Source organism: Chthoniobacterales bacterium, assembly GCA_036569045.1.
GTDB lineage: Bacteria > Verrucomicrobiota > Verrucomicrobiia > Chthoniobacterales > JAATET01 > JAATET01.
In genome coordinates, this window is record DATCRI010000058.1 from 1 (window position 1) to 57,671 (window position 57,671).

Consider the following 57,671-nt stretch of genomic DNA (forward strand, 5'->3'; position numbering starts at 1 on the left):
GCCCGGTTGGCATCATGCACGCCTACTACATCCTGTTCGAGCGCGAGCAGGGCTGGCTGCTGGCGTTGTGGTTCAGCGTCGTGCTGAACATCAACCTCGCCCTGCTCAATCTCCTGCCTATCCCCGTGCTCGACGGCGGCCACATCACCCTCGCGATCATCGAAGGCATCCGCCGCCGTCCGATCAACGTCCGCATCCTCGAGTTCATCCAGAACGGCTGCGCGCTGCTCATCGTCGGCTTCATGCTCTACGTCACGTTCTTCGACGTCCTCGATCTGAAGCCCGGCGGCAACGGCGGCAGCCTGAAATTCCGCGCCGTCTCCGAGCAGACGACCGCGCCGTAGTCTCCGCACTCCCGTGGCCAGCTACGATTCTTACTGGTTCGCCAACGGTCGCCGCGTCACCCGCGAGGTGCGCGTCGGTCGCGTGACCATCGGCGGAACGAACCCCGTTCGCGTGCAGTCGATGATCACCTGCGACACGATGGACACGGCCGCCTGCGTGCAGCAGACGCTCGACCTCGTCGCCACCGGCTGCGAAATCGTCCGCATCACCGCGCCCACCGTGAAGGACGCGCGCAATTTGGAACATATCAAGGCCGGCCTGCTCGCCGCCGGTTGCGACGTCCCAATCGTCGCCGACATCCATTTCAAGCCCGAGGCCGCGCTCGAGGCCGCGAACTGGGTCGAGAAAGTCCGCATCAATCCCGGCAACTACGCCGATTCGAAAAAATTCGCGACCCGCGAATACACCGACGCGGAATACGACGCCGAGCTCGGCCGCATCCGCGAGCGCTTTGCCCCGCTCGTCGAGAAATGCCAGGCCCGCGGCATCGCCCTGCGCATTGGCACGAACCACGGCAGCCTCTCGGACCGCATCATGAACCGCTACGGCGATTCGCCGCTCGGCATGGTCGAGAGCGCGCTGGAGTTCGCTCGCATCGCCCGCGACCTCGACTTCCACAACTTCGTCTTCTCGATGAAGTCGTCGAACCCGAAGGTGATGATCGCTGCGTATCGCCTGCTCGTCGCTCGACTCGACGAACTTGGCCCCGATTGGAATTACCCGATTCATCTCGGCGTCACCGAGGCCGGCGACGGCGAGGACGGCCGCATCAAGAGCGCGATCGGCATCGGCTCGCTCCTCCACGACGGCATCGGCGACACCATCCGCGTGTCATTGACGGAAGACAGCATCCACGAGATCCCCGTGGCAAAGGCGCTCGTCGCCAGCGTTCAACATTCCGCAATCCCCAATCCGCAATCCGCAATTTTTTGGGATCCCTTTTCCTACAACCGCCGCCCCTGCCCGGCCATGCGGGCCGGCGATGTCGCCGTGGGCGGCGAGGAGACCATGCGCGTCGTCGTGCGCCAGCGCACCTTCGATCTGCTCGCCCACAAGCTCGACCGGCTCGGCGATTTCCAGCCCGAGATCGTCCTCGAGCAGGCGGGCATCCTGGAGATCGATCCCCGCGACGAAGCCGCCCTCCAGGCTGCCCGCGAGCTGCCCGAGTCGCGGCTCGTCGCCATTCCCGATGGCTGCGACCTCGACGTCATCAGCGCCTACCGCCTGCTCGCCCGCGCACTCGATCTCAGGCACGCCATCCTGCTCAAGGACACGTTCACGCCCTCCACCAACGCCACGAAGGATTTCCTGCCAACGCTCCTCACCGCCGCCACGAATCTCGGCGCGCTCCTTTGCGATGGCATTGGCGACGCCGTGCTCGTCCAGGGCGAATCCGCCCCCGGCCAGTCCCTCCGGCTCGCCTACAACACGCTCCAGGCCGCCGGCGCCCGCATTTTCAAGACGGACTACGTCGCCTGCCCGAGTTGCGGTCGCACGCTCTTCAACCTTCAGGAAACCACCGCCCGCATCAAGGCCGTCACCTCGCACCTCAAGGGCGTGCGCCTCGCCATCATGGGCTGCATCGTGAACGGGCCCGGCGAAATGGCCGACGCCGACTTCGGCTACGTCGGCGGCGCACCCGGCAAGGTGAATCTCTACGTCGGCAAGCAGGCCGTGAAGTTCAACATTCCCGAGGCCGAAGCCGTGGATCGCCTCATCGACCTCATCCGCGAGCACGGCAAATGGGTCGACGCCCCCGCCCAGCTCCCGGCCTGATCACTCGGGCGGGGCGATCTCGGGGCGGATCGAAACAGCCCTGTCCGACGGAAAATCCTTCGGCACGGAGGAATCGACCTCGCGGCCGGCCAGCCATTCGAGCACACGCGGGATGATTGTCTGCACACCGGCGCAGCGCAGACTCGCCGGCTGCGTGTCGCCGGCCCAGACATGGCCGAAGGTCGAAACATAAGCCCTCCCCTTGCCGTAGTGCGTCACCCACTCGGAGGGCCAGGCGTATTGCGGATTCCCAGGATCGCTCACGCAGGAGAGCACCTCGAGATTTTCCGCCGGCCCGCGGCAATAGCGATACACTTCCAGCATCGGCGATTTCCACGCCCGCGGCAGCCCCTTGTGGATCGGGTGCTCCCCGAGCCGCACGATCACGCCGTCGATGCGCGCCGGATGTCCCGTATTCTCGCCTTCCCCGGCCGGGATGCGCACCACTTCTCCCTTTTCATCGATGCGAATCGAAGGCCCATAGTTCTTATCCCGCCAGAGGAGGCCGGTGATCTGCTCGTATTCCTTCCATCCGCGAAAGGAATTCTGGGCGCTGTGATAGATGTAGACGCCGCCTCCGTCCCGCACATAGCGGGCAAAATCCTCACGCACGGCCTCCGGCCACTCCAACCCATTGCCCAGGTTGTTGCACGTCTGGATCACGACGTCGTAATCGGAAAACTTCGGCCGCCACTGCGCCCAGGCCGGATCGTCGCGCGTCGACGGCGACGTGCTCACGTCCACATCGAAGCGACCATTCGCGGCAAGCACGCCGCGCAGCAACTTCGTGGTGAGCTTCCAGTCGTGATTGCTGAATCCGTCCACGATGAGCACCCGGATGCGATCCCCGCCCGTCGGAGAATCCGCGGCGTGCAAAAACGAGCCCAGGAGAAACAACGGAAAGAGAAGCCAGCGCATGGAGGGGAAAAGGGGAAGGCTCACCCCTATCCGCACGCATGGAGGTCGGCAAGCAGGCCGTGAAGTTCAAAAATGGCCGATGCCCGCGCCCCTGTCTCCAGAAACCCCGGCGCCGCGCGGAATATTGCATCGACGCCCCGCCCCGCGCGCGGCAAACCTTTCGACCATGCCTTCCATCTGGCGAAGTTTCCTCGGGTGCCTGTTTGCGGCCGTCGCCGCAGCTTCCGCCCAAACCACCTGGACCGCCAACCCCGTCGCGGACACCTTCGTGACGACGGGTCCCTCGAACGATCTCACGACGAAAAACTACGGCGCCCTCGGCGCCCTCGAAATCTCGGGCAGCGCCGCGAGTCGCGCCGGCTCCGGCTTCCGCGGCATCTTCGACACGGCCATCCGCTTCGATCTCGCGGCGGCGAAGGCCACCTTCGACGCCGCCTATGGCGCGGGCATGTGGCAGGTGCAAAGCATCTCGCTGCAACTCGCCACCACCACCGCCTCCGGCAACGCCATGTTCAACACAAACAGCACCGGGCAGTTCTCGATCATCTGGATGCAGAACGACAGCTGGGCCGAGGGAACCGGGGCCACGCCGGCCGACGGCCTCACCTACGCCACCCTGCCCGGCTTCCTCAGCGGGGCCGACCAGAACGTGGGGACCTTTACCTTCGACACCACCGTGGGCGGCGCCGACGGTGCACTGTCCGTTTACACGCTCTCGCCCGGCAGCGGGTTGACCAGTGACGTCCTATCCGGCGACCTCGCCAGCTTTGAACTCCTCGCCGCCACCTCCGGCGTGAGCTACCTCGTGAATTCCTCGACCTTCGGCACCGCCAGCCGCCGCCCGCTGCTCAGCATCACCGCCGTCGCCGTGCCGGAACCCGCGATGTGGAGCAGCCTCGCCATTGGCCTCCTTGCCCTCGGCGCTTATCAGCGATGGCATCGGCGACGCGGTTCTCTTGCTGGGTAAGGAAGCCTCGGGACCGTCGGAGGCGCGGGTCATCAATTGTGTTGTGGTTTCTTTGCGCTCCGGCAACTTTCAGCGACGTGAAACCAGGGTCCCGAATTTCCGCAACCCAACTTCCCGGAAGGCGGATGATCGCATTCACCGTTGCCCTCCTCACGATGATCCTCGCCCTGACAGTGCCTCCCGCGAGGGCCGAGCCCGAGCCAAAGGCGCCAAACTTCCAGCGCCTGGCAGGCCTATACATCGGCGTCTTCACCTATTCCGGTCCCAGGGGCCGCTTCGACGGCACGGCGGCACTCCTGATTTTGTCGCGCACGAGCGATCATCTCGTGGCCAGACTGACCCTCAATCCCGCCCCACAATATCAACAGGGGGGCTGGAACTGCAGCATCGAGATCCAGGACCTCTCGATCGACATCAACGACGCGATCCCCTTCGACAAGGGCAGGACCGGAGCGGATGGCAGCATCACATTTGTCGAAAAGGGAGATCTGATCTTCGTGTCCGATCCCCTGCCCTTCAAAAAGAAGGGCATCGAAGGCAATGCCCGGATCAACTGGGAAAAGGATGGTCCGGACTTCGGCATGTCGATGACCGTTCGCACGCACAGGGGAGACGATCCGCAGCCGACCATTCACCTCCTTTTCAGCGGCAGCAAAACCCAGAACTAAAGGCGCGTTGGCCCGCTCGTGGGCGAAGCACTGGATTCGGTTGAATCCGATGGCTCGTGCGATCACCTTCTTCGCCATGCGAACCGCCATCTTCCTGCTCGGCACGCTCTGGGTCTTCGCGAATTCCGCACTTTCGGCCCCGCTACCCTCCGACTGCTCGCAGCTCATCGTCGGCCTTGCCGATTCGTGGGACGCAAACGTCGGCCGCATCCAATGTTTCGAGCGCGACGGCAAGACGTGGCGCGCCGTCTCCGCTCCGCAGCGCGTCCTCTTCGGCACGAACGGCCTCGCGTGGGGAATCGGAGTTGCCGGCCAGAACGAGCCCGGCAAACACAAGGTCGAGAGCGACAAGCGCGCGCCCGCCGGCCTCTTCGCCCTCGGCAAGGTCTACACCTACGAGAGGGCGCTTCCCGCCGGCTCGGACTACCCGTTCTTCACGGTCACCCCCGCCGACTGCTGGATCGAGGACCCCACCTTGCCCGGCTACAACACCCACGTGCGCGTGGACCCCGCGAACCCGCCTCCGTGGTTCAAGAAGCAGCAGATGAAGCAGGACGACTTCGCCCATCACTGGAAGATTGAGATCCTCCACAACTCGAACCCGCCCCAGCCCGGCGCCGGCAGCGCGATCTTCTTCCACATCCAGCGCGGCCCAAACAAACACTCCAGCGGCTGCACCACGATGCCCCAGCCCGCGCTCCTCTCGATCATCCGTTGGCTCCGCGCCGACGAGCACCCGCACTACGTCCTCCTTCCCGTCGCCGAATACCGCGCCAAGTGGAAAGCCTGGGGCCTGCCCTCGCCCGCCCTGGTCAGTGCCGGAAGTTAGCTTCCGGAATCACGCAGAGATGCAGAAGCACAGAGAGATTAAACACAGGAATGATCACCACCCTCTCCTACCTTCCAGCTTTTCTTGGAGGCCCCAGAAACTCCTCCGTGTCTCCGCACCTCTGCGCGAGTCCCGAATCTCAATCCTCCGGGGGCGTCAGCCCGCGCGCCTCGAACCACATCCGCAGGAACTGGATGTCCCCTCGATCCTTCTCGCGATTTGCGCGCCGCTTCATCCGCCAGAGCAACTCCGGGCTCGCAAACGGAACCGCCACCCCATCGATCTCGTGCACGGTAACGCTGCGGGAGGCCTCCGCGAAATCAATGCCTGACGCCTTCGCCATGAGATCGACGAGAATTTCGTCAGCCACGCGCACGACCACATAGCGGCCCACCTCGCCCGCTTCGAGTTCCCGAACGCATCCATCGGGAAGCGTCGCCAGGGCAGCAAAGACCTTCGCTTCGTTCTCCAAGGTTGCGTCGATCACCAGATCGACATCCTGGGTATTTCGCGAATATCCCGCCGCGCGAATCGCGAAGCCGCCCACGACAACGTAGGCTGCGTCCCGCGCGTTCAGTTCCCGGCAAAGCGCGACCAAATCCTCGAGCGAAGGCTCTCGCGGGATCAGCTCTCCCGTTTCCGGGTCATGTGGTCCATTAGCCATGCGTCCGCTTCCGCGAAGGTGGAAAAACGATAAACCCCGCGCCGCACACGCAAGCCAAACCCGGCGTCCCGCCATTGCTCCTTGCCTCGTTTTTCTTCAGGGATCAATCGGAGCGGTGCCGGAAGGCGACGCCGGCCAACCGTTTTCCCCACGGGATCGTCGAGATTGAAGATCGGCTCCACGGCGGCAACCTAACGCCGCCCGCCAGAACTGCCAAGGCGGTATCGCGAGAAGCGCGGTGATCCATACAGGGACGCAAGAGAGCAGTGAAATTCCCGTTTCGCGAAAGAAGGCAGGCAGAGAAAACCCGGGAGGTGCGGCTGGCGGGTTCTCTTTCCGTGTCTTCGCGCTCCCAGACGATTCACCTCCAGCAAAACCATTTGCCACACGGGGAGATGGGGCGTAACGAATATTTATTATGAATCCTTTGTTCGCCCTCGGCATGCCGGGCATGCAGGAACTGCTCCTCATTCTCGTGATCGTGCTCGTGCTCTTCGGCGCCAAGCGCCTTCCCGAGCTCGCTCGCGGTCTCGGCCAGAGCATGAACGAATTCCGCAAGGCCAAGGATGAGTTCCAGAGCGAGCTTCACCGCGTCACCGAGGAGCCCGCTCCGAAGACGGCCGACGCGAAGCCCGTCGACAAGTCCGCCTGAGTCCGCCCGGCGCCCGCAGGTTCCCGGATGAGGCATCCTCGGCCGCTCGACATTCTCCTCGTCCTCGCCGGCTTCGCCAGCCTGTGCCTCCCCGCCCGGGCGGCAGATCCCTTCACGATCGTCTCGTATAACGTCCGAAACTGGCTCGCGACCGATCGCTTTGTTACCGGGCAACCCCAACCGGAGTCCGCGAAGACCGATGCCGAGAAAGACGCCGCGGTCGCCGTCATCGTCGCCCACCGCCCCGCCGTCGTCGGCATTCAGGAAATCGGGAGCCGCGACGACCTCGCAGACCTGAGCCGCCGCCTGAAGGCCGCCGGCCTCGACCTCCCCCACACCGAATGGCACGAGGGCATCGATTCCGAGCGCCACGTCGCCGTGCTCAGCCGTTTTCCCATCGTCGAACGCGCCTCGCAGGATCGCATCGACATCGACATCGACGGCCGCCCGAACGGCATGCAGCGCGGCATTCTCGACGTCACCATCGAGCCCGCCCCAGGCTACCGCCTCCGCCTCATCGGCCTGCATCTCAAATCCCGGCGCAAGGTGCCCAACGTCGACGAGGCCACGCTTCGCGCCAGGGAAGCATGGAGCGTCCGCCAGTATCTCGACGGTATCCTCGACAAGGCGCCGAACACCCGCCTCCTGCTCTTCGGCGACCTCAACGCCTCGAAGGATGCCTATCCCGTGCGCGAGATCCTCGGCCCGCCCGGACCCACCCGCCTCACCGACATCCCGGTCGCCGACAGCCGCGGCGAACGGTGGACCCATTACTTCACGACCGCCGACGAATACAGCCGCATCGATTTCTTCATGGCCAGCACCGCGCTGCTGCCCCAGATTGATCGCCAAAAATCCGGCGTGGACGATTCCCCGCGCTGGCACGACGCCAGCGACCACCGCGCCCTCTTCCTCACGATCGACCCTCCCTGACTCATGGTTCACCACCAAGACACCAAGGCATCAAGAACACCCCAAAGAGCTCTCCTCTCCTTTTCCCTCCCTTCGTGCCTTGGTGCCTTGGTGGTGATTTCTTTCCTGTTCGCTGCCGCGCCTGCCCTCCACGCCGGCGTCGACGAAGAATGGGCCGCCATCCTCGAATACGACAAGGGCCCGCCCAACGCCTTCGCCAGCCGCGACCAGGCCATCGCCCTTGCCCGCGCCCACTTCGAGCGCCAGCGCGCCGCCCTGAATGCCTTCATCGCCGCCCACCCCGCCGACCCCCGTATCCTCGACGCCCGGCTGCGCCTCACCAGCATCCGCGCAACCACCGGCGAGATGGACGGTAAGCCGGCCGAGGTCCAGGCCGCCCTCCGCGACCTCATGGCGCTCGAGAAATCGACGTCCGTCCCTCGCAACCGCCTGCCCGACGTCGCCTTCCGCCGCATCTCCCTGCAAATGCAGACCCTCCAGGGCAGCGAAGCCGAGATTCGCGAGGCTGTCGTCACCGCCGCGCGGAACTACGCCATCCGGTTTCCCGAGGACAAGCGCGCCCCCCGCCTCCTCGTCGAGGCCGCCACCCAATGCGACGACGACCCCCGCACCATGCGCGACCTCCTCACCACCGCGCAGTCCCTGTCGAAGGAGCCCGCCCTCAACGCCCGCATTGCCGACGACCTCCGTCGCCTGAACTTCCTCAACGCCCCCGTCAAGGCCCGCTTCTCCACCATCCAGGGCGGCACCGTCGACCTCGCCGCCCTCCGCGGCAACATCGTCGTCCTCCTCTTCTGGGCCTCCGACTCCCCGCCCAGCCTCCTCTGGATGCAGCAATTCCGCAGCGTCGTGGCGAAAATTCCGCCCGAGAACCTCCGCATCATCCTCGTCAGCCTCGACGAGAGCCGCAAGAGCCTCGACGACGCCATGAAGGCCTTCAGCATCACCTGGCCCACGAACTTCGACGGCAAAGGCTGGGAAAACGCCGTCGCCCGCCCCCTCGGCATCAATGCGATTCCCACGGTCTGGATCCTCGACAAGAGAGGCATCCTCCGCACCCTGAACGCCCGCGAGAGCTACGACATCTGGATCCGCCGCCTCCAGCGCGAGCGGTGAAGGCTTTGGACAGAATTGTGGGAATTGGGGAAATTTTCGGCGGGTTCCGTGACTCGAAAAGTGAGACGCGAGCGGAATCGCGTCCCTCCCTTTGGTCACCAATTCCCGAAATTCCGTCAATTCTGTCGAAAACTTACTCCGGGGAGGCGGCCCAGAAGCGTTCGAAGGCTTCCTGCCAGTCTCTCGATTCCACTTTTTTGCGGGCGGCGATGCCCATTTTCTGGCGGAGGGCGGGGTCCTCGACCAGGCGGCGGATGCGGTCGGCGACTTCTTCAGCGTCGTTGGCGCGGGTGATGTAGCCGTCTTCGCCGTCGTCGATGAGGTCGCGGGGGCCGCCGACGTCGCTGACGATGACGGGCAGGGCGCTGGCGTGGGCCTCAAGGACGACGTTGCCGAAGGTGTCGGTGGTGCTGGGGAAAACGAAGAGGTCGGCGGAGGCGTAGGCGGTGGCGAGGTCGTCGCCGCGGAGGTAGCCGGTGAAGATGGCGTCGGGGAGCATCTCGCGCATTTCGGCGAAATACGGCCCGTCGCCGACGATGATGGGCCGAACGGGGAGCTGCCATTCCGCAATGCGGCGGGTGGCGGCGACGACGATGTCGAGGGCTTTTTCCTTGGAGACGCGGCCGACGTAGAGCATGGCGAGCTCGCCGGGGCGCAAGCCGCGGGAGGCCCAGAAATGCGGGTCGCGGCGGGAGGGGCGGAAGGTTTCGATGTCGAGCCCGCGAGGGAGGGTGCGGAGCTTCTCGGGCGGGATGCCGCGGTCGGCCCAGCTTTTGCGGTAGTCCTCGGAGTTCACCCAGACGACGTCGAGCTGGCTGTAGAACCAGTGCATGTAGTTCCAGGTGAGCGTCTCCATGAAGGAGTCGTCGGTGAGGATGCGGACGTATTGGGGGAAGTCGGTGTGGTAGATGCCGGAGGTGCGCAGGCCGAGGACCTTCGCGGCGGCGAGAGCGACGAGGCCGACGGGGCCGGGGGTGCTGATGATGATCTCGCCGAAGTTCCCGCGGGCGATCCAGTCGACGATGGCGAGGATGGGCGGGAAGCTGAGGCGCTGGAGCTCGTATTCCGGGAGCTCGAATTCGCCGACGGGCGGAAAATTCTGGAGCGGGATGCCCATGTCCTCGATCTCGGAGCGGGAGACGACGACGGTGAGGTCGTGACCGGTGGCGATACCGGCAGCGGTCATGCGGCGGATGGTCGTGGCGACGCCGTTGACGTCCTCGAGGGTGTCGGTGAACCAGGCACGGCGGGTATTCGTGAGCGCGGCGGGCACTTCGCCGCAGGCGGCGCGGCTCATATCCGCGAGCCAGGCGCGGCGGGGCATGCGGAAGGCGTGAATGTAGGGGCTGAGGAGCGCGACGATGGGCACGAGCGGCGAGATCGTCTGGATGCTCTCGATGAATTTGCCGGCGGTGATCTGGGCGATGAACTGGGTGAAGAAGCGGAAGCCGAGCTGGTTCGCCATGAGGTTCGCCATGAGGAAGGCGCGGCGCTCGGGCTCGGGCACGCCACTGGTGATGGTGGCGAGCGCGGTCTTCACGCTGGGCTGCGAGAAGTAGCCGGAGAGTTCCTTCCACAGCGAGGCGTTGCCGGGCTTCACGATCTCGAAGATCTTGCCGCTGAGGATCCCCTGCGCGAGGAAGCCGAGCTTGTCGCCGAAGGAGAAGACGGTGGGGTCCTTCCCTTCCATGAAGCGGGAGAACATCTTTTCGACGAGTCCCACGCCGGGCTCGTCGCTGCGGAGGGCAAAGCGGTCCTTGGCGTATTGGAAGGCGACGTTGTAGGTGCCGTGGGCGCGCACAAGGGCGTCGCCGGGCTTGCCGGCGGCCTCGCAGCGGCCTTCGCGAAGGTGGGTGAGAAATTCCGCGACGGTGGCGGCCTTCGGCGTGGCGGTCCACGCGCGGCCGGGCTGGATGCCGCCGTGATCGTCGGAGCCGCCGAGGAAGGCCTTGCGCCAGGGCTCGTCGTGTGTGGGATTCATCCCCGTGGCGGCGATGAAGCGCTCGATGTCGCGGGGCTTCAGACGCTCGAGGGCGAACCGGGCGGACTCGCTGAGGATGGCGGGGTAACGGCCGTTGATGATCTCGAAGTGGCGGAAAAGCAGGATGAGCTTCTGAAAATGGAGCGGGGTGAGCTGCTCGTTGAGGGCGTGGAAGGGGTGCGCCACGGCGTGCGCGAGGCCCGCGCCGGCGAGGTAGGCCTGGAGCTGGTAGATGTTCCCCTTGAGGTCCTGAACCTCGCGGTGCTGCGCCTCGGTGAGGCCGTAGACGAGGATGTGGACCTTGCAGCCATCCTCGGGAAATGCGGCGGTGACCTCCTCGCTGAAGAACACGCCCGGGAGCGCGCCGATCTCGAGGCAGCCGGCAAGGGTGTCCTGATCGGTGATCGTGACGAACTGCATGCCGCGGGCGCGGAGCTTGTCGTAGAGCGCCTTGGGGTCCGAATAGCTCGCGGGAAAATCCAGTCGGCGGAGGGCCCAGTCGGCGGCGCGGGTGCTGTATTTGGAATAGACGTGGAGGTCGGCGCGGGCGCTCATGAATGGGTCACGACAGCAGGATCGGGTTGGTCCAGGGCGCGTTGCCGCCGGAGCCAGTCCTCATAGGTCATCGCCTCCCGGGTCGCAAGTGCGCGAACGAGACATTTTCGCGCGTGTTCCCGAATGGCCGCGTGCTCCCAGTCCGGCGGATGCAGGCCCACCCGCACGAGCGGCCGGTCACCGAGCGCCCGCAGCAGCAGGCTGTTCCAGCCGAGGCTTACCACCCGCCGCCACGCCGCGCGCACGCTGTAGACGAGACTCTGCGAGCGATGGATCTCCCCGGAGACGAGATCCTCCACCTGGCCGATGCGCGTGGTGTATTGGAACCCGGCCCGCGCCACGGCCCGCGAGGCCTCGGCGCCAAGCAGCCAGGCCGGCGCGATGAAACCCGTCGGCGCAAGGCCGGCCTCGCGGAACTCGCCCAGCGCCCGCATGACCCGCGCGAAGGCCTCGGCTTCCTCGAGATCGAAGAACTCCCCCTCGCCCGCGGTGTAGGATTCCGTGACCAGCCGGCTCCACGTTCCCTCGGTGCCCCGGGCTTCCCGCTGGTGGAAGTAACCGTGCACCACCGCCTCGTGTCCGGCCTCCGTTCGGGCCGCCAGCCATTGGCAAAATCCCTCGTCGCGGAGGAAATGGCCGCGGTGGTGGTGATCGGGAATCACGAGCAGCGACGTGCGAGCCACCCCCAGCGCGGCGAGATCCTCCAGCATGCGCTGCGTCGTCTCCCACGTGCGCGGGCTGACGTCGTGAATCGAGACCACCAGGCCTCGCGCCTGAGGAATTTGTCTAGTTTGGCTCATTTGCATTCGACTTCGGATAGTGGTAACAAACAGGATTGCTGCAACAGAAGTCCCATGTCCGATAACGATCCCCGCGCCCCGAAAAACAAACGTCCCGAAGGTGGCGACCCCCAGTTCAACTGGCGGGGTCTCGTCTTTTTCGCCGTCACCGTCGCCCTGCTTGGGGGCGCTTTCATCTTCCGCAACGGCTCCCTGCTCCAGAGCGAAACGCTCACCCTGCCCGTCTTCGAACAACTCGTCGCCAGCGGGAAGATTCTCGCAACCACTGAGAAACCAATCAAATACGTCGTCGAGCAAGGCAGCCCGACACAGTATCTCACTGGCTTTTACAAGAAGACGCCGGCCACCGCTCCCGGCAAGCCCGCCGCCAGCGGCGAGGAGGCCGCTCCGTTCCGCGTGGACGTCTTTGCCCAGCTCAATGGCGATGACGTGAAGACGCTTCTGGCAAACGCGAAGCTGCCCTACACGATCGTTCAGGAAACGAACCTCCTGGCCACGACGCTCGTGAGCTTCCTGCCGATCGCCCTCTTCCTGCTCGTCCTCTATTTCTTCTTCCGGTCGCAGATCAAGATGGCGGGCAAGGGCGCGCTGAACTTCGGCAAGTCGAAGGCCCGGATGATGGCCCGCGACAAGAACAAGATCACGTTCAAGGACGTCGCCGGCGTCGAGGAGGCGAAGGACGAAGTCCTCGAACTCGTCGAATTCCTCAAGGATCCCAAGAAATTCCAGAAACTCGGCGGTCGCATTCCCAAGGGCGTGCTGATGGTCGGCTCCCCCGGCACGGGCAAGACGCTTCTCGCCCGGGCCATCGCCGGCGAGGCCGACGTGCCGTTCTTCTCGATCAGCGGTTCGGACTTCGTGGAAATGTTCGTCGGCGTCGGCGCGAGCCGCGTGCGCGACATGTTCGAGCAGGGCAAGAAATCCGCGCCGTGCCTCATTTTCATCGACGAGATCGACGCGGTCGGCCGGCATCGCGGCCACGGCCTCGGCGGCGGTCACGACGAGCGCGAACAGACGCTCAACCAGCTCCTCGTCGAGATGGACGGCTTCGACACGCAGGACGGCGTCATCATCATCGCCGCCACGAACCGCCCCGACGTGCTCGATCCCGCGCTGCTGCGCCCGGGCCGTTTCGATCGCCAGGTCACGGTCAACCTTCCCGACGTGAAGGGCCGCGAGGAGATTCTCCGCGTTCATGCCAAGAAGGTGAAGATGGCGGACGGCGTCGATCTCGGCGTCATCGCCCGCGGCACGCCCGGCTTCTCCGGCGCGGAGCTCGCGAACGTCATCAACGAGGCCGCCCTCTCCGCCGCCCGCGCCGGCCTGAAGGCCATCACCACGCGCGAGCTCGACGAAGCCCGTGACAAGGTCCGCTGGGGCCGCGAGCGCCGCAGCCTCGCGATGAGCGAGTCGGAAAAAATCGGCACCGCCTGGCACGAGGCCGGCCACGCCTTGCTCAACGTCGTGGTCGAGCACACGCACCCGCTGCACAAGGTCACGATCATCCCCCGCGGTCCCGCGCTCGGCGCCACGATGTATCTCCCCGAGGGCGATAAATACTCGACGCAGCGCAAGGAAGCGCTCGCGATGCTCATCGTCACGATGGGCGGCCGCATTGCCGAGGAAATGTTCACCAACGACATCTCGAACGGAGCGTCCGGCGACATCATGCAGGCCACGAAGCTCTCCCGCCGCATGGTCTGCGAATGGGGCATGAGCAGCCTCGGCATGATCCGTTTCACCGACGAGAACGAGCATGTTTTCCTCGGTCGCGACATGGGCCGCTCCCGCGAATACAGCGAGTCCACCGCCCAGCAGATCGACTCCGAGGTCAAGAAACTCATCGACGACGCCTACGCGCAGGCCACGCAAATCCTCGAGGCGCACCGCCCGCAGGTCGAGCTCATCGCCAAGGCCCTGCTCGAGTTCGAGACCCTCGAAGGCTCGCAGGTGAAGGATCTCATCGAACTCGGTTACATGCGCAATCCGCCGATGAACCAGCCCAAGCCGCCGCCGCTCCCGCCCACGCCGCTCTCGAGCGACGTGCCCGAGCCGCTCAAGCCGCCGCGCCCCGAATTGCCCCCCGGCGGCCTGCCGGCACCGAGCCCGGCGTAGTCCCCGGCAAAAGCCCTCTCTCAAAGCGGCGGTCTCAGGACCGCCGTTTTTTTGTGCCGCCATCCCCGCGGATCAACGACTTCGAGACGTCTCTTTTTCCTCGCGAGAGAAGAATGGCATCCCGGCCAGGCCTCTCAGGCCAGACTGCCGGGAGGCCGAGGCGATCCAAGCCATCCCACTCGGCCTCTACTCCCGAAAGGGCGCCACTTCCGTCGCCCGCGCTGCTCGCTCGCCCCGCGATCCATCGCACCACATCCCTCCGTCCAAAATTCGCAAGATTCCGCATACGATTTTGTTTGAGATTAAGTCTCAAACTCACTGAATATGCCGCCATGTCCAAGCTGTCTCTCCTTACCGCCGCGCTGACCTGCGCCGCTTTTTCGTCTGCTTTCGGTGCTGTGACCTCGGTCGACGGCGTGAAAACCTACCTCGTGGACACCGTGACGAAAATGGACTCCGCCGCCCATGATTTCGAGAAGAGCGCGAAGGCCTATGCTGCGATCATCGACGAGAACGGAGGCGACTACGCAAAGGCCTACGCCGCGAAAAAGACCGAGATCGACGCGCTCGTGAAAGCGATGCAGGACGACTACAAGGCGATGGACAGCTACGGCTACGAGACCGTCGAAGGCATCATTGGCGGCGTCGAATCCTTCACCCACTACGATCGCGATCTCGACGCCGGCGTGCCGAAAGCCGAAGGCGCTGAGAACATCGCGGAGATCACGCTCGAGCTGCGGAATGGCGACAAGATCGACCAGCAGGGCTCGCTCTTCACGTTCATCATCGAGCCCACGCTTTGGGGCGGCGACAAGCGCTGGGTCACGCCCATCGACCTCGATGGCGACGGCAAGATCGCTCCGCGTGAATCCCTGCCGAAGGCCGAGGTCGTGCTGGCTGCCTCGACCGACGTCGCCAAACGCATCGACGCCCTGCTCGCCGACGCGAAGGCCTGGAAGCCCAGCAACGGTGATTGCATCGCGGCGATGATCACGATGACGCCGACGCTTTCCGACTATTTCGAGGACTGGAAAGAATCCCGCTATTCCGCCACGCAGTCCGGCCGCTTCTACGCCGTCAGCCGTGTCTCCGACATGCGCGGCATCATGGGAAGCTGCGCGATCATGTATCAGGCCGTCGACCCCGTGGTCGCTCAGAAGGACGCCGCGCTGGCGAAGTCCATCCGCAGCGGCTTCACCGGCATCACCGCCTTCCTCGACAAGATCGACGCCCGCGAGAAGGCCGGCGCGGACACCATCCAGCTCGCCGAGATCGACGAAATGGCGTCCCAGGCCAAGGAACACACCGACAAGCTCGTCCCGCAGATCGAGCAGGCCCAGGCCCTCGTCGAAAAGAACTAGCTCTCGCTCGGCATGCGCTTTCCCATCCTCGCCTCTGTCGCTCTGCTGGCCGCCTCCTTCGGGGCCAGCGCCGACACTCTCGATCGCACCGACGTCGCGCAGACCGCGATCGATGATCTCGCGATCACGGCCGTGGCAAAGCGCGCAGGCGAAACTCCCGATGCCCAGGCCGCGCTCGCAGCCTTCACGAACGGTCTCCGCTCTCCGGAAGGCCGCGCGCTCTGGCAGAAATCCCTCGACGCCTTCACGCAGGCCCCGGATCCCGTCGCCGCCGCCCGCGCCCTGGGCGCCCTTCGGGGCTCTCTCCAGCAGGTCCTCGCCCTCGAGATGCTCGCGGCCTACAACGCCGGCGACATCGAGGCCGCCCGGCAGGCCCGCGCCGCAATCCGGCTTCCGAAGCACGCGAGCGCCGTGGAGGGCCTGCTCGCACTCCAGCGCATCAACGGTCCCGACGACCAGCGCGCCGAAGTCGCCCGCCTGCTCGCTCGCGAGACTCTCATCTGGCAGGGCAGCCGCGCCCGCGAGCGCGCCGACGAGCTTCTCCGCCTCGCGAAGGCCGACCGCGCCACTCCCGAGCTCGTCGCCCTCCGCTCGGCCGAGATCCAGGCCCTCACCGACTTCCCGCCCGCTCTCCTCGCCGCTGCGAAGGTCGCCCCGGCCAGCGCCGGGATGGTTCCCGCGCCCGCTCCCTCCGTCGATTCGATCGCCATGTGGAAATCCTCGATCGAGGCCCGCCTGCCCGACCTCCTCACACCCGACGAGGTCACTCGCCAGGAGCGCCTCGTTCTCAAGCTTCTCCGCCTCATTCCCATGGAATACCGCGCCGGCGTCCGCGACGGCCAGATCGCCGTCCCGCTGGAATACCGGGAGGCCGTCAGCTTCACCCAGCAGGCCCAGCAGCTCCTCGTCGAAGTCCGCCCGAACTGGATGAAGACGAAAGCCGAGGCCATGGCCGCCCATGGCGCGGAGCTGGAATCGCTGTTCGCCAAGCTCGAGGAAACCATCGCCGCCAAGGGCGACATCGCCACCGTCGAAGGCGCGTGCAAGGATCTCTCGACGCTCCTCCAGTCCAAATTCGATGTCACCCTGCGCAAGGCCGGCAAGGGCTCGGACGTCGTCCAGGAGACCGCGCTGGAAGTCCGCTCGATCCTCGGCCAGTCGCTTGCCGCCGCCCGCGAAGGCAAGTGGCGCGACGCGAACGCCCTCCGCCTCGAAGCCTACACGACCTTCGATCTCGAGATCGAGAGCCGCATCCTGCCTCGCGATCCCGATCTCGCCACCCGCGCCGAGCGCAGTTTCCTCGACGGCGGCCACGACGGCCCCGGCATCAAGGCCGTGCTCGATCGCCGCGCTCAGAACGCCGAGCTCGAGGCCGCCTACAGCCGCACGTTGAAGGCGCTCGACGAATGCGTCGCGCTGCTCAAGGTCGGCCTCTCGCCCACGACGGTCGCCGTCACCGCCTTCACCATCGTGCTCCGCGAAGGCCTCGAGGCCGTCGTCATTCTCGCCGCATTGCTCGCCGGCCTCCGCGGCGCGGAGAACGCCGCCTCCCGCCGCCAGGTTTCCATCGGGGCCTGGGGGGCGATTGCCGCCTCCGCCGCCACGTTCATCCTCGCCCGCACCGTCATTTCCTCGCTCAGCCGCTACGGCGAGACGCTCGAGGCCGTCATCTCGATCCTCGCCGTCATCATCCTGCTCATCGTCACGAACTGGGTGTTCCACAAATACTACTGGACCGGCTGGAACGCCCGCCTGCGCGAGCTCAAGGACAAGGCCGCCACCCAGCGCGGGCAACGTTGGGAAGCCCTCGCCATGTGCGGCGTCGGTTTCCTCACGATCTATCGCGAAGGCTTCGAGACCACGCTCTTCATGCAGAGCCTCATTCTCGAAGGCGGCTTCTTCGCCTCCCTCACCGGCCTCTTCATCGGTCTCGCCGCGATCGGCGCCGCCGGCTGGGCGATCTTCAAATGGGGCAAGAAGCTCCCCTATCGCAAGCTGCTCGTCTGGACCGGCGTCCTCGTCGTCACGATCCTCGCCACCTTCCTCGGCTCCACCGTCCGCCTCTTCCAGACCGTCGGCTGGCTGCCCATTCATCCGATCCAGAGCCTCGATATCCCCCCTTGGATGGGCACATGGCTCGGCCTCTATCCCTCGTGGGAAGGTCTCATCATTCCCATGCTTGGCTTCGTCTACGTCGGCGGCGCCTGGCTGTTCGTCCGCTGGCAGGGCCTTCGCAAGCAGGCCACCTTCGACGCCCTGCTCGAGTCGCGCCGCGCGACCGCCGTCCACCCCGTTTCCTGACCGCACTCCCCGGCAAATTCCCCACCCGGCCCCACTCTATAAACAAAAGTCACTCTTACTTAACCAACCAACCCATGATCCCAACCATCCGCACTCCCTTCGCCCTGCTCGCTGCCGGCGCGCTCTTCACGAGCCCGCTCTTCGCCCAGCAGGACATTCTCGAAGACCAGTCCTCCGATCCCGGTCCGCTTGTCAGCTGGCTCGAAGGCGACTGCCTCTTCGGTAACTGCGCCGGCTTCCGCCCCATGCTCGAAGACAAGGGCGTCGAGTTTTTCGGCGGCTACACCGCGGAAGTCTGGGGCGACGTCTCCGGCGGCTATGAACGCGGCGCCGTCTACACCGGCCTGCTCGACTTCGGCGTGAACCTCGATTTCGAGAAGCTCGTCGGCTGGCAGGGCGCCAGCTTCAGCACCACGTGGCTCTGGCTCTCCGGCCGTGACGTCTCCGAAGACAAGGTCGGCAACTTCCTCACCGTCTCGAACATCGCCGGCTTCAACACCCTCCGCATGCTCGAGATGTGGTTCCAGCAGGACTTCTGGCAGCGCGACGGCGGCCCCTCCGGCCTCTCGATTCGTCTCGGCCAGCTCACCGCCGACAGCGAGTTCATCATCTCCGACTACGGCGCCACCTTCATCAACGGCACCTTCGGCTGGCCCGCCTTCGCCTACACGAATGTCCCCGCCGGCGGCCCCGGCTACCCCATGGGCGCCCCCGGCGTGCGCGTCGCGGTGACCCCCGTCGAGTGGTTCACCTACCAGGCCGCCGCCTTCGAGGGCGACGTGTTCGACCAGAACGTCAACCGCCACGGCTTCCGCTACCGCCTCAACCGCAAGTTCGGCTACTTCTTCATCAACGAAGCCCAGTTCCGCTGGAACCAGAAGGACGACGAAATGGGCCTCGCCGGCCAGCTCAAACTCGGCGCCTGGTTCCACACCGCCGACTTTGCGAATGCCTATGGCGACGGCTCCACCTGGGGCGACAGCTCCTACTACGCCGTCCTCGACCAGCAGCTCTACCGCGAGCCCTCGAAGGAAGTCCCCGCCGAAGTCACGAGCAAGGACGGCAAGTCCGTCGTCGCCTCGGACGGCAAGAGCACCGCGAAATCCTTCAAGGAGCCCGTCAAGCTCGAGAAATCCAGCCAGGGCCTCGGCTGGTTCGGCCGCATCGCCTTCACCCCGCAGACGCAGAACTTCGTCGGCTTCTACTTCGACACCGGCCTCGTTTACACCGGTCTCATCCCCGGCCGCGACGACGACGCCCTCGGCGTCGCCCTCGGCTTCGCCGACCTTACCAGCGGCGCCGCACAGACGCTCTTCGACGAAGGCTCCCGCAAAGCCGGCTACGAAGCCGTCATCGAGGTCACCTACGACGCGCAGATCACGAACTGGCTGCACGTCCAGCCCGACCTCCAATACATCATCCGCCCCGGCGGCACCGGCGACTACGGCAACGCCCTCGTCCTCGGCGGCCGCGTCTCGGTCACGTTCTAAGTCGCTCGCTCCGAATCCTGTCCAACCGCGCCCCGCCCGCAAAGGCGGGGCGTTTTCATTTCGATTCCGTCAATCGGGTGCGCATTCATCCGTCGAAACGCCAAGTTCACGGATTTCAGATTGCAGAAACCACCCGCATGTCGCATCACACTTGTAAACCAATCGCGCCGATGAAAAAGACTGCCCTTCCGCTCGCCACGTTCGCCGCCTTGCTCGCTCTGCCCACGGTCGCCCACGCACATCCCGGTCACGGTCTGGCCCAGGGCTTCGCTCCCGGCTTTTCGCATCCGCTCATCGGCTTGGATCACCAGCTCGCGATGGTCGCCATCGGCCTCTGGGCCGCGCAGGCGGGCGGCCGCGCCATGTGGGCCGTGCCGGCGACGTTCGTGGGCGTGATGGCCCTCGGCGGCGCGCTCGGCATGATGCAGGTGCCCGTCCCCTTCATCGAGCCCGGCATCGCCGCCTCGGTGCTCATCCTCGGCTTGCTCATCGCCTTTGCGGTGCGGATGCCCCTCGCCGCCGCCGTTCCGCTCGTCGGCCTCTTCGCAATCTTCCACGGGCACGCTCACGGCGCCGAGATGCCGGAGAACGCCTCTGGCGCGGCCTACGCGGTGGGCTTCATGCTCGCGACCGCCGCCCTGCACGGCGTGGGCATCGGCCTCGGCATGGCCATCCAGCGGTTCACCGCGGCGCCGGTCATTCGTTTCGCCGGTGCGGCCATCGCGGTGGCGGGCGTTTACGTCGCCCTCAGCTAAAAAAGCGGGCCCGGCGGGGAGGCCCTGATGATCCCCGCTTGTCGCACAGCCGGTCGCCTGCGATAACCCGTGCCCGTGCCAGGGAGTGCGCCGCCGCAAAATTTCCGAAGGATCGCCGTGCAGGTCCTCATCGGCATCGGGATCTTTTCCGCCGTTGTCGCCGTTGCGACGCTGGTTTACTGCCTCGAGGGCTGGTCGTTCAGCAACGCGCTCTACATGGTCATCATCACGATCTTCGGCGTGGGCTACGGGGAGATCGAGCCGGTGGACACCACGCTGGAGCGCATCACGACGATGCTTACGATCATCGCCGGGCCGATCGCGACCGTCTTCGTGATCAGTGCGATCGTGAAGATCGTCACGGAAAAGGAATTTCAGAAGGCAATGGCCGATCGCCGCAAATTCAAATCCATGGACGAACTCAAACGCCACACCATCATCTGCGGCTTTGGCCGCATCGGGCAAACTCTGGCCCGCGAACTCGTGAAGGCCGGGCATCCCTTCCTCATCCTCGACCGCGACCCCGACCGCATCGCGCAATCCGAGGCGCTCGGCTACATCACGCTCGAGGGCGACGCCGGCGACGAGGAGGTGCTCGGCCGCGCGCACATCGACTCCGCCCGCAACCTCGCCGCCGTGCTGCCGAACGACATGGTGAACGTCTTTATCACACTCACCGCGCGGAACCTGAACCCCGACCTGCGCATCGTCGCTCGCGCGGAGAATCCCGCGACCGAGAAGAAGCTTCGCCAGGCCGGCGCGAACGACATCATTCTGCCCGCCTTTGCCGGCGGCATGCAGATCGCCCACCGCATCCTCCGCCCCTCGCTCCTCGGCGTGCTCGACGACAACACGTCTTTCCTCAAAAACGACCTCGAGGAGCTCGGCGTGGAGATCGGCGACGTCTTCCTCGAGGCAGGAAGCCCCTTCGCCGGGAAGCCGCTCTCCGCCTTCATCGACAGCGTGAAGGGCCGCTGCCTCGTCCTGGCAATCCGCCACGCGGATGGCAGCAGCAGCCAGCACCCTGCCCCACACGCCATGCTCGCCGCCGGCGATCACATCATCAGCATCGTGCGCAAGAGCGCGTAGCGGGGCTAGAACCCGCCTCGATAGAAGTTCGTGGGAGGAAATTCGTCGCCCGATGTCTTGCGACCTCTTCGAGGCGCCCTCTTCTTCTTGGAAACTCGCTCCGAACGAACGACCTGATAAGACGAAGCCTCTTCCCGGACGACTCCGGTTTCCGCGTCGTCCTTGAAAACCTGCTGACCGCTCTCCTTCACGTAGTCGCGGATCACCTTCAGGAAGCGCGTGGAGAACTCCACCGCCTTCTTTCGGCCGACGCCGGGAGTCGCCTCGAAAGCCAGGTCCGAGTCCGGGTAAAATCGCGCCATGTGGCGCAGCGTCACATCGGAGAAAATCACGTAGGCCGGCACGTCGCGCGCGTCGGCCAGCTCGCGCCGCAGCTTCCGCAGCCGGTCGAACAGCGCCTCGTCGAAGGCAAACTCGCCCGCGACCTTCTTCCGCGCACGCACCGGCGCCCGCACCGCCCGGCGCACCCGGATGGGCTGGCGCGATTTCAGCGCAGCGAGGCCCTCGTCGGTGAGCTCGACGAGCATGAATTTGTCGTCGGTGCGCCGTGCGTAACCCATCCGCAGCAGGTCGCCGGCAAGCTGGCGCCATTCGTCGGCCGTCAGCTCGCGACCGATGCCCCACGTCGGCAGGCTGTCGTGCCTGCGCTCGAGCACGGCCTTCGCTTTCGAGCCCAGTAGGACGTCGATGGCGTAGTTGAGCCCGAAGTTCCATCCGCTCGCCTGCCGCAGGCGATAGAGGCACGAGAGAAATTTCTGCGCGGGAATCGTGACGTCGATTTCCTCGGGCGGCGTGATGCAATTGTCGCAGCCACCGCAGTTCGCCTCGTCGGAATGTTCGCCGAAATACGCGAGCAACGCCCGGCGCCGGCACTCCCCGCTCTCCGCGAAGGCGGCCATCCCGTTGAGCTGCGCCAGCGCGGTGCGGCGCTCAGCCTCATCGGGCTTCTCGTCGATCATCCGCTTCTGCTTGAGAATGTCGCCGCGGCTGTAGAGCAGCAGGCAATCGGAAGGCAACCCGTCACGCCCGGCGCGGCCCGTCTCCTGATAGTAGCTCTCGAGATTCCGCGGCAGATCGTGGTGCACGACGAAGCGGACGTTCGGCTTGTTGATGCCCATGCCGAAGGCGACCGTTGCGCAGATCACGCGCACCTCGTCGCGCAGGAAGGCCTCCTGGTTCGCGGCGCGATCTTCGGGCCCGAGCCCGGCGTGATAGGCCCGCGCGGGGATCCCTTCGGCGACCAGTTTCTCCGCAACGGACTCCGCCGACTTCCGCGACAGGCAATACACGATGCCGGCGTCGCCGGGCCGCTGCCCCAGGAAATCCATGAGCTGGTCGAACGCCCCCGCCTTGGGCACCACGCGGTAGAAAATATTCGGCCGATTGAAGCTCGCCACGTATTCCCGCGGCTCGCGCAACCCGAGCCGCTCGACGATGTCCGACCGCACGCGGCCCGTCGCCGTGGCGGTGAGCGCCATCACCGGCACGTCCGGCAGCGCCTCGCGCAGCTCGCTCAGGCGCCGGTATTCCGGGCGAAAGTCGTGCCCCCATTCGCTGATGCAGTGCGCTTCGTCCACCGCGACGAGGGTGACGTTCCACGTCTTGAGATCCTCGAGAAATCCTGACAGCAGCAACCGCTCCGGCGCCACGTAGAGCAGCCGGTATTCGCCCTGGTGCAGGCCGCGGAGTCGCGCGCGCCCCTCGCCCGGCTCGAGCGAGGAATTCAGATACGTCGCAGCCACGCCATTGGCGGTGAGCGCGTCGACCTGATCCTTCATCAGCGCGATAAGCGGCGAGACCACCAGCGTAAGCCCCGGCCTCAGCAGCGCCGGCAACTGGTAGCACAGGGATTTCCCGCCGCCGGTCGGCAGCAGCGCGAAGACATCGCGACCCGCCACCGCATCGGCAACGATCTCCGCCTGCAACGGCCGAAAGGCGCCGTAGCCGAAAACTTCCTTCAACTTCGTGAGTGCGGGATCGCCCATGGGCCGGCGATTCTCTACGCCTTCATCATCCAGGTGAACTCCAGAATCTGCGCGTGCGGGATGAAGAAATAATCCGGGGCGTAGCTCTGGTTGCGCGCGAGCACGCCGTAGAGCACCCGCCGCCAGCGCGCGAAGCCACTGCCCGTGTATTCGACGATCAACTCCCGCGGCAGCACGAAGAAGGTCTCGTCGCTCGTCGCGCCGATCCCGCCATCGGTGATCTTCGCAGCGCGGTCGAGGATCTCCACGGCGCGCGGCTCCTGCATGTAGCCGTGCTCGGCGATCACGTGCCACACGCGCCGGTCGTGAGGATGCACCTCGACGCTGCGCGCCATGTCCACGTCGCTTTGCATGACGTTGAGCAGACTCAGGAAAATGATCTGCTCCCGCGGGGCGACGCCCTGCCGTAGCATCTCCTGCAACCGGGCCACCGCGTGAGCCGGACTGCGGTTGAGCGTAATCATCACGAGCTGCCCGGGCAGCGTGCGCTCGCGGGGAATGCGGCCCAGCAATTTGTCCACCGAGCACGAGCCGGCGTGCACGCGCTCGCTCACGATGGACCTTCCGCGATACCATGTGAGCATGATCGTCAGCAGACCGACGCCGATCATCACGGGGAAGTAGCCACCATCGGCAAATTTCACGAGGCACGAGGCGAGGAACAGTCCTTCGCAGGCCACGAGCACGCCGACAAACGCCCACACCGCCACCCACGGCCAGCGCCAGCAACGGTGCGCGACGAGTCCCATCGCGAGCGTCGTGATCACCATCGTGCAAACCACCGCGAGGCCGTAGGCCGCCGCGAGATTCTCGCTCTCCCGGAAGATCACCACGAGCAGGATGCATGCGATGGCCAGCATCCAGTTCGCCAACGGCACGTAGACCTGTCCGCGCTCGTCCCGGCTCGTATGGATCGTGTGAACGCGCGGAAGAAACCGCAGATCCTGCGCCTGCGCCGTGAGCGAGAAGACGCCGGAAATCAACGCCTGCGACGCGATTACCGTCGCGAGCGTGGCCAGCACGACGAGCGCGACGGCGCCACCCCCGGCCGGCACCATTTCGAAGAACGGCACCTCCCGGGCGAAGGCCGCCGGATCCCGCACCGCCAGGGCGGCCTGCCCCAGGTAGTTCAAAAGCAACGCCGGCAGCGCCACGACATGCCAGGCCAGCGAAATCGTGCGCCGGCTGAAATGTCCCATGTCCGCATAGAGCGCCTCCACGCCCGTCACGGCCAGCACCACGCCGCCCATCAGGAAGACCGCCCGGCCGCCGCTCATTTGCAGCGCCTCCCACGCATGCCGGGGATCGAACGCGGCCAGCACCTCCGGGCACCGAACCACCCACACGAGCCCGATGATGCCGATCGCGGCGAACCATACGAGCATCACCCAGCCAAACGCCATGCCCAGCCGTCCCGTCCCGAATCGCTGCACTCCGAATAGAATCGCGAGGAGCGCCACGGTCGCCGGCAGCACGATCGGCTTCAATCCGGGATCCACGGCCTCGAGCCCCTCCAGCGCACTCAGCACCGAGATGGCCGGCGTGATCGTGCCATCGCCGTAGAGCAATGCCGCGCCGAAGAGCAGCATCATTGCATAGAACGGCAGACGTCGGCTTTTCCGCCCGACGTGCGAGGAATGCCCGCGCAGCAGCGCCAGCAGCGCAAACACGCCGCCCTCCCCGCGATAATCCGCCCGCATCACCACGCCGACGTATTTGAGGGTGACGATCAGCAGCAGGCTCCAGACGATCAGCGACGCGACCCCAATGGCCGCGGCAGAATCCGCATGCCCCAGGGCATCCAGAGCCGTCTCGTAGGTGTAGAGCGGGCTCGTGCCGATGTCGCCGAAGACCACGCCCAGCGCTGCCAGCGCCAGGGCCGGCGTCTTCTTCGCATCCTTTTTGCCGCCTGCTCCCACGCCCCATCCCGCTACCGGGAGCGCGGACCGGTGGCGATTCAAAAATTCCCTTTGCCGACGGTGTCATTCCCCCCGCACTCTGCTTCCATGCGATTCGCCGAACCGATGTTCAAAGGCTGGGCCAAGCCCGGCCCCGTTCCGCCCGGCGCTCTCGGGAACGGCCCCGATCTCGAGCCCGGCGAGACTCTCGACGCCATCAGCGGCTACTTTCGCCTCTTCCAACTCGCCGACGGCCATCGCTTTTCCACCGACGACGTCCTCACCGCCTGGTATGGCACCCTCGCCTGCCCCACCGCCCGCACCGCGCTCGACCTCGGCAGCGGCATCGGCACCGTCGGGATGATCGCCGCCTGGCGACTGCCGGGCACGCGTTTTGTCACCGTCGAAGCCCAGTCGGAAAGCGTGCGCCTCGCCCGGAAATCCGCGCAATGGAACGGCCTCACCGATCGCTACGAGATCCGCGAGGGCGACATCCGCGACCCGGAGATTCTCCATCCCGACGAAGCCTTCGACCTCGTGCTCGGCAGCCCCCCGTATTTCCCCGCCGGCAGCGGCGCGCAAAGCGAGCACCCGCAGAAGCTCGCCTGCCGCTTCGAAATGCGCGGCACCGTGGCCGATTACTGCGCGACCGCGGCCGCGCACCTCGCCCCCGGCGGCGTCTTTGCGTGCGTCTTCCCGGTCAATCCCGACGCCCAGCACGAACGCGTGCGCGCCGCCACGGCGGAATCCGGTCTCGTCATCGTTCGCTGGCGACCGATCGCCCTCCGCGAAGGCGCCCGCCCCCTTCTCGGCCTTTTCGCGATGATGCGCGCCGGCGATCTCCCCTCGCCGTTCCCGACGTGGACCGAGCCCGCGCTCACCATCCGCACCGCTGCCGGCGCCGTGCATCCCGAGTATGTCGCGGTGAAACTGACCTTCGGCTTCCCCCCGTAATTCGATCGCAGGCGAACAACGAAATCTGTGCGAGATTGCCCGCATGGTTCGTTACTCCGTTCTCGATCTTGCGCCCATCGTGCAGGGCGGCGACGCGGCCGAGGCATTCGCCCGCTCCCTCGATCTGGCCCGCCATGCGGAGGCCTGGGGCTACCACCGCTACTGGGTGGCCGAGCATCACAACCTTCCCGGCATCGCCAGCGCCGCGACTTCGGTGCTCATCGCCCACCTCGCCGCGGGAACCAGCCGCATCCGCGTCGGCTCCGGCGGCATCATGCTTCCGAATCACGCCCCGCTCGCGATCGCCGAGCAATTCGGCACGCTGGAATCCCTGCATCCCGGCCGCATCGATCTCGGCCTGGGCCGCGCCCCCGGGGGCGACCCGATCACCGCGAAGGCGCTGCGTCGCGGGCTGGGATCGAACGCGGACACGTTTGCGAGCGACCTCGCCGAGCTGCGTGGATACTTTGCGCCAGCCTCACCCGGCCAGCCCCTGCGCGCCATTCCCGGCGCCGGTCTGGACATCCCCATCTACCTCCTCGGCTCGAGCGATTTCGGCGCCCATCTCGCCGCTCAGCTCGGCCTGCCCTACGCCTTCGCGTCCCACTTCGCCCCCGACTACCTCCTGCCCGCGCTCGACCTCTACCGGCGCAATTTCCGCCCGTCCGCCTCGCTCGAGCAGCCCTACGCCATGGTTGCCGTCAACGTCATCGCTGCGGATTCCGACGCCGAGGCAACTCGCCTGTTCACGTCGCTCCAGCAGGCGTTTCTCGGGATCATTCGCGGCCAGCGCACGGAGCTGCTCCCTCCGGTGAACGACCTCGAGGACCGCTGGTCACCGGCCGAACGCGCCCAGGTCACGCGGATGACCCGATGCTCCGCGGTGGGTTCGGCGGAAACGGTTCGTCGGGAACTCGAGACGCTACTCGCACAAACCGGCGCCGACGAGATCATCGCCACCGCGCAGATTCACGACCACGCCGCGCGGCTGCGCTCGTTCGAGATCGCGGCGGAGGTCTTCGCCACCATCGCCGGCCGCTAGGCGCGGTTACGGGATAATCTCGGTGCCGATGCCCGAGTTCGTAAAAATCTCGAGCAGCAGGCAATGCGGAGTCTGGCCGCCGACGAGATGAATCTTGCCGACGCCCTGCTGGAGCGCACGCACGGCACTCTCGACCTTCGGGATCATCCCGCCATCGATGATCTTCTGTTTGATGAGGAGCTGGGTCTGTTTGACCGTGACCGAGGGAATCAGCGAATCGGCCTGCGCGGGATTCCGCATGATGCCGGGCACGTCGCTCACGAAGATGAGCTTGTGGGCCTTCAACCCCGTGGCGAGCGCCGCGGCCGCGACGTCGGCATTGATGTTGAGCACCTGCCCCTCGGCCGTCGCACCGATCGGCGAGATCACGGGCACGATTTCCTGCTGCACGGCCGCCGTCACCTCCGCGATGTTCACATCGATCGCTTCGCCGACGAATCCGATATCGGCCTCCGTGCCGTCCTCGAGTCGCTGGAGCGGCAGGCGCCGCGAGACGAACACCGCCTTGCCCGACAGGCCGCTGGCCTTGCCGCCATGCTGATGAATCGTCGCCACGATCCCGGGATTGATCTCCCGATCGAGCGTCTCCTCGACGATCTGCACGGACGCGGCATCCGTCACGCGAAGGCCGTTCACGAAATGGGGGACGAGCCCCGCCTCCCGCATCTTCGAGGAGATGGCCTTGCCGCCACCGTGCACGATCACGGGATTGATGCCGACCGCCTCGAGAAAGACAACGTCGCGGAGCAGACGCTCCACCTGCTGGTCGTCCTCCATCGCGCTGCCGCCGTATTTGATGACAAACGTCTGCCCGCGGAACTTCTGAATGTAGGGAAGCGCCTCGATGAGGCTTTCCGTGCGGGCGGCGGGACTGAGAGAGCGGGCCATGGAAAATTATTCGCCGAGATTAAACCGGACGTATTCTTCGGTGAGATCGGTGGTGAAGACCGTATGGGTCGCCTTGCCGGCGTGCAATTCCACCGTCACCTTGAAGGATTTCTTCGCCGCGACCGCCTGCAGCCGCGCAAACGGCGTCTTCGCCGGCATGCCCCCGCGCACCGCCGCGACCTTGTCGTAATCGATGTCCGCGAGATCGGGATCGAACTCCGCTCCGGAGTAGCCGACCGCGTCGAGAATGCGGCCCCAGTTCGGGTCGCCGCCCGCCCAGGCGCATTTCGTGAGCGTGGAATTCGCAATCGCCTCGGCCGCAAGTCTGGCGTCCTTCGCCGTCTTCGCCCCGCGCACCTCGACTTCGATGAAGCGCGTGACGCCCTCGCCGTCGAGCACGATCTTCTTTGCGAGATCGAGCGCGACCTCCTCGAGGGCGACCTGGAAATCCGCGAGCTCGGGCCGGCCCTGCGTGCCGCTCGCCAGCAGGATGACGGTGTCGTTGGTGCTCATGTCACCATCGATCGTGATGCGATTGAACGACCGCTCGACCGCCAGCTTGAGCGCCGCGCGCAGCTCGGCGCGGGAAAGCGCGGCGTCCGTCGTGATAACGCTCAGCATCGTGGCCATGTTCGGATCGATCATGCCCGCGCCTTTCGCCACACCGCCCACGCGGAACTTCTGGCCGCCGGACTCGAATTCGCAGGCAAACTCCTTCGGCACGGTGTCACTTGTCATGATCGCGCGCGCGACCGCCTCGCTCGATTTCGTGTCGAGCCGGGCCACGAGCTCCGGCACCTTGGCGACCATCCGCTCGATCGGCAGAGGCACGCCAATGCGTCCGGTCGAGCACACGAGAATTTCCTCGGGCTTCGTGCCCAGAGCGAGGGCCGTGGATGCCGCCATCGCCTTCGCGTCCGAGATGCCGGGCTGGCCCGTGCAGGCATTTGCATTGCCGCTGTTGAGGATGACCGCGCGGCACATCTTCCCGCGCAGATGCTCGGTCGAGACCAGCACCGGCGCAGCCTTCACCCGGTTCGTCGTGAAAGTCGCCGCGGCCAGCACGGGCGTCGCTCCGGCGACCAGCGCGAGATCGTCCCGCGAGCCTTCCGGATACTTGATGCCCACGGACACCGCCGCCGCGAGAAACCCCTTCGGCGCATTCACGCCCCCTTTGATTTTGCGAATTTTCGTCATTTAGAGCAGCGCCGTGGCTTCGTCGAACCCGGCCATGAGATTGAAATTCTGCACGGCCTGACCGGCCGCACCTTTTACGAGATTGTCCTCCGCGCTGAGCAGGATCAGCCGCTTCGCCCGGTCGTCGAACCGCACCGCGATGTCGCAGAAGTTCGTTCCGGTCACGTTCTTCGTATCGGGCAGCGACTCGCGCACCCGCACGAACGGCTCGTTCGCGTAGGCCTCGCTCAACGCCTCGGCGATCTGGTCCGGCTTCACGCCCGGAGCGAGCCTGACGAACGTCGTCGTGTGGATTCCCCGCGTCATCGGCGCAAGATGCGGCACGAAGGTGATCACGATCGGCGCGCCCGCCGCGAGACTGAGTTCCTGCTCGATCTCGGAGAGATGCCGGTGCTTGGGCAGGCCGTAGGCTCGCAGGCTTTCGTTGCACTCCGCGTAAAGCAGCGTCACGTCGGCCTTCCGCCCGGCGCCGCTCACGCCGCTGGCGCTCGAGACCACGATGTCCTCGCGTGCGATCAGCCCGGCGCGCAGCAAAGGAACCAGCGGCAGCAAAATGCTCGTCGGATAACACCCCGCCGAGGCCACGAGCTTCGCCGTCCGAATTTCCTGCCGGTGCAGCTCCGGCAGGCCATAGACCGCACCAGCCAGGCTTCCGGGAGCCGGATGCGCATCGCCGTAGAACTCCTCGTAAACTCCGGCATCCCGCAGCCGGAAATCCGCGCTGAGATCGATCACCCGCTTCCCGGCTTCCACGAGAGGCAGCGCAAATTCGGTCGCGAGGCCGTGCGGCAGGGCGAGAAAGAAATACTCGGCGCCGCTGGCGAGCAGGGCGTCGATCTTCGAGTCGCAGAAACTCAACCCCGCAAATGCCGGCGAGCCCGCCAGTCGCGGCAGGACGTCCGTCACCGGCCGGCCGGCATGCGTGCGGGAGCTCACCGCGACGATCCGGATCCCCGGATGGCGGCTGAGCAGGGTGCACAGCTCCTCTCCCGAGTAGCCATTGGCACCGACGATGGCGACGTTCACAGCGGACATGGCGGAAACGCTATCGACGCCCCCCTTCCCGCGCAAGACGCGCCGTAACCGTAAATTTCCGCGGCAGACTTGACCGCGGCGCCGGTCTGCCGTTTACTCTCCCCTCGCGCGAGATTTCGCGACGAGGAAAACGGGCTGTGGCTCAGCTTGGTAGAGCGCTTGAATGGGGTTCAAGAGGTCGTGGGTTCGAATCCCGCCAGCCCGATTCCCCCGAGACCCTGATAAACTCAAGGTCCGGGGGATTTTTCTTTTCTGGGCACGCCTCCCACCCGGAAGGACAGTGCCCGAATAGTGCCCAAAAATTGCGGAATGCGACTGCGCCGCCCGGTTCCTAGCGGCGGCTTGAATTCAAAAATCAGAGCTTCCATGATGCTCCGATGAGCAATCCAAGTCGGCTCATTCCCATCGGCGACGGTCTCAAGCCTTGCCCAGATTGTGGGAATCGTGTCTCGGCGAAGGCGGAGACGTGCCCTAAATGCGGACGAGTGATCCGAACAAGGCAGTCCACCACGGGCTTACTCGCGGCGTCATCATCGCAAATTTGGCCGTCGAATAAACGTTGATTGACTTTACGCGTTCCATCAACTGTGTTCGCCAAAAACCTCCCCATTTATGACTACAACCGTCAGCTTGGCAGCTAGGGATTTTATTGTGGTTGGTTGCGACAGCCTTGCAACTTCGAGCGAAGCAATGATTTCACCCGAGGTGCTTGAAGGCACTTTTTTCGATTCTAGCGGCAATCTCAAACTTGGCGCCGACGGGGCTCCTGTTTTGAAGTCAGTCGCATTCGGGAACTCACCGTAAAAAACTTGGTCGGACAATTCGTTGAATCTGACGAATTTAAAGGCCCAAACCGCAACAGTATCGCGGGAATCGCAGATGAACTGAAAAAGTTTTTGATGAACGCTTTCGTCACTCAATATCCAAATGAGTGGGATAGGCCATCGATGGAAATTTTGTTATCCGGATATTCTGATCAATGCCGGCAACCCGAGATAATTCGACTGACCTTTTCGTTCAACTGGCAGACCGGATCTTTCTCCGCCGATGTCACGGAGGAGGTGAAAGTTGGCGCATACAACGTGGTTTTCGGAGGGCAATATGACGTGATTCAACGTGTTGTCGTTGGCGTGGACATCAACGCGTATGCATCCCTCAAGAATGAGTGCTGGGATATTCTCGAGTCTTACAGACGAGAAATTCAATCCGGGCTTGATGCTGCAAGTGTCAACTACACCGTCCCCAACATCAATCAGGCGGAACGAAAATACGATCTTTTTGGCCGAGGCTTTCAACAAGTGGGAATTACCGGAATTTCCTCAGACGTAGGGAGTTTGTCCGAACAGGCGGGAATCGATCTCGTGTCCTTTCTGATCAATACAATGATCAAATCTCAGGAGTTTTCATCATCCATTCCAACGGTCGGCGGCGATATCCATATTGGAATAATTGATGCTTCTGCTGGATTTCGTTGGATTTCTCGGGAAGAGTATCGATTCGAAAACCACTGCACTCCAAAATTCTAACCATGCTTGAAATCGCAAAATTGAATGCGCGCACCGGCTCACAAACTGCTGGCCAGGTGCTGTCTTCGTATCGGCGTGACTCAATCGCATCGTCTGAACAGCGCGACGTCCGCCCGACACGGTCCGGCCCCGCAGTGACCAAAGAGATCACCGATCGAAAGGCGTTTGGTAGAGCGAGTCTGACTCCAGCTCGATAGGTTGGCGCACTCAAAAGTGTGAGCGCAAACCAGAAGGAAGGATCACAGCGTCGAATCGCTTCAAAAAGCCGGCCTGCAATGGGTCTGGAAAGGCGAATCGCCTTCTGCGCGGCGTGGACTGTGATCGTGCCGGAGGCGACTTGCTCGGCAAGTTCGGGAGCTTTCTCGATGACTTGCTTGGCCCTCTGAACGGACGAACGTGAAACCGAAAGAGCGTCGGCTGCCTGCTGCTGGGAGGGTGCGTCAATTGACGCATGCTGATTTCGGCCCTCTTCGGACAGTTCGGCCAGCTTTGCGGCGATCATCGCTCGCTGACTCTCCGAAAGATGCCGGCGATGCAGGTTAAGCGAGAGCGTGTCTTTTACCGGATCGGTGCCGGTGTATTCGGCCCAAAAATATTTCACAGAGACGCTTGTTACAGTGCCTCTGAATCACGGTAGTGCTCACAGGTCGGAGTGTTGACCTCGCCCGGAATTCCGTATCAATGGGCAGGCGATGAACACCATCGTCTCCATCCAACCCGTCGGCCTGCGCGCCGAGGATTTGCCAGCCTATTTTGGCAGCTCAACCGTCGCCGCTGAAATCGTCAAAGTCGGAATCCTCACACCGGTTCGGAAAGTAAAAGGTCTCACCATCTACGACACCGGCGATTGCGCCCGCGCGTGGATCGAGACCGGCAGCTCCGGCAACAACCCTAAGGCGGAACTGAATTTCACGCCACGACTCGGTCGCGAATTCCTCCTCTCCGGTTATCGCCAGTCGATGCAATCGCTCCATGAACCCAGGAATTACTACGCCCGCGTTCGCACGTTTCTGCACAGTTATCGGCCGTGCCGCCCTTTCCTCGCCTTTCCAGGAGTGAGGTCATCGCGTTGTTGAAATGCCTCTGGCTGGTCGGAATCTGTGCGCCGGGTCGCAGGGCATTCTGGCGGCTTTTCTGCGGCACGCTGATTACGCGCCCGCAATGCTTCTCCCGGACGATGGAACTCTCGGTAAGGGGTCACCATTTTCGCAAAGTCGCGAGGAGTTTCTGAGCTCGATTGGCATTGAAGCCGCGTCATGCTTTGACCGTCGGCAAGCAAGAGTTCGAGAAAGCCAACCGACGGCGAGAGCGGGAATCGCTACCTGCTTAACTTGAGTTCAAAGGCAAGACCCCATGAACTCCCCAGCCAGATTCTCCCTCCCAGTTTCCGCCGGCCCCGTTGCGGACATCGCCACGATCCTCGTCCCGATCGACTGCGGTCCCCGCTCCCGCGCGCTGCTTCAAAGTGCGTCCGCGCTGTCCCGGGCCGTAGGCGGGCATCTCGTCATTCTCCACGTCTACGAGCCGCTCACCTATGCGCCTGCGCATTGTTCCGCCGAGCAGTTGCGTCTTTATCGGGAAAACCGGCACCGCATGGCGGAAGGAAAGCTCGAACTCCTCCAAGACGAGTTTCTGGACGACGCGGAGGTGCAAGCCGCCACGCTCCTCGCGATCGAAGGATTGCCGCAGGATAAGATCTGCGAGACGGCACTGCGGACGCACGCCGACCTGATCGTCGCCTCCACGCATGGTTACCGAGGCTTGAACCACCTCTTCGTTGGCAGCACCGCCGAGCACCTCATTCGTCGGGTCCCCTGCCCGATCCTCATTCTTCCGACAGCCGTCGAGGGCTCGGAGAATGTCGGCGACGTGATCGGGCTCCACTCCAAACCCTCGAACTTCCCGCCCCACGAAAGGAACACGCCATGAGTTCGAAATTCTCCGAAACCGTCGAGCGGCCTCTGCGCATGCTTCTGAACCAGGAGTTCGTCGAATCCGGCCGGGCCGTTCCAGCTTCGCGCGCTTTTGCCACGTTCCCTTCCACGCCCTCGATTCCTCCGGCGCCTGCCTTCGGCTTTGATCGCATCCTCGTGCCGACCGATTTTTCCTGCCTCTCGACGGTCGCACTCGCCTACGCGCGACGGCTGGCCACCCGTCTCGGGGGCGAGGTGATTCTTCTCCACGTCTGCCCACACCAACTGCATGCAAGCTCGGGGGCCTCGGACGCACCGAACGAAAAGCGTCGGGATGATCACCGGAAATTTGCGGAGGCCCAGATCGAATGCCAGCTTGCGAATACCGGCGCCCTGGCGTCCACCGATACCGCGACCGTGCGCGTGTTGATCGAAGAGGGGAGTCCGCACAAAGCAATCGTCCTCGAAGCGCTCGCGCAGAAGGCGGACCTCATTGTCACCGCGAAGCACGGCCGCACGGCGGAGAACAAACTCCTGCTTGGCAAGACCGCGGAGTTTCTGGTGCGCAATGCACACTGCCCGGTGCTGCTCATCGGCGACGAGGGCGCGGTTTTTCCTGCGCGCATCCCCATCGAGGAATAGTCAGCCCACCGGCGTCTGCAGGGCCGCCAGAGCTGTTTCCCACGGCAGCGTGGCGCATTTCACACGCTGCGGAAACTCGTGCACCGAGCGCATCACGGTGAGTCGCGGATGAGCGTCGAGTTCCTCCGTCGCCTCGCCGCTCACGGCCAGCTTGCGGAAGTCCTCCGCGAGTCCGCGCGCCGCGGCGACACCGCAGCCGGCAAACTCCATCGTGAGCAGCGATGCCGAGGCCGTGCAGATCGCGCACGCGCTGCCGGTGAATTTCGCCTCGCGCACCGCCCCATCCGCCAGCGCCAGTTCGATCGTGATCTCGTCGCCGCACAACGCGTTGACGCCTTCGGCGCGATGGGTCGCTCCCTCGAGCGGACCGAAGTTCCGTGGCCGCCGCGAATGCTGTAGCAGCACCTCCTGATAAAGTTCCATGCTCATGATCTCGTAAAAAACTCCACCGCTTCGCGCACTGCGGCGACTCCCCGCTCCAGCTCGTCGTCCGTGTTGTAGAGATAAAAACTCATGCGGCACGACGACGGAGCGCCAAGCTTGCGCATGAGCGGCTGAGCGCAATGGTGGCCGGCGCGCAGCGCGACGCCGCGCTCGTTCGCAAAAAAGGCAAGGTCGTGCGCATGCACCCCGGTAACATGAAACGTCACGAGCCCGGCGCGATGACCCATCGGCCCGAACACACGCACGCCATCGATTTCCCGCAGCGCCGACGCCGCCCGCTCGCCAAGTGACTCGCAATGCTCCGCCGCGGCCGCCAGCCCGGTGTCATCGAGATAATCCATCGCGGCGTGCAGTCCCGCCGCCTCGATGATGGCCGGCGTTCCCGCCTCGAAACGAGCGGGAGGTTTGCGGAAGGTCGCGCCCTCGTAGGTCACGCGCGCGACCATCTCGCCGCCAAACTGCCACGGCGCCATCGCCTGCAACATTTCCTCCCTTCCATAGAGCAGCCCGATGCCCGTCGGACCGCACATCTTGTGGCCCGAGCACGTGTAAAAATCGCATCCGATTCCGCTCACATCCACAGGCAGATGCCCCGCGCCCTGGGCGCCGTCGATCAACGTGACGACGCCGCGCCCGCGCGCCTCGGCGCACAACTCGGCCACGGGCGCCACGATGCCAAGAGTGTTCGAGACATGGGCGAACGCAAAGATTCGCGGACGCTCCGCAAGCAGCCTGCGCGCGGCATCGAGATCGAGCGCCGCGCCATTTTCCGTCACCGGCACATAGGCCAGCCGCGCGCCCTTGCGTCGCGCCAGCTCGAGCCACGGCACGAGGTTGCTGTGATGCTCCATCTCGGTCAGCAGGATCGTGTCGCCGGCCTGCACGTTCTCCTCACCCCACGAATTCACGACGAGATTCACCGCCTCAGTCGTGCCGCGTGTGAAGACGATGCTTTCCGGCGTCGGCGCACCGAGAAATGCCGCCGCTCGTGTCCGCGCCGCCTCATAGGCGGCGGTTGCCCGCTCGCTCAATTCATGGATGCCACGATGCACGTTCGCGTATTCGTGCGCGGCGAACTCCGCCATGCGCTCGATCACGGCACGCGGCTTTTGCGTGCTCGCGCCATTGTCCAGATAAGCGACGGGCAGGCCATTCACCTCGACGTCGAGGAAGGGAAATTCCTCGCGGATCGTTGCGAGATCGAAGGTCGCTTTTGTCATCACAGCATCATTCCACATCCTGCTCCCGGCCACCATGCTGCATGAGGCGGAACCTGTCGTATCCCGCAATCATTCCGGGGCTTGATCCTCGTCAAATTCCACCGCGCCAACTGGCGTTAAATCACCCACTATGGAAATTGTCGAAAACCCTCCCTCGCTCCGCATCTGCGAGGATCCTTCACGCGTCCCGCTCGACGGTTCGCACATGGATGCCAATCCCTTCGTCGTCTTCGGCGAGTGGTTCGACGAGGCTTGTGCAGCCGGCGTCCCCGAGGTGAATGCGATGAGCCTGGCCACCGCGGGCGCGGATGGGCGTGTCACGTGCCGCACGGTGCTCCTCAAAGCCTGGGACGAGCAGGGGTTTGTCTTTTTCACGAACTACGAAAGCGAAAAGGCGGCCCAGCTCACGGAGAATCCGCAGGCGGCGCTGCTCTTTCCATGGCTCAGCCTCGGCCGTCAGATCGAGATCACCGGCAAGGCGGAAAAAATCACCCCCGCGGAATCGGCGCGCTATTTTCTGCGCCGCCCCTTCAAGAGCCGCGTCGGGGCGTGGGTTTCGGCGCAAAGCCGCACGATCACCTCGCGCCAGCTGCTGGAGGCGAAGTTCGAGCAGATGCTGCGCAAGTTCCGGAATGGCGAAGTGCCACTCCCGGATACATGGGGCGGCTACCGCGTCGCGCCGCAGACGATGGAATTCTGGCAGGCCGCGCCGCACCGCCTGCACGACCGCATCTTCTACAAGCGCGCCCACAACGGCAGCTGGCGGCAATTGCGGCTCCAGCCCTAGGGGACGCTCGAAATCTTGATGGCGATCAATGCGCCCTCGGCTGGACCTACCGGATAGTGCGGCCTCGGAAAACCGAACCGCAACATCTGGTGACCACCGCGACCCAAATCGATCCGACTTCGTCGCTGAACGAATACCTCGACCGCGAGGATTGGCGGGTCAACGCGAATGCCAACCAGGGCTATTCCCTTGGCGGCATGATTCTCAATCTCGGCGGCAAGCTGACCGCCAACTACTGGCTCGACCACATCTATCCCGAGCCTATCGGCCGCGCGCATCGCCAGGCCGATTTTCATCTGCACGACCTCGACATGCTTGCCGGTTACTGCGCCGGCTGGTCGCTGCGCGCGCTGCTCGCGGAGGGATTCAACGGCGTGCCGAACAAGGTCGAGTCGCGCCCGCCGCGGCATCTGCGCACATCGCTCGGGCAGATGGTGAATTTTCTCGGCACGCTGCAGAATGAATGGGCCGGCGCGCAGGCTTTCAGTTCCGTCGACACGTATCTCGCGCCCTTCGTCCGCGCCGATCGACTCGACGAAGACACCGTCCGGCAGAATCTGCAGGAATTCGTTTTCAACCTGAACGTCCCATCGCGCTGGGGCACGCAGACGCCCTTCACGAATCTCACCTTCGACTGGGTCTGCCCGGAGGATCTGCGCGGGCAGCATCCGCTCATCGGCGGGGAGCCCGCCGCATTCACCTACGGCGATCTCGGCGAGGAAATGCGGATCATCAATCGCGCGTTCCTGCAGGTGATGATCGCTGGCGACGCCCGGCAGCGCATCTTCACGTTCCCGATCCCGACCTACAACATCACCGAGGATTTTCCGTGGGAAAGCGACGACGTCGATCTGCTCTTCGAGGTCACCGCGAAATACGGGCTGCCGTATTTCCAGAATTTCCTGCGCTCCGATCTCCAGCCTGGCATGGTGCGCTCGATGTGCTGCCGCCTGCAGCTCGACCTGCGCGAGTTGCTCAAGCGCGGGAACGGGCTCTTCGGCTCGGCCGAACAGACCGGCTCGCTCGGCGTCGTCACGATCAATGCCGCGCGGCTGGGCTACCTGCGCGCCGGCGACGAGTCCGCGCTCATGGAACGGCTCGAGGAATTGATGGACCTCGCGCGCGACAGTCTCGAGATCAAGCGCGACGTCATCCAGCAGCAGATGGATCGCGGCCTCTATCCCTACACGCGCCGGTATCTCGGCACGCTGCGCAATCATTTCTCCACGATCGGCATCAACGGCGTGAACGAGTGCATCCGGAATTTCACCGGCGACGCGGAGGACATTTCCACCCTATGGGGCCAGGCTTTTGCACTGCGACTCCTCGACCGCATGCGCGAGCGCATCACCGCCTTCCAGCAGCAGACCGGGCACCTCTACAATCTCGAGGCCACACCCGCGGAAGGCACGACCTATCGCTTCGCCCGATCCGATCGCGCCTGTTTTCCAGAAATGCTGCAGGCCGGAACGCCGAACGCCCCCTACTACACGAACTCGACGCAGCTGCCCGTGGGTTTCACCGACGATCCCTTCTCCGCCCTCGATCACCAGGAGGAACTCCAACGCCGCTACACCGGCGGCACCGTCTTCCATCTTTATCTTCCGGAGCGTGTGTCCACCGGCCGCGCATGCCGCGACCTCGTCCGCCGCGTGCTCACGCGCTTCCGCATCCCGTATCTCACGATCACGCCCACGTTCTCGATCTGCCCCGCGCACGGCTACCTCGCTGGCGAGCACGAGTTTTGTCCGCGCTGCGATGCCGAGCGCCTGGCTCGCAAGCAGCAAGAAAGCTTATGAAAAAAATCGAACTCGAAGACCACGAGCGCCAGCGGTGCGAAGTGTGGACGCGCGTGATGGGCTACCATCGGCCCGTCTCGCAATTCAACATCGGCAAGCAGAGCGAACACCACGAGCGCCTTCCGTTCCGCAAATTGAAAACCGAGGAGCCCGTTGTCGCTGCGAGCTGAACCTGGCCTGCGGGTCGGCGGATTCGTCCCATTTTCGACCGTCGATTTTCCCGGCCGTCTCGCCGCGGTTGTCTTCTGCCAGGGCTGTCCGTGGCGCTGCCGCTACTGCCACAACCCGCATCTGCAGTCGTTCGACGGAGGCACCGCCGACTGGCCGCGCATCGAGGCTTTCCTCGAGACAAGGCGCGGATTGCTCGATGCCGTGGTCTTCAGCGGCGGAGAGCCCACCGCCCAGCTTGGGCTGCCTGCGGCCATGCGAACTGCGCGGCGCATGGGCTTTGCCGTGGGGCTGCACACGGCCGGAATTTTCCCATTCCCCCTCCGCCGGGCGCTGGATTACGTGGATTGGGTCGGCCTTGATATCAAGGCGCCGTTCGAGCGTTACGCCGAGACCACCGGCTGCCGCGCAAGCGGACGAAATGCCGAAGACTCGCTGCGCATTTTGCTGGGATCGGGCGTGGACTACGAGCTGCGCACAACGGTCCATCCCTCTCTCCTCGACGACGCCGGGAAAAATCAAATTCGCCGGACGCTGGACCGCTTCGGCGCCCGTCCCACCCGCTGGCAGGAATTCCGCCCCGCCGGCTGCGCCGACATGGAACTCAACGCCGCTTTCCAGGCCAATTTTTGACTTGGATCAACGACGGCGCGCATCATTCCTGCGATTTTTCCTCTCATGCAATCCATCGGCTCCCTCGTGGACCGTCCTGCGACCATCACGTGGGAGGTGACGCGCGGCGCGATGGAAGGCCATCGGAGTCCGCGGTTCTGCACCGACCTGACCGCCCGCGAATGTCGCAACGTCGTCGACCAGATCGCCGAAGCCGCCCCGCAGATTCTCCTCATCTCGGGCGATGTGGTGGCGCGACGCGACCTCGTGGAAATCATCGCGCGCGCAGATGCGCATGGCATCTGGGTCGCCCTTCGACCCGCGATCCGGCGCGGGCTGCTCGACGTCGATTTCGGCGCACTGCGCCATGCCGGCTTGCGCAGCCTGTCCGTGAATCTTGGCAGCACTCGCACCGCTGGAATGGATCGCCGCATTTCCACCGCGCTGGATGTCCTCACCGCCGCACGCCGCGCGCGTCTCGCCATCCAAATCAAGACGACTCTCCCCGACTTCGACGATCTCCCGCGCGTCATCCGCATTATGAGATCGCTCCAGCCCGCGGAATGGAGAACTTCCTTGCCCGTGCCTCGCCGCGGCGAGGAGCCCCTCAATCCGAATCTCACGGAGAAGATGCTCAGTGCGTTGAGTCTTTTTCCATCGGCCACGGGCGTTCCACTGGGCATCAGCAACGCCCCGCACATCCGTCGGATCTCCATACAGGCCCACGCCGTCCCCCATCCGCGCCGGCGTCGCATCGTTCCGCTCAACGACGGACGCGGCCGCCTTTTCGTCTCCCATCGTGGGGAAATCATGCCCGGCTCCGCGCTACCGATCGCCTGCGGCAATGTTCGCCTTCATCATCTTCTCGACATCTATCGGGAGGCTCCAGTTTTTCAGCGGCTGAGAAACCCGAATCTGCTCAGGGGAAAATGTGGCCGATGCGGATTCCGCCTCGTCTGCGGAGGCTCTCGCGCCCGGGCCTACGCCGCCACCGGCGATTACCTTGCCTCGGACCCCGCCTGTGCGTTCGCGTCCGCGGCTCCACGCCCGGCATCGGACGAGGCGCTCCTCGCTTCCTGACCCTTTCATGAAAATCCCTGCCCTGCTCCGCGCACTTTTGTTGAGACTGAATCCCGACCTCGCTCATTCGCGCTCTGCCGACAATCCGCAGCGTTTGCACGAGCTTCCGAACGGCTCATCCGCGTCCATCACCGGCCTTGCCCTTCCTGACGACGCACGCCGGCGGCTGCTCGAGCTCGGCTTCCTCCCCGGCACGCCGCTGCACGCCATAAGGCGCGCGCCACTCGGCGATCCGCTCCAGGTCGAAGTGTGCGGCTATCATCTCTCCCTCCGCCGCCGCGAGGCGTCCGGCATCCTCATCGAACCCCGATGAGCGCCGGCATTCTCCTCGATCAGCCTCCCAAAAAGAATCGCACCCGCCTGGTCGCGCTTGCGGGAAATCCGAACAGCGGCAAGAGCACCATCTTCAACGCCCTCACCGGCCTGCGGCAAAAAGTCGCGAACTATCCCGGCGTGACCGTTGAAAAGAAAACGGGGCGCTTTGCCGGGATGCATGGCGAGTTCATGGACGCGCTCGATCTCCCCGGCACCTATAGCCTCGACGCGCAAAGCCCCGACGAGGCCATTGCACGCGACGTGCTGCTCGGCCACCGGCAGGACACCCGCCGCCCGGACGTTGTCGTGAGTGTCGTGGACGCGTCGAACGTCGAGCGCAATCTCTACCTCACCACCCAGCTCGGCGACCTCGGCATTCCGGTCGTGGTCGCGCTGAACATGGTCGATGTCGCGGAGCAAAAAGGCATCCGCATCGATCCCGACTCCCTCGAGCGAAGGCTTGGAATGCCGGTCGTTCCGATGGTCGCGTCGAAGGGCAAAGGTCTCGTGGAGCTCAAATCCCGGCTCGCGCAGGCCCGCACGACGCGACCTGGCGGCGCCACCCTCTCCTCCAGCGTGGAGGATCGCTACGCGCGGATTCGCGAGATTTGCTCCGGCGCCGTGCGGCGTCCCGACTCTCCGCGCCGCTCGCTCACCGATCGCGTGGACGCCGTTCTCACTCATCGCGTCTGGGGCTGGGTGTTCTTCCTCTCGCTCATGGCGCTGCTCTTTTTCTCGATCTTCCAGATCGCGGCATGGCCGATGGAGGGAATCGAGTCCGCCACCGCATTCGCCGGGGAATGGCTCGGCGGCCGCATGCCCGCCGGCGACCTTCGCAGCCTGCTCACGGACGGCGTCGTGGCGGGCGTCGGAGGCGTCGTCGTCTTCCTGCCGCAGATTTTGATCCTCTTTTTCTTTCTCGGATTGCTCGAGGACAGCGGCTACATGGCGCGCGGCGCGTTCATCATGGACCGCCTCATGGCCATGGTCGGACTGCATGGCAAGTCCTTCATCCCGCTGCTCAGCTCGTTCGCCTGCGCGATCCCCGGCGTCATGGCGGCCCGCACCATCGAGAATCGCGGCGACCGCCTGGCGACCATCCTGATCTGCCCGCTCATGAGCTGCTCGGCGCGGTTGCCCGTCTATGCGCTGATGATCGCGGTGCTCCTGCCGGCCGGGACCGGCGCCGCCTGGACGAAGGCCGGCATCATGCTCGCGATGTATGTGCTGGGAGTGGCCGCGGCCTTCGTGACGGCGTGGCTGCTCAAGCGCACGGTCTTTCGCGGCGAGCCGTCGATGCTGCTGCTCGAGATGCCGCCCTACCGGCTCCCCTCGCTGCGCAACACCTTTCTCCGCATGTGGGAGCGTGGCCGCATCTTCCTCACGCACGCGGGCACCACGATCCTCGCGCTATCCATCGTGCTGTGGGCCATGATGACCTATCCCAAGCCCGCGCAATCCGACACACCGCCCTCGCAGGCGCTTTCCGGCAGCCTCGCGGGCCGCATGGGCCACGCGCTGGAGCCAGTGATTCGCCCGCTCGGCTACGATTGGAAGATCGGCATCGGGCTCATTGCATCCTTCGCGGCGCGCGAGGCTTTCGTCGGCACGATGGCGATCGTTCACAACGTAGGCGACGACGGCGACGGCAGCGTCACCCTGCGCGACGCGTTGCGCGCGGAACGGCGAGCCGACGGTTCACCGGTTTACACACCCCTGGTCTGCATCGGGCTGATGGCCTTCTACGTGCTCTCGATGCAATGCATGAGCACGCTGGCCGTGGTGCGCCGCGAGACGAATAGCTGGCGCTGGCCGATCTTCCAGTTCGCTTACATGACCGCGCTCGCCTACGGAGCAAGCCTCCTCATTTACCAGGGCGGCCGCCTGCTGGGATTCCAATGAACTGGCAATCGCTAACCGTCATGGCGCTGGTTCCCGGGGCTGCATTCTATCTGGCCTGGAAAAGCTTTCGCGCAAGCCGCTGCCGGTGCGGCGGATGCCGCTGTCCCGTCTCCCCGGGCGTCCCGGCAGCGGGCGGCGTGCCTGGAGTCAGGCCGCCGCAGCGCAGGACTCCCGTTCCGACCAGTCGGATCGCAGAGCCCGTGGATCCTGCACGATGATTCGCCTCCCCCGGACGACGAGATAACCCGAGTCGCTCAACTGGCGCAGCGTTCGAGAGAGAGTTTCCTGCCGCACGCCCAGCTCGCTGGCGAGGTTGCGCTTGGTGGTGCCGAGGTCGATTTCGACCGCGGCCGATGCGTCCGCGCAGCGACGCAACAACCAATGCACGAAACGCGTCACGCTGTCCCCGGTGACGAAATCCTCGAACGAGGTCGCCAGGTCGTGGACGCTCCGCTCCATCAAGGACAGCAGGCGCAACGCAAGCTCGGGACAGTGCCGGCATTTTTCCGCGAAGTCGCGCCAGGGAATCATCACGATCTCCGAAGAAACAATCGCCCGAGCATCGGCAGGACATCCCTCGCCAGCCTCATCCGGAGTCTCCGCAAGCATCTCTCCCTCGCGATAAAAATGAATGACGACTTCACGACCGTCCAAAGCGACGCGATGTAGATTCACGATCCCGCGGCGCACGAAATAGAGACCAGTTGCAGGCTCTGCCCGGTGGAAGAGGTAGTCGTCTTTCCGGAGCGACCTGACGATTGCGCTAACAGCAAGATCGCGGAGGTCCGCCTCCGGCAGATCACGGAACAACGCACGCTGGCGCAGAAAGTAACGCAGCGCTTCGGTGCGAAACTCCACGGCCGCGCGGCTTGCAGGCGGCGTCATTTTGGATCGCAGTCGGGGATGGGACGAAACCGGGAGCGAATGGGTTCTCACAAGGGGTGCTAGAAGGTCACGCCCATGTGCAGGCCAAAGACGTTGGCGTTATGCGCGATCCCGGTGCCATCGGGGCGGACGATGTATTGCCAGAACGGCTGGAGATAGATGAACTTCGTGAGTTGCACGCGATAGTCGGCCTCGACAACCGCCTCGTAAGTTTGATGCACGGATTGGCCGGCATCCGCCTCCGCGACGATCTTGTCGTAGCTGTAGTTTCCGTAGCCGAAGGCAATGCCCAGCTGGTCGCGATCGCGTCCGGGGATGAGGCCCTTGTAGACAAGCCCGGTGTGGAAATAGAACGGCATGGCGTTGTCGTAAGCCGGCGCAAAATTGACGAACGAAAACGCATAGAGCCCCTCTTCGCTGAGCTTGGGCTCCGTCACGGGCTCCTTGAAATTCTTTCCGGCCAGCGCGGGCGCCGGGGCCGGTGATGGCTCCCGAAACAGCATCTGGTCGGCCTGCCAGTAGAACGTGTATTTTTGATCGCAAACTTCGCCATCGAACGCCTTGTTCTCCAAGCCCCAATAGATCGAACCGAAGGCGTATTTACCGGGAAGTTTCGCGGCGCCGAGCTTCGGCGTGACGCCGGTCTCGGCGAGGAAGTAGAGACCGTTGTCGCTGGGGTTCGGAGCATAGCCGGCAAGGTCGAGCCCGTGATTCGGCATCTTCGTGGCCTGGGGTATGGCAAGGTAGAGTCCCGCCATCGCGTAATACCAATCCACCGGCTTCACCTTCAGAAATCCGCCCCACGCCGCATAGCTGCTACTCCATGGGAAGCCGTTCACGCCACCAATGCCTTTCGTGACGGCGATGGCATTGCTCATGAAGAGCTTGGAATCAGGCTGGTCGGCGAAGAAATCGTAGGGGTTCTGCCAGCCTCCGGAGATCGTGAGCAGCTTCTTCACACCGAAGAGCTCGGGCGTCACGTAGGTGAGATAGAACGGCATGAGCCGCCACTGCTGGCCGCTCTGGTATTTGGAAGGATTGAAGTTGCTGGAGGCGCCGACGTATTCGTTCGGATTGCGGCCGTCGCGCCAGCGCACGGAGCCATCCGCGGTGAGTCCCTCGATGCCGGCGAGCTTGCCGAAGTCGAGCGTGATGCCGAGGCGGATCTCCTCGTCGAAGGCGCCGCGCGGCGAGTCGAGCCCGCCACCGGTGAGTCCGTAAAACGTGCCTTTCCAATAGCCATGCACGTCGATGCCGTGATTCTCGAGCGTGTCGCGCACACCGAACCAACCACCGCTCGCGTATTTCCCTTTCACCCAATCCGCGAAGGCGGAACCCGAGGGTTCGGCTGGCCCGGCGTGGAGCGCGGCGAAAATGGCGAAGAACAATCCTGCCAGGATGAAAAGAAGGAGGTGGGTCCGGCGACGTTGAGAGAGCTGTTCGATGTTCATTGATCGGGTCGCTGTCGACCCGTGCGCCCAACCTCCCGATTTCGCCTCCGTCCGGCTCTCCGTCCGTTGGGAGAAAGCCGCTCAAAATTGTCTTTTCCGCCAATCAGGATTGCGCGGTCTGCACCGCCGTGAGCGCGATGGTGTAGACGATATCCTCGACGAGAGCACCTCGGGAAAGATCGTTCACCGGGCGGCGCAACCCCTGCAGCATCGGACCGATGGAAACGACGTTCACGACGAGAACTTTCGCGCTCATGCGCCACACCTCGCGCACGCGCAGGGAAGCTGGGCAAAAAAATCGTTACCCTTGTCATCCACGAGAATGAAGGCCGGGAAGTCCTCGACGCGGATGCGATAGACGGCCTCCATGCCCAGCTCCGGAAATTCGATCAACTCGACCTCGCGGATGTTTTCCTGCGCGAGCAGCGCCGCCGGCCCCCCAATGCTGCCGAGGTAAAATCCCCCGTGATTTCGGCACGCATCGGTGACCTCTTTGCTGCGATTCCCCTTTGCCAGCATGACGAGCGAGCCGCCATGGCTCTGGAAAAGATCGACATAGCTGTCCATGCGACCGGCTGTCGTCGGACCAAACGACCCGCTCGGGAATCCCTCCGGCGTTCTGGCTGGTCCGGCGTAATAGACCGGATGATTCTTGAGATAATCAGGCAGGCCGCCGCCCGCATCGAGCCGCTCCTTGAGCTTCGCGTGCGCGATGTCACGGGCGACGATGATCGTGCCATTCAACGAGAGACGCGTGGCGACGGGGTAATGGGACAGCTCCGCCCGGATCTCGGCCATAGGCTTGTCGAGGTCGATCCGCACCACAGTGGCATCGGTCGCGTTGCGATATCGCGCGGGAATGAAGCGACCGGGATTGTCCTCCAGCTGCTCGAGCCAAACGCCGTATCGATCGATCTTCGCCTTGATGTTCCGGTCCGCGGAGCAGGACACGCCCATGCCTACGGGACAGGAGGCCCCATGCCTTGGAAGCCGGATCACGCGCACGTCCAGCGCGAAGTGCCTGCCGCCGAATTGCGCGCCGATGCCCAGGGATCGCGCGCCTTCGAGCAGCCGCGCCTCGAGGTCGCGATCGCGAAAGGCACGCCCCGTCTCGTCACCCGAATCCGGGAGCGCATCGAAATATTTCGCCGAAGCCAGCTTGACCGTTTTCAGGCACGTTTCCGCGCTGGTGCCGCCGATGACGAAGGCCACATGGTAGGGCGGGCAGGCCGCCGTGCCGAGAGAGCGCATTTTCTCGAGGAGGAAAGCCTCGAGGCTCTGAGAATTGAGCAGGGCCTTCGTCTCCTGAAACAGATAGGTCTTGTTGGCCGAACCGCCGCCTTTGGCGATGAACAGGAAACGATATTCCTCACCGTCGCAGGCGGCGATGTCGATCTGAGCGGGGAGATTCGTGCCGGAGTTTTTTTCCCGGTAGAGATCGAGCGCCACGGTCTGCGAGTGGCGAAGATTTTCTTCGCGGTAGGTCTGATAAATGCCGAGAGAAAGCGCCTCCGCATCACCGCCACCTGTCCAGACCTGTTGTCCTTTCCGGGCCACGATCGTCGCGGTGCCGGTGTCCTGGCAAAGCGGAAGCACGCCTCGCGCCGCCACCTCGGCGTTGCGCAGCAACGAAAGCGCGACGAAGCGGTCGTTCTCGCTCGACTGCGGATCGTCGAGAATGGCGGCCACCTGGGACAGGTGGCTGTTTCGCAGCAGAAACGCGCAATCGCGAAAAGCGACTCGCGCCATCTCCGCCAGGGCGTTTGCGGAAACTCTCAGGACCGACAGGCCGTCGAATTCGTCGACGGAAACGCCATGGCGAGTCAGCAAGCCATAGCGGGTGTTGTCTTTCTCGATCGGGAACGGGTCATGATAACGGAAGGGAGTGGTTTGCATGATTTCAGACGCGCCATCCCTGGAGGATGCGCATGTAGTTCGCGCGTTCGTATGCCGAAGGATCCGGGCAATGGCGCAGGCTCATCGATCCGCGCAACTGGTCGAGCGAGTCGTAGTCGTGCTCCTCGAGCCATTGCCGCATTTCCCGGAGGACGACGCCGAGGTGCTCCGGGCCATGCTTCAGCAATGCGGAAACCATTTGCACCGCATCCGCGCCGGCCATGATCGCCTTGATCGCATCCGTGGCCGTATGCACACCCCCGCTCACCGCGAGCGAGCCCTCGACGCGACTGAAAAGAATCGCCAGCCAGCGCAGGCGCAGGCGCAGCTCGGACGAGTCGGATAGCTTCAGCGTCGGAAGCGCCTCGAGATTCTCGATGTCGATGTCGGGTTGGTAAAAGCGGTTCAAAAGGACGAGTCCGCTCGATCCGGCCGCCGCGAGCTTGCGCGCAAAATTCGGCAGCGAGGAGACAAACGGCGAAAGCTTGATCGACACCGGGATCGCCACGCTTCGCCGCACCGAGCGCAAGACCTCCACCGCCTCATTCTCCACGGACGTCGCGGTCTGCACGGGATCGGTGGGCAGATGGTAATAGTTCAGCTCGATGGCATCCGCGCCGGCGCGCTCCATCTCGCTCGCCATGCGGATCCATCCGCCGATCGTCGTGCCGTTGAGCGATGCGATGACCGGCACATCCACGGCGTCCTTGATGCGCCGCAATTGCTCCAGATACTGGCCGGGACTCAGGGCGAAATCATCGGCCTCCGGCAGAAAGCTTCCCGCCTCGTTAAAGGAGTCGAGGTAGCTCTCGACCGCATTCGCGTAGCCCCGCTGCTCGAGTGCGATCTGCTCCTCGAAGAGCGAATGCATCACGATGGCGGAGGCGCCCGCATCCTCGAGGCGGCGCACCATGTCGAGGTCGTCGACGAGCGGCGACGCGCCCGGCATGAGCGGATGCTTGAGGGTGAGACCAAGATAATTCGTAGTGAGGTTCATGATGCGGTTGGGGCGAGCGGCGTCGCCAATCGAGTGTGAAGTTGCCAGCGGAGGTCGGCCCCGAGCTGCGCGGAGGCCTGCAAGTCGAGGAACCGGCGCGTGTCGGATTTTTCGATCATGCGAAAGCGGAGTTCGTTCTCCAGATAGCGCGCGACGGGAATCCTCGGCGGGCCGCTGTCGAGCTGCAGCGCGGGCATTCCCGCCTCGCCGCGACGGGGATCGAACCGATAAAGCGGCCAGATGCCGGACTCGACCGCCTTCTTCTGCTGCGAGAGACCGTTCCGCAGCGCATAGCCGTGGGCGATGCAATGGCTGTAGGCGATGATGAGCGAGGTGCCGGGGAAATTTTCGGCCTCGTCGAAGACCTTCACGGTCTGTGAATCCTTCGCGCCCATCGCGACGCGTGCCACGTAGGCCGAGCCGTAGGTCATGGCGATCAATCCGAGATCCTTCTTCGGTCGCGACTTGCCCGAGACGGCGAATTTCGCGCTCGCGGCGAGCGGGGTGGATTTCGACTGCTGCCCGCCGGTGTTCGAATAAACCTCGGTGTCGAGGACAAGGATGTTCACATCGCGTCCGAGCGAAATCACATGGTCGAGGCCGCCGAACCCGATGTCGTAGGCCCAGCCATCGCCGCCGACGATCCACACGCTCTTGCGGACAAGGGCATCCGCGACCGCGTCAAGACGGCGTGCGGCGGGATCGGAACCCAGTTTCAGGCGCAACGCGGCGACCCGCTCGCGCTGCCTGGCGATCGCAGCCTCGCCGCGCTGGTCGGCATTCAGGATCTCCGAGACGAAGGCGTCGCCGAGTTTCGGCGCGAGCAGTTGCAGCAGTTCGCGAGCAATCTCGTTCTGCTTGTCCAGCGCGAGGCGCATGCCGAGCCCGTATTCCGCGTTGTCCTCGAAGAGCGAATTCGACCAGGCGGGGCCGAGGCCGGCGGCGTTCGTCGTGTAGGGCGTCGTGGGCAGATTGCCGCCGAAGATCGAGGAACATCCGGTGGCGTTCGCAATCAACGCGCGGTCGCCGAAAAGCTGGGTGAGCAGCTTGAGGTAGGGGGTCTCGCCGCAGCCCGCGCAGGCGCCGGAATATTCGAAAAGAGGTTCGCCGAACTGGCTGCTTTTGACCTCGGGTTTCAGGCCCGCGCGATCTGGCGAGGGAAGTCCGAGAAAGAAGGCGTAGTTCTCGCGCTCGGCGAGGCGCAACGGAGCCTGCGGTTGCATGTTGATCGCCTTGCGGCGCTGATCGGCCTTGTCCTTCGCCGGACAGGCTTCGACGCAAAGGCCGCAGCCCGTGCAGTCCTCGGGCGCGATCTGGAGTGTGTATTTCCGCCCCGGAAACTCCGCCGAGCGGAAATCTGCCGATTTGAACGAAGCCGGCGCCGTGACGAGCAGATCGGGCTCATAGAATTTCGGCCGGATGCAGGCGTGCGGGCAGACGAGAGCGCACTTGTTGCACTGGATGCACAGGTCCGCCTCCCAGGCGGGAATTTCGTCGGCGAGGTTTCTTTTCTCCCATTTCGATGTTCCGGTTGGCCACGTCCCATCGACAGAAAATGCACTCACCGGCAGGAGATCGCCCTTGCCCTCCAGCATGACGCCGGTCGTCCGCTGCACGAAATCCGGCGCTTCCGGCGGAACGGGCGCCGCGCGGCGCGCACTAAAAACGACGGTATCGCGCAGCACCTCGATCTCACGCAACGCCGCCAATGCGTTGTCCACGGCGGCACAGTTTCGTTCCACGATCTCCTCCCCTTTGCGACCGTAGGTCTTGTCGATCGCCTTTTTGATATGGGCGATCGCCTCGTCCCGCGGCAGCACGCCCGAAAGCGCGAAGAAGCAGGTCTGCATGATGGTATTGGTCCTGTCGCTCAAGGCGGACTCGCGGGCGACGCGCGCGGCATCGATTACGAAGCAACGAAGCCCTCGCCGCAGGATTTGCTCCTGCGCTTCCTGCGGCAGGTGCTCCCAGACATTTTCCGGGGCGTAGACGGAATTCAGCAGGATCGTCGCCCCATCGGCGGCACAGCCAAGCACGTCCTGACGCGTCAGAAAGTCGAAGTGGTGACACGCGACGAAGTTTGCGCGCTTGATGAGATAATGCGCGGCGATGGGTCGCGGTCCGAAGCGCAGGTGCGAGATCGTCATCGCACCCGATTTCTTCGAGTCGTAGACGAAGTATCCCTGCGCGTAGTTCGGCGTCTTCTCGCCGATGATCTTGATGGAATTCTTGTTCGCGCCGACGGTCCCATCGGACCCGAGGCCATAGAAAACGGCGCGCACGACGCCGGTATCCTCGATGTCGAACGTGGAATCGACGCGCAACGAGCGACCGGTCACGTCATCGGTGATTCCGACGGTGAAATGATTCTGCGGACACTCCTTTTTCAACTCGTCGAAAACAGCGCGCGCCATCGCGGGATCGAATTCCTTGGAGGAAAGCCCGTAGCGGCCGCCGATCACCAGCGGCTCGACCTCGAAGGCCGAAAGTCCCGCGGCGCGGGCCTCCGCAAGCGCGGCGACCACATCGAGATAAAGCGGCTCGCCGACGGAGCCGGGCTCCTTGGTGCGATCCAGCACGGCGATACTGCGCACCGATCTCGGCAGCGCGTTGACGAAGTCAGGAGTCGAGAACGGGCGGTAGAGTCGCACTTTCAAGACGCCCACGCGCTCGGCATCCGCGTTCAATGCGGCGGCGGTTTCCTCGGCCGTCTCGGCGCCGGACCCGATCGCCACGATCACGCGCTCGGCCTCGGGATGCCCCACGTATTGGAAAAGCTCGTAGCTTCGGCCGGTCAGCGCTGCGAAGTGCTCCATGAGCCGCTGCACGACGGTGGGCACGCGCTCGTGAAAGGCGTTCGACGCTTCGCGCGCCTGGAAAAAGACATCGGGATTTTGCGCGGTGCCCCGAATGGCCGGGTGATCGGGCGAGAGCGCGCGGCGGCGAAACTGCGCGATCCACTTCTCGTTGAGCATGCGGCGCAGGGTCTCGTCCTCCAGCAGCTCAATCTTCGCCACCTCGTGCGAGGTGCGAAATCCGTCGAAGAAGTGGAGGCACGGCACCGAGGTCGCGAGCGTGGCGCAGTGCGCGATGCAGGCCATATCCTGCGCCTCCTGCACGGAGTTCGACGCCAGCATGGCAACACCGGTCTGGCGACAGGCCATGACATCGGAGTGATCGCCGAAGATCGAGAGAGCGTGCGTGGCCACGGCGCGCGCCGTGACATGAAAGCAGAAGGGAAGCAGCTCGCCCGCGATCTTGTAGAGATTGGGGATCATCAGCAGGAGCCCCTGAGATGCAGTGAAAGTGGTGGTGAGCGAGCCCGTCTGCAACATGCCATGCACCGCGCCGGCAACGCCGCCTTCGGACTGCATCTCGACGAGGTGCGGCACAGTCTTCCACAGATTCGGCCGCCGTTTCGCAGACCACTCGTCGCACCACTCCGCCATCGGGGATGAAGGCGTGATCGGATAGATGGCGACGGTCTCGCTCAGCCGATAGGCGACGGACGCGACCGCTTCGTTCGCGTCGAGAGTTGCGCACTTCATGCAGGCAGTTAAAGGCCGGCAAGCCATTGCGACTTTGTATGCGTTGGCGGAGGCTCGCCGTTTCTTGTCAATTATTCCGCGGCGAGAGCAGATGCTCCGCTCGCTCGAGCGCCTGGTCGATGCTTGCGCAGAAGTTGTCCAGGCCGATGCGATCGGCCAGGCCGGACTCGTGCATGACCTTCATCGGCTGTGGCTGAACGGCCGTGAGCAGCACATGCACGCCGTCGCGCTGCATTTTCTCGACCGCCACTTCGAGCGCATGCAGGCCGCTCGCGTCCATCAGCGGAACGAGTCGCATGCGAAAGATGACGACCTGCGGCCTGCCGCCGGAGCCGCGCAGCGCGACCTCGAGCTTGTCCGCGGCGGCAAAGAAGAGCGGACCGTTGATTCGGAAAAGGACGACGCCGGCCGGCACGGCCTTGCCGCGCAGCGACAGGCCGCCTTCCATTTCCGTGTCGGAGTCCGGAGTGAGCAGCCGAACGTGCGTCATTTCCTCCATGCGGCGCACGAACAGGATAACGGCCATGACCATTCCGCAACCCACGCCGGCGGTGAGATCGAGCGCCACCGTGAGCGCGAACGTCGCGATCATGACGGCGAAGTCCGTGCGCGGGCCGTGCCAGAGTTCGACGAACGTGTGCCATTCCGCCATCCGCACCGCGACAACGAGAAGGATCGCACTAAGCGCGGCGAGCGGGATGTATTTTGCCAGCGGTGCGGCGAGGAGGACGATGGCCAGCAGCACGACCGAATGGACGATTCCCGCCACCGGCCCCCGGGCTCCGTGGCGGATGCTGGCGGCCGTGCGGGCGATGGCACCCGTTGCCGCAATCCCGCCAAAGAGCGGAGTCACGAGATTTGCGACGCCCTGGCCGATGAGTTCCTGGTTCGAGTCGTGGCGGGTGTCGTTCATCCCATCGGCGACAGTGGCGGAGAGCAGGCTTTCGATCGCTCCCAGCGCGGCGATGGTCGCGGCCACGCCGATCAACTCCCGCAGGCGATCCAGCGAGATGGCGGGAAAATGCCAGCCCGGCAATCCCGCGGGAATGCCGCCGAACTTCGTGCCGATCGTTTCGACGTCCCATCCCGACCAGTAAACCAGGCACGAGCTTGCGACGACGGCGACGATGGCGGCGGGAATCTTGCGCGTGAGTCGGGGCCAGCCGACGACGATGGCAAGCGTCAGCAGCGAAACCGCGACCGCCGGCCAGCTCACGCCGCGAAGATGCGTCGCAAGCATGAGGATCTGCTGCGGGATGTGCTGCGGCATTGCGAGGCCGAGTCCAAGAGCCGCGTTGAGCTGCGCGGTGAAAATGATGACCGCGATGCCGCTGGTGAAACCCGCCACCACGGGATACGGGACGAACCGCAGCAGCGTGCCCATGCGCAGCGCGCCCATCAGGATCAGCAGCGCCCCGGCCATCATCGTGGCCAGCGCGAGACCGGAGTAGCCATGGACCGCGACCACGCCCGCCAGCACGGGGACGAACGCTCCGGTCGGACCGCCGATCTGGAAGCGCGAGCCGCCGAGAGCGGAGATCAGGAAGCCGGCGATGATCGCCGTCCACAGCCCTTGCGCCGGCGAAACACCCGATGCGATGCCGAAGCCGATGGCCAAGGGCAGCGCGAGGAGCCCGACCGTCGCGCCCGCGCCGAGATCGTTGAAAAAGTCGTCGCGGCCGTAGCCGCGCCAGCCTTTCCCAATCGCAGGCACGAAAGCGGAGCCGGGCGTCATTGCTTCATCGAGAGAACGCGACGGCCGCCTCGAGCGCTACAAGAAAATCAGCACGAGCACCTGCGCGCAGACCACGCGCAGCAGCATCGTGAGCGGATAGACCGTGGCGTAGGAAATCGAGGGTGCATCGGAGCCGCTCACGGTGTTTGCAAAGGCGAGCGCGGGCGGGTCGGTCATGCTGCCGGCGAGGAGTCCGCAGATGGAAACGTAATTCGTCTTGAGGACGATTCGCGCGACCAGACCGACGGTGAACAGCGGGACGAGCGTGATGAGCATCGCCATGAGCATCCACTTCAACCCGTCGCCGTGGACGAGCGTGTCGACGAACTTCTCGCCCGAATGGAGACCGACGCACGAGAGGAAAAGCACGATGCCAATCTCGCGGATGGCGAAGTTTGCGTTGTTGGGCATATACCACAGCAGCGGGCCAATGCGGCCGACACGGCTGAGGATGATCGCCACGATCAGCGGGCCGCCGGCGAGGCCGAGCTTTACCGGCGCCGGGATGCCGGGAAACGCGATCGGGATGCTGCCGAGCAGCACGCCCAGGCCGATGCCAACGAAGACGGGAATGAGCTCGGTGTGGTTGAGTTTTTTCACCGAGTTTCCGAGGAAGGTCGAGACGCTTGCGATGTCGCTCTCGTTGCCGACAAGCACGACCATGTCGCCGAATTGCAACCGCTGCTCCGGCGTGGCGCTCAGCTCCACCTCCGCTCGCGTGACTCGCGTGACCGTGACCTCGTGCTCCTCGAGAAAATCGAGCTCGCCGAGGGCCTTTCCGAGGATCGCCTTCTTGGTGACGATCACGCGCCGCATCACGAGATTGCTCTTCACCGAGCGAAGGTCGACGCGGCTGATCTGGCCGATCATCAGGCGCAGTTCCTCGAGCCCCTTCGCCGGGCCGACAGCGTGAAGAATGTCGCCCGTGTGAATGATCTCGTCGGCCCTGGCCAGCTGCACCTGGTCGGCGCCGCGGTGCTTGATGCGGGAAATCACCACGCCGAGCCCGACGAGGCCGGGAATCTCGGTGAGCCGATGTCCGTCGAAATTCTCGTTGGTGACGATAAGCGTGACGTTGGCGAGTTTCTCCGAGGCCTTGCGCGTCTTGCTGAGCAGGTCGGCGGTTTCCTTTTTGAGATCCACGCGGAACAAGGCGCGCAGCAGCAGCATCGTGAGAATGATGCCGATGATTCCGAAGGGATATGCGACGGCGTAGCCAAGGCCAGGCAGCACGCTCGAGCCGGGCGGTAGATTGGGCAGGCTCCGGATCGCCTCCTGCGCGGCGCCGAGTGACGGAGTGTTCGTCGTGGCGCCGGAGAACAATCCAACCGCAGCCGCCATGTTAACCCCGCCGATCTTGCAGATCGCGACCGTGATCGCGGCGCCGAGGAGCACGATGGACGCCGCCATGAGATTCAGCGGCAGGCCCTCGCGCCGCAGCGACGCAAAGAAGCCGGGGCCGACCTGCATGCCGATCGTATAGACGAAGAGGATGAGTCCGAACTCCCGGGCAAATTCGAGCACGGGCGCGGAGATCGTGAATCCGAGGTGGCCCAGGGCGAGCCCGGAAAACAACACCCCGGCGATGCCAAGGCCGATGCCTTTGATCTTGAGACTGCCGAGCGCGAGACCCAGCGCAGCCACGATGGAAATAATGATGACGGAGTGCGCGACGCTTTCTCCGTGAATAAGTTGGTCCAGCCAGTTCATGTTTTCACTTGCCTGCGGGCGCCTGCAGAGACAAAGCAGGGCAGGCGCCGCGGGCAATTCAATTACAGACGCGAGATGAGGAGTTCACGCTGGAAGAGCAGCTCTTTGGGCAGGTCGGCGTTGAGGTCGATGAACAGCTCGTCCTGCAGCATCAACTCGCGCTTCCATCCCTGCACGTCGATCGCCAGCGCCTTTTCCAGCATCGCCGCGTCGTAATTTTCCAGGCCGCGAATGTCGATGTCCTCCGCGGCGGGCATCCAGCCGAGCGGCGTTTCCTCGGCATAGACCGAGCCGCGGCAGCGGGCGATGATCCAGGCCAGCACGCGCATGTTTTCGCCGAAGCCGGGCCACAGGAACTTGCCATTCTCGTCCTTGCGGAACCAGTTCACGTGAAAGATTTTTGGCGTGTGCTTGAGCTCCTTCCGCATCTCGAGCCAATGGGCAAAGTAATCGCCCATGTTGTAGCCGGCGAAGGGAAGCATGGCCATGGGATCGCGGCGCACGGCGCCGAGTGTGCCGGCGGCGGCAGCGGTCATTTCCGAGCCCATCGTCGCGCCGAGGTAGGTGCCGTGGATCCAGTTGAAAGCCTGGAAAACGAGCGGCATCGTCGTCGCGCGGCGGCCGCCGAAGATGAAAGCGCTGATCGGCACGCCGGCGGGATCGTCGGCCTTGTCGTCGAGCACGGGGTTGTTCGCCATCGGGGCCGTGAAACGCGAATTCGCGTGCGCGGCCGGGCGGCCGCAACCGGGCGTCCACTCGCGACCGGTCCAATCCGTCAGCAGCGGCGGCGGGGTTTCGGTGAGACCTTCCCACCACACATCACCGTCGGGAGTGAGCGCGACGTTGGTGAAGATCGTGTCCTTGCGGCAGCATTCGAGGGCGTTCGCGTTTGATCTTTCGGACGTGCCCGGAGCGACTCCGAAATACCCGGCCTCCGGATTGATCGCGTAGAGGCGGCCGTCCGCGCCGGGTTTGATCCAGGCGATGTCGTCGCCCACGGTCGTGATCTTCCAACCAGCAAGCTCCCGCGGCGGGATGAGCATGGCGAAGTTCGTCTTGCCGCAGGCGCTTGGGAAGGCGGCGGCAACGTAGGTCTTCTCCCCGGCCGGCGACGTCGCGCCGACGATGAGCATGTGCTCCGCCATCCAGCCCTCGTCGCGCGCCATGCACGAGGCGATGCGCAGCGCAAAGCACTTCTTCCCGAGCAGCGCATTGCCGCCGTAGCCGCTGCCGTAGGACCAGATTTCACGATCCTCCGGAAAGTGGACGATGTATTTGGTCTCCTTGTTGCAGGGCCAGGAAACATCGGGTTGTCCCGGCTCGAGCGGCGCGCCGACGGAATGGACGCAGGGCACGAATTTCCCGTCCGCGCCGAGCACATCGAGGACAGCCCGGCCCATGCGGGTCATGATGCGCATGTTCACCGCAACGTAGGCGGAATCGGAGACCTCGACGCCGATGTGCGAGATGGGCGAACCGAGCGGGCCCATGCTGAAGGGCACGACATACATCGTGCGACCGCGCATGCAGCCGGAGAACACGCCCTTGAGCGTGGCACGCATCTTGTCCGGTGCGACCCAGTTGTTCGTCGGGCCGGCGTCGCCCTTGCGGCGGCTGCAGATGAACGTGCGATTCTCGACGCGGGCGACGTCGCTCGGATCGGAAAGCGCGAGATAGCTGTTGGGGCGCTTCTCGGGATCGAGGCGCGTGAAGGTGCCAGCCTGCACGAGTTCCTCGCAGAGCTGGTCGTATTCCTTCTGCGAGCCATCGCACCAATGGATGCGATCGGGCTGGCACAAGTCGGCGATCTGCTCGACCCAGGCAAGGAGTTCGAGATTCCGGGTGAGAGGTTTGGCGGCGGGCGGTTCGAGTGTGGTGGTCATGCTCGGATCGTGGCACGACCGCGATTTGCAGCGATACGCCACGATTGGCGAAACCCGCTCCATTCTTGCCAAACAAAAGCGCTCCGCGGGCCGCCTTGCCCCTATTTTGCTGACATCGCGCCGGAACTTGGCATTTGGCCATTTGCGCTTTTCGGGGAAGCAAAGGCGCGCATTTATTCGAAATCGAAAATATGAAAACACCCATTAAAGTCGCCGTCACGGGCGCAGCCGGCCAGATCGGTTACTCGCTTCTTTTCCGCATTGCCTCGGGTGCGATGTTCGGCCCCGACCAGCCCGTGGAGCTCCGCCTCATCGAACTCGAACCTGCCCTCGGCGCCCTGGCCGGAGTGGCGATGGAACTCGACGACTGCGCGTTTCCGCTGCTCGCCGGAATCGTGCAGACCAGCGACCTCAACGAAGGATTTCGCGGAGCGAACTGGGCGCTCCTCGTCGGGTCGGTGCCGCGCAAGGCGGGCATGGAGCGAAAAGACCTCCTCAACATCAACGGCAACATCTTCATCGGCCAGGGCAAGGCCATCGAGGCGAATGCGGCCGCGGATGTGCGCGTCGTCGTGGTCGGAAATCCCTGCAACACGAACGCCCTCATCGCGCAGCGAAACGCCCGCAGCATTCCGGCAAACCGGTGGTATGCCATGACGCGCCTGGACGAGAATCGCGCGAAGAGCCAGCTCGCGGCGCGCGCCGGAATCCACGCGCACGACGTGACGAATGTCGCGATCTGGGGCAACCACTCCGCCACGCAGTATCCCGATTTCTACAACGCCCGCCTTGGTGGAATTCCCGCCGTCGACGTGATCCGCGACGAAGCATGGCTGAAGGAAAC

The 57,671-nt window shown here is 64.4% G+C and carries 49 protein-coding genes and 1 tRNA gene (1 of these 50 running past the window's edge); 28 read left to right on the top strand and 22 right to left on the bottom strand.

Annotation, left to right across the window (positions count from 1 at the left end; genetic code table 11):
* On the top strand, nt 1-344 hold a 344-nt coding region (locus VIM61_11210; protein ID HEY8900969.1), incomplete at its 5' end, for a site-2 protease family protein.
* 13 nt (nt 345-357) lie between these two features.
* The gene (ispG, locus tag VIM61_11215) at nt 358-2,121 is read left to right on the top strand and encodes a (E)-4-hydroxy-3-methylbut-2-enyl-diphosphate synthase (GenBank protein HEY8900970.1); all 1,764 of its coding nucleotides are present in this window, start codon (nt 358-360) and stop codon (nt 2,119-2,121) included.
* Here ispG and VIM61_11220 read toward each other — a convergent pair whose 3' ends face one another.
* The gene (locus VIM61_11220) at nt 2,122-3,039 is read right to left on the bottom strand and encodes a ThuA domain-containing protein (protein ID HEY8900971.1); all 918 of its coding nucleotides are present in this window, start codon (nt 3,037-3,039) and stop codon (nt 2,122-2,124) included.
* A gap of 166 nt (nt 3,040-3,205) precedes the next feature.
* On the opposite strand from VIM61_11220, the gene VIM61_11225 reads away from it, so the two are divergent.
* From VIM61_11225 to VIM61_11235, 3 genes are all read left to right on the top strand, one after another.
* Nucleotides 3,206-4,006 (top strand): hypothetical protein, encoded by an 801-nt coding sequence (locus VIM61_11225; GenBank protein HEY8900972.1) that lies wholly within the window; start codon nt 3,206-3,208, stop codon nt 4,004-4,006.
* 125 nt (nt 4,007-4,131) lie between these two features.
* A complete protein-coding gene (locus tag VIM61_11230; protein HEY8900973.1) occupies nt 4,132-4,674 on the top strand; it encodes a hypothetical protein in 543 nt (180 codons plus the stop codon).
* Between the two features lie 76 nt (nt 4,675-4,750).
* Nucleotides 4,751-5,503, top strand: coding sequence for a hypothetical protein (locus VIM61_11235; GenBank protein HEY8900974.1), 753 nt, complete (start codon nt 4,751-4,753; stop codon nt 5,501-5,503).
* A 139-nt stretch (nt 5,504-5,642) separates the two neighbouring features.
* Here the strand turns inward: VIM61_11235 and VIM61_11240 are convergent, their stop codons facing one another.
* Nucleotides 5,643-6,167 carry a nucleotidyltransferase gene (locus VIM61_11240; GenBank protein ID HEY8900975.1) on the bottom strand — a complete coding sequence of 175 codons (525 nt, stop codon included), beginning with the start codon at nt 6,165-6,167 and terminating at the stop codon, nt 5,643-5,645.
* Between the two features lie 427 nt (nt 6,168-6,594).
* Between VIM61_11240 and tatA the strand changes: the two genes are divergently transcribed.
* The 3 genes from tatA to VIM61_11255 all read left to right on the top strand — a co-directional run bounded on the left by tatA (nt 6,595) and on the right by VIM61_11255 (nt 8,868).
* Nucleotides 6,595-6,819 (top strand): twin-arginine translocase TatA/TatE family subunit, encoded by a 225-nt coding sequence (gene tatA / locus VIM61_11245; GenBank protein ID HEY8900976.1) that lies wholly within the window; start codon nt 6,595-6,597, stop codon nt 6,817-6,819.
* A 27-nt stretch (nt 6,820-6,846) separates the two neighbouring features.
* On the top strand, nt 6,847-7,752 hold the full coding sequence (locus tag VIM61_11250; GenBank protein ID HEY8900977.1) for an endonuclease/exonuclease/phosphatase family protein: 906 nt from the start codon (nt 6,847-6,849) through the stop codon (nt 7,750-7,752).
* Between the two features lie 93 nt (nt 7,753-7,845).
* A complete protein-coding gene (locus VIM61_11255; GenBank protein HEY8900978.1) occupies nt 7,846-8,868 on the top strand; it encodes a TlpA disulfide reductase family protein in 1,023 nt (340 codons plus the stop codon).
* 133 nt (nt 8,869-9,001) lie between these two features.
* Here the strand turns inward: VIM61_11255 and VIM61_11260 are convergent, their stop codons facing one another.
* Together VIM61_11260 and VIM61_11265 are read right to left on the bottom strand one after the other, a co-directional pair.
* Complete coding sequence (locus tag VIM61_11260; GenBank protein ID HEY8900979.1) at nt 9,002-11,404, bottom strand: glycosyltransferase; 2,403 nt, start codon at nt 11,402-11,404, stop codon at nt 9,002-9,004.
* Nucleotides 11,401-12,204, bottom strand: a complete 804-nt coding sequence (locus VIM61_11265) for a polysaccharide deacetylase family protein (GenBank protein ID HEY8900980.1) — start codon at nt 12,202-12,204, stop codon at nt 11,401-11,403. The genes VIM61_11260 and VIM61_11265 overlap by 4 nt, the downstream gene beginning before the upstream one ends.
* Before the next feature lie 54 nt (nt 12,205-12,258).
* Here VIM61_11265 and ftsH point away from each other — a divergent pair, with 54 nt between their 5' ends.
* The 6 genes from ftsH (at nt 12,259) to VIM61_11295 (ending at nt 21,315) form a co-directional block, all read left to right on the top strand.
* Complete coding sequence (gene ftsH / locus VIM61_11270) at nt 12,259-14,319, top strand: ATP-dependent zinc metalloprotease FtsH (GenBank protein HEY8900981.1); 2,061 nt, start codon at nt 12,259-12,261, stop codon at nt 14,317-14,319.
* A 332-nt stretch (nt 14,320-14,651) separates the two neighbouring features.
* Entirely contained in the window at nt 14,652-15,680 is a 1,029-nt protein-coding gene (locus VIM61_11275; GenBank protein HEY8900982.1) for an imelysin family protein, read from the top strand.
* Nucleotides 15,681-15,692: 12 nt separating this feature from the next.
* Entirely contained in the window at nt 15,693-17,981 is a 2,289-nt protein-coding gene (locus VIM61_11280) for an FTR1 family protein (GenBank protein ID HEY8900983.1), read from the top strand.
* A gap of 74 nt (nt 17,982-18,055) precedes the next feature.
* Nucleotides 18,056-19,471 (top strand): carbohydrate porin, encoded by a 1,416-nt coding sequence (locus VIM61_11285; GenBank protein ID HEY8900984.1) that lies wholly within the window; start codon nt 18,056-18,058, stop codon nt 19,469-19,471.
* 170 nt (nt 19,472-19,641) lie between these two features.
* Nucleotides 19,642-20,226 carry a HupE/UreJ family protein gene (locus VIM61_11290; protein ID HEY8900985.1) on the top strand — a complete coding sequence of 195 codons (585 nt, stop codon included), beginning with the start codon at nt 19,642-19,644 and terminating at the stop codon, nt 20,224-20,226.
* A 117-nt stretch (nt 20,227-20,343) separates the two neighbouring features.
* Entirely contained in the window at nt 20,344-21,315 is a 972-nt protein-coding gene (locus tag VIM61_11295) for a potassium channel family protein (protein ID HEY8900986.1), read from the top strand.
* Between the two features lie 5 nt (nt 21,316-21,320).
* On the opposite strand, the gene recQ is transcribed toward VIM61_11295, so the two are convergent.
* Together recQ and VIM61_11305 are read right to left on the bottom strand one after the other, a co-directional pair.
* Nucleotides 21,321-23,300, bottom strand: coding sequence for a DNA helicase RecQ (recQ, locus tag VIM61_11300; GenBank protein HEY8900987.1), 1,980 nt, complete (start codon nt 23,298-23,300; stop codon nt 21,321-21,323).
* A 14-nt stretch (nt 23,301-23,314) separates the two neighbouring features.
* On the bottom strand, nt 23,315-25,261 hold the full coding sequence (locus tag VIM61_11305; protein ID HEY8900988.1) for a KUP/HAK/KT family potassium transporter: 1,947 nt from the start codon (nt 25,259-25,261) through the stop codon (nt 23,315-23,317).
* A gap of 45 nt (nt 25,262-25,306) precedes the next feature.
* Here VIM61_11305 and VIM61_11310 point away from each other — a divergent pair, with 45 nt between their 5' ends.
* Together VIM61_11310 and VIM61_11315 are read left to right on the top strand one after the other, a co-directional pair.
* Nucleotides 25,307-26,152, top strand: a complete 846-nt coding sequence (locus VIM61_11310; GenBank protein ID HEY8900989.1) for a methyltransferase — start codon at nt 25,307-25,309, stop codon at nt 26,150-26,152.
* A gap of 43 nt (nt 26,153-26,195) precedes the next feature.
* Nucleotides 26,196-27,194, top strand: a complete 999-nt coding sequence (locus VIM61_11315) for an LLM class flavin-dependent oxidoreductase (GenBank protein HEY8900990.1) — start codon at nt 26,196-26,198, stop codon at nt 27,192-27,194.
* A gap of 6 nt (nt 27,195-27,200) precedes the next feature.
* Here the strand turns inward: VIM61_11315 and argB are convergent, their stop codons facing one another.
* Genes argB through argC form a run of 3 tightly spaced genes read right to left on the bottom strand, consistent with a single transcriptional unit; the run spans nt 27,201 to nt 30,314 of the window.
* Nucleotides 27,201-28,082, bottom strand: a complete 882-nt coding sequence (gene argB / locus VIM61_11320) for an acetylglutamate kinase (protein HEY8900991.1) — start codon at nt 28,080-28,082, stop codon at nt 27,201-27,203.
* A 6-nt stretch (nt 28,083-28,088) separates the two neighbouring features.
* A complete protein-coding gene (argJ, locus tag VIM61_11325) occupies nt 28,089-29,249 on the bottom strand; it encodes a bifunctional glutamate N-acetyltransferase/amino-acid acetyltransferase ArgJ (GenBank protein HEY8900992.1) in 1,161 nt (386 codons plus the stop codon).
* A gap of 30 nt (nt 29,250-29,279) precedes the next feature.
* Entirely contained in the window at nt 29,280-30,314 is a 1,035-nt protein-coding gene (gene argC / locus VIM61_11330) for an N-acetyl-gamma-glutamyl-phosphate reductase (GenBank protein HEY8900993.1), read from the bottom strand.
* A 131-nt stretch (nt 30,315-30,445) separates the two neighbouring features.
* On the opposite strand from argC, the gene VIM61_11335 reads away from it, so the two are divergent.
* A tRNA-Pro gene (locus VIM61_11335) sits at nt 30,446-30,519 on the top strand.
* 376 nt (nt 30,520-30,895) lie between these two features.
* Here VIM61_11335 and VIM61_11340 read toward each other — a convergent pair.
* Nucleotides 30,896-31,234: a hypothetical protein gene (locus VIM61_11340; protein HEY8900994.1), complete on the bottom strand. Its 339-nt coding sequence runs from the start codon at nt 31,232-31,234 to the stop codon at nt 30,896-30,898.
* A 466-nt stretch (nt 31,235-31,700) separates the two neighbouring features.
* Nucleotides 31,701-32,441 carry a hypothetical protein gene (locus VIM61_11345; protein ID HEY8900995.1) on the bottom strand — a complete coding sequence of 247 codons (741 nt, stop codon included), beginning with the start codon at nt 32,439-32,441 and terminating at the stop codon, nt 31,701-31,703.
* 91 nt (nt 32,442-32,532) lie between these two features.
* Between VIM61_11345 and VIM61_11350 the strand changes: the two genes are divergently transcribed.
* The 3 genes from VIM61_11350 to VIM61_11360 all read left to right on the top strand — a co-directional run bounded on the left by VIM61_11350 (nt 32,533) and on the right by VIM61_11360 (nt 34,395).
* On the top strand, nt 32,533-32,916 hold the full coding sequence (locus tag VIM61_11350) for a DUF4070 domain-containing protein (protein ID HEY8900996.1): 384 nt from the start codon (nt 32,533-32,535) through the stop codon (nt 32,914-32,916).
* Nucleotides 32,917-33,193: 277 nt separating this feature from the next.
* Nucleotides 33,194-33,769, top strand: a complete 576-nt coding sequence (locus VIM61_11355; protein ID HEY8900997.1) for a universal stress protein — start codon at nt 33,194-33,196, stop codon at nt 33,767-33,769.
* The gene (locus tag VIM61_11360; protein HEY8900998.1) at nt 33,766-34,395 is read left to right on the top strand and encodes a universal stress protein; all 630 of its coding nucleotides are present in this window, start codon (nt 33,766-33,768) and stop codon (nt 34,393-34,395) included. The genes VIM61_11355 and VIM61_11360 overlap by 4 nt, the downstream gene beginning before the upstream one ends.
* On the opposite strand, the gene VIM61_11365 is transcribed toward VIM61_11360, so the two are convergent.
* Both VIM61_11365 and VIM61_11370 read right to left on the bottom strand, forming a co-directional pair.
* Nucleotides 34,396-34,824 (bottom strand): SUF system NifU family Fe-S cluster assembly protein, encoded by a 429-nt coding sequence (locus VIM61_11365; protein ID HEY8900999.1) that lies wholly within the window; start codon nt 34,822-34,824, stop codon nt 34,396-34,398.
* On the bottom strand, nt 34,821-36,059 hold the full coding sequence (locus VIM61_11370) for a SufS family cysteine desulfurase (GenBank protein HEY8901000.1): 1,239 nt from the start codon (nt 36,057-36,059) through the stop codon (nt 34,821-34,823). The genes VIM61_11365 and VIM61_11370 overlap by 4 nt, the downstream gene beginning before the upstream one ends.
* Nucleotides 36,060-36,189: 130 nt before the next feature.
* On the opposite strand from VIM61_11370, the gene pdxH reads away from it, so the two are divergent.
* The 7 genes from pdxH to feoB are packed head-to-tail and all read left to right on the top strand — an operon-like array spanning nt 36,190 to nt 42,722.
* The gene (pdxH, locus tag VIM61_11375) at nt 36,190-36,846 is read left to right on the top strand and encodes a pyridoxamine 5'-phosphate oxidase (protein HEY8901001.1); all 657 of its coding nucleotides are present in this window, start codon (nt 36,190-36,192) and stop codon (nt 36,844-36,846) included.
* Between the two features lie 56 nt (nt 36,847-36,902).
* The gene (locus VIM61_11380; protein HEY8901002.1) at nt 36,903-38,645 is read left to right on the top strand and encodes a ribonucleoside triphosphate reductase; all 1,743 of its coding nucleotides are present in this window, start codon (nt 36,903-36,905) and stop codon (nt 38,643-38,645) included.
* Nucleotides 38,642-38,815 carry an anaerobic ribonucleoside-triphosphate reductase gene (gene nrdD / locus VIM61_11385; protein HEY8901003.1) on the top strand — a complete coding sequence of 58 codons (174 nt, stop codon included), beginning with the start codon at nt 38,642-38,644 and terminating at the stop codon, nt 38,813-38,815. Before VIM61_11380 ends, nrdD begins: the two co-directional genes overlap by 4 nt.
* Nucleotides 38,799-39,446, top strand: a complete 648-nt coding sequence (locus VIM61_11390) for an anaerobic ribonucleoside-triphosphate reductase activating protein (GenBank protein HEY8901004.1) — start codon at nt 38,799-38,801, stop codon at nt 39,444-39,446. Before nrdD ends, VIM61_11390 begins: the two co-directional genes overlap by 17 nt.
* A gap of 45 nt (nt 39,447-39,491) precedes the next feature.
* On the top strand, nt 39,492-40,505 hold the full coding sequence (locus tag VIM61_11395) for a hypothetical protein (GenBank protein HEY8901005.1): 1,014 nt from the start codon (nt 39,492-39,494) through the stop codon (nt 40,503-40,505).
* A gap of 7 nt (nt 40,506-40,512) precedes the next feature.
* Complete coding sequence (locus tag VIM61_11400) at nt 40,513-40,818, top strand: FeoA family protein (protein HEY8901006.1); 306 nt, start codon at nt 40,513-40,515, stop codon at nt 40,816-40,818.
* Nucleotides 40,815-42,722, top strand: coding sequence for a ferrous iron transport protein B (gene feoB / locus VIM61_11405; protein ID HEY8901007.1), 1,908 nt, complete (start codon nt 40,815-40,817; stop codon nt 42,720-42,722). The genes VIM61_11400 and feoB overlap by 4 nt, the downstream gene beginning before the upstream one ends.
* A gap of 147 nt (nt 42,723-42,869) precedes the next feature.
* On the opposite strand, the gene VIM61_11410 is transcribed toward feoB, so the two are convergent.
* From VIM61_11410 to VIM61_11450, 9 genes are all read right to left on the bottom strand, one after another.
* The gene (locus VIM61_11410; protein HEY8901008.1) at nt 42,870-43,607 is read right to left on the bottom strand and encodes a Crp/Fnr family transcriptional regulator; all 738 of its coding nucleotides are present in this window, start codon (nt 43,605-43,607) and stop codon (nt 42,870-42,872) included.
* Between the two features lie 59 nt (nt 43,608-43,666).
* A complete protein-coding gene (locus VIM61_11415; GenBank protein HEY8901009.1) occupies nt 43,667-45,058 on the bottom strand; it encodes a carbohydrate porin in 1,392 nt (463 codons plus the stop codon).
* A 103-nt stretch (nt 45,059-45,161) separates the two neighbouring features.
* The gene (locus VIM61_11420; protein HEY8901010.1) at nt 45,162-45,314 is read right to left on the bottom strand and encodes a phosphate acyltransferase; all 153 of its coding nucleotides are present in this window, start codon (nt 45,312-45,314) and stop codon (nt 45,162-45,164) included.
* Nucleotides 45,311-46,954, bottom strand: a complete 1,644-nt coding sequence (locus tag VIM61_11425; protein HEY8901011.1) for a fumarate hydratase — start codon at nt 46,952-46,954, stop codon at nt 45,311-45,313. The genes VIM61_11420 and VIM61_11425 overlap by 4 nt, the downstream gene beginning before the upstream one ends.
* Nucleotides 46,955-46,958: 4 nt before the next feature.
* Nucleotides 46,959-47,951, bottom strand: coding sequence for a dihydroorotate dehydrogenase-like protein (locus tag VIM61_11430; GenBank protein ID HEY8901012.1), 993 nt, complete (start codon nt 47,949-47,951; stop codon nt 46,959-46,961).
* Nucleotides 47,948-51,499 carry a pyruvate:ferredoxin (flavodoxin) oxidoreductase gene (nifJ, locus tag VIM61_11435; protein ID HEY8901013.1) on the bottom strand — a complete coding sequence of 1,184 codons (3,552 nt, stop codon included), beginning with the start codon at nt 51,497-51,499 and terminating at the stop codon, nt 47,948-47,950. Before nifJ ends, VIM61_11430 begins: the two co-directional genes overlap by 4 nt.
* 67 nt (nt 51,500-51,566) lie before the next feature.
* Nucleotides 51,567-53,213 carry a SulP family inorganic anion transporter gene (locus VIM61_11440; GenBank protein ID HEY8901014.1) on the bottom strand — a complete coding sequence of 549 codons (1,647 nt, stop codon included), beginning with the start codon at nt 53,211-53,213 and terminating at the stop codon, nt 51,567-51,569.
* 57 nt (nt 53,214-53,270) lie between these two features.
* Nucleotides 53,271-54,944 carry a putative transporter gene (locus VIM61_11445; protein ID HEY8901015.1) on the bottom strand — a complete coding sequence of 558 codons (1,674 nt, stop codon included), beginning with the start codon at nt 54,942-54,944 and terminating at the stop codon, nt 53,271-53,273.
* A gap of 62 nt (nt 54,945-55,006) precedes the next feature.
* Nucleotides 55,007-56,827 carry a phosphoenolpyruvate carboxykinase (GTP) gene (locus VIM61_11450; GenBank protein HEY8901016.1) on the bottom strand — a complete coding sequence of 607 codons (1,821 nt, stop codon included), beginning with the start codon at nt 56,825-56,827 and terminating at the stop codon, nt 55,007-55,009.
* Nucleotides 56,828-57,018: 191 nt separating this feature from the next.
* Here VIM61_11450 and VIM61_11455 point away from each other — a divergent pair, with 191 nt between their 5' ends.
* Nucleotides 57,019-57,671, top strand: the 5' portion of a protein-coding gene (locus tag VIM61_11455; GenBank protein ID HEY8901017.1) for a malate dehydrogenase. The gene runs 334 nt beyond the window's last position; only the first 653 of its 987 coding nucleotides appear in the window; the start codon lies at nt 57,019-57,021; its stop codon lies off the right edge, out of view.

Coding starts and splice junctions, on each gene's coding strand:
- VIM61_11220 (HEY8900971.1), bottom strand. CDS start 3,039: ATGCGCTGGCTTCTCTTTCCGTTGTTTCTCCTGGGCTCGTTTTTGCAC.
- VIM61_11225 (HEY8900972.1), top strand. CDS start 3,206: ATGCCTTCCATCTGGCGAAGTTTCCTCGGGTGCCTGTTTGCGGCCGTC.
- VIM61_11230 (HEY8900973.1), top strand. CDS start 4,132: ATGATCGCATTCACCGTTGCCCTCCTCACGATGATCCTCGCCCTGACA.
- VIM61_11235 (HEY8900974.1), top strand. CDS start 4,751: ATGCGAACCGCCATCTTCCTGCTCGGCACGCTCTGGGTCTTCGCGAAT.
- VIM61_11240 (HEY8900975.1), bottom strand. CDS start 6,167: ATGGCTAATGGACCACATGACCCGGAAACGGGAGAGCTGATCCCGCGA.
- VIM61_11250 (HEY8900977.1), top strand. CDS start 6,847: ATGAGGCATCCTCGGCCGCTCGACATTCTCCTCGTCCTCGCCGGCTTC.
- VIM61_11260 (HEY8900979.1), bottom strand. CDS start 11,404: ATGAGCGCCCGCGCCGACCTCCACGTCTATTCCAAATACAGCACCCGC.
- VIM61_11265 (HEY8900980.1), bottom strand. CDS start 12,204: ATGAGCCAAACTAGACAAATTCCTCAGGCGCGAGGCCTGGTGGTCTCG.
- ftsH (HEY8900981.1), top strand. CDS start 12,259: ATGTCCGATAACGATCCCCGCGCCCCGAAAAACAAACGTCCCGAAGGT.
- VIM61_11275 (HEY8900982.1), top strand. CDS start 14,652: ATGTCCAAGCTGTCTCTCCTTACCGCCGCGCTGACCTGCGCCGCTTTT.
- VIM61_11280 (HEY8900983.1), top strand. CDS start 15,693: ATGCGCTTTCCCATCCTCGCCTCTGTCGCTCTGCTGGCCGCCTCCTTC.
- VIM61_11285 (HEY8900984.1), top strand. CDS start 18,056: ATGATCCCAACCATCCGCACTCCCTTCGCCCTGCTCGCTGCCGGCGCG.
- VIM61_11290 (HEY8900985.1), top strand. CDS start 19,642: ATGAAAAAGACTGCCCTTCCGCTCGCCACGTTCGCCGCCTTGCTCGCT.
- recQ (HEY8900987.1), bottom strand. CDS start 23,300: ATGGGCGATCCCGCACTCACGAAGTTGAAGGAAGTTTTCGGCTACGGC.
- VIM61_11310 (HEY8900989.1), top strand. CDS start 25,307: ATGCGATTCGCCGAACCGATGTTCAAAGGCTGGGCCAAGCCCGGCCCC.
- VIM61_11315 (HEY8900990.1), top strand. CDS start 26,196: ATGGTTCGTTACTCCGTTCTCGATCTTGCGCCCATCGTGCAGGGCGGC.
- argB (HEY8900991.1), bottom strand. CDS start 28,082: ATGGCCCGCTCTCTCAGTCCCGCCGCCCGCACGGAAAGCCTCATCGAG.
- argC (HEY8900993.1), bottom strand. CDS start 30,314: ATGTCCGCTGTGAACGTCGCCATCGTCGGTGCCAATGGCTACTCGGGA.
- VIM61_11350 (HEY8900996.1), top strand. CDS start 32,533: ATGAACACCATCGTCTCCATCCAACCCGTCGGCCTGCGCGCCGAGGAT.
- VIM61_11355 (HEY8900997.1), top strand. CDS start 33,194: ATGAACTCCCCAGCCAGATTCTCCCTCCCAGTTTCCGCCGGCCCCGTT.
- VIM61_11360 (HEY8900998.1), top strand. CDS start 33,766: ATGAGTTCGAAATTCTCCGAAACCGTCGAGCGGCCTCTGCGCATGCTT.
- VIM61_11365 (HEY8900999.1), bottom strand. CDS start 34,824: ATGAGCATGGAACTTTATCAGGAGGTGCTGCTACAGCATTCGCGGCGG.
- VIM61_11370 (HEY8901000.1), bottom strand. CDS start 36,059: ATGACAAAAGCGACCTTCGATCTCGCAACGATCCGCGAGGAATTTCCC.
- pdxH (HEY8901001.1), top strand. CDS start 36,190: ATGGAAATTGTCGAAAACCCTCCCTCGCTCCGCATCTGCGAGGATCCT.
- nrdD (HEY8901003.1), top strand. CDS start 38,642: ATGAAAAAAATCGAACTCGAAGACCACGAGCGCCAGCGGTGCGAAGTG.
- VIM61_11395 (HEY8901005.1), top strand. CDS start 39,492: ATGCAATCCATCGGCTCCCTCGTGGACCGTCCTGCGACCATCACGTGG.
- VIM61_11400 (HEY8901006.1), top strand. CDS start 40,513: ATGAAAATCCCTGCCCTGCTCCGCGCACTTTTGTTGAGACTGAATCCC.
- feoB (HEY8901007.1), top strand. CDS start 40,815: ATGAGCGCCGGCATTCTCCTCGATCAGCCTCCCAAAAAGAATCGCACC.
- VIM61_11410 (HEY8901008.1), bottom strand. CDS start 43,607: ATGACGCCGCCTGCAAGCCGCGCGGCCGTGGAGTTTCGCACCGAAGCG.
- VIM61_11415 (HEY8901009.1), bottom strand. CDS start 45,058: ATGAACATCGAACAGCTCTCTCAACGTCGCCGGACCCACCTCCTTCTT.
- VIM61_11420 (HEY8901010.1), bottom strand. CDS start 45,314: ATGAGCGCGAAAGTTCTCGTCGTGAACGTCGTTTCCATCGGTCCGATG.
- VIM61_11425 (HEY8901011.1), bottom strand. CDS start 46,954: ATGCAAACCACTCCCTTCCGTTATCATGACCCGTTCCCGATCGAGAAA.
- VIM61_11430 (HEY8901012.1), bottom strand. CDS start 47,951: ATGAACCTCACTACGAATTATCTTGGTCTCACCCTCAAGCATCCGCTC.
- nifJ (HEY8901013.1), bottom strand. CDS start 51,499: ATGAAGTGCGCAACTCTCGACGCGAACGAAGCGGTCGCGTCCGTCGCC.
- VIM61_11445 (HEY8901015.1), bottom strand. CDS start 54,944: ATGAACTGGCTGGACCAACTTATTCACGGAGAAAGCGTCGCGCACTCC.
- VIM61_11450 (HEY8901016.1), bottom strand. CDS start 56,827: ATGACCACCACACTCGAACCGCCCGCCGCCAAACCTCTCACCCGGAAT.